The 57,671-nt window shown below is 65.1% G+C and carries 49 protein-coding genes (2 of these 49 running past the window's edge); 35 read left to right on the top strand and 14 right to left on the bottom strand.

The genetic code is table 11. The features are described from left to right. The 8 genes from EB836_RS09130 to EB836_RS09095 all read left to right on the top strand — a co-directional run. Window positions 1-1,915, top strand: partial view of a prolyl oligopeptidase family serine peptidase gene (locus tag EB836_RS09130; RefSeq protein WP_135539611.1) — the 3' portion only. 104 nt of this gene lie to the left of the window's left edge; the window shows 1,915 of its 2,019 coding nt (coding positions 105-2,019); its start codon lies off the left edge, out of view; the stop codon is at window positions 1,913-1,915. Next, a complete protein-coding gene (locus EB836_RS09125) occupies window positions 1,881-3,074 on the top strand; it encodes a hypothetical protein (RefSeq protein ID WP_240689766.1) in 1,194 nt (397 codons plus the stop codon). Before EB836_RS09130 ends, EB836_RS09125 begins: the two co-directional genes overlap by 35 nt. Then, entirely contained in the window at window positions 3,071-5,317 is a 2,247-nt protein-coding gene (gene ligA, locus EB836_RS09120) for an NAD-dependent DNA ligase LigA (protein ID WP_135539609.1), read from the top strand. Before EB836_RS09125 ends, ligA begins: the two co-directional genes overlap by 4 nt. A gap of 156 nt (window positions 5,318-5,473) precedes the next feature. Continuing rightward, complete coding sequence (locus EB836_RS09115; protein ID WP_135539607.1) at window positions 5,474-5,941, top strand: hypothetical protein; 468 nt, start codon at window positions 5,474-5,476, stop codon at window positions 5,939-5,941. A 168-nt stretch (window positions 5,942-6,109) separates the two neighbouring features. Further along, window positions 6,110-6,415 (top strand): Asp-tRNA(Asn)/Glu-tRNA(Gln) amidotransferase subunit GatC, encoded by a 306-nt coding sequence (gatC, locus tag EB836_RS09110; RefSeq protein ID WP_135539605.1) that lies wholly within the window; start codon window positions 6,110-6,112, stop codon window positions 6,413-6,415. 1 nt (window position 6,416) lies between these two features. Next, entirely contained in the window at window positions 6,417-7,919 is a 1,503-nt protein-coding gene (gatA, locus tag EB836_RS09105) for an Asp-tRNA(Asn)/Glu-tRNA(Gln) amidotransferase subunit GatA (protein WP_135539603.1), read from the top strand. After that, on the top strand, window positions 7,916-9,397 hold the full coding sequence (gene gatB, locus EB836_RS09100; RefSeq protein WP_135539601.1) for an Asp-tRNA(Asn)/Glu-tRNA(Gln) amidotransferase subunit GatB: 1,482 nt from the start codon (window positions 7,916-7,918) through the stop codon (window positions 9,395-9,397). The genes gatA and gatB overlap by 4 nt, the downstream gene beginning before the upstream one ends. A 174-nt stretch (window positions 9,398-9,571) precedes the next feature. Continuing rightward, on the top strand, window positions 9,572-10,606 hold the full coding sequence (locus tag EB836_RS09095; RefSeq protein ID WP_240689764.1) for a hypothetical protein: 1,035 nt from the start codon (window positions 9,572-9,574) through the stop codon (window positions 10,604-10,606). A 55-nt stretch (window positions 10,607-10,661) separates the two neighbouring features. Here the strand turns inward: EB836_RS09095 and def are convergent, their stop codons facing one another. Beyond that, the gene (gene def, locus EB836_RS09090; protein WP_135539599.1) at window positions 10,662-11,234 is read right to left on the bottom strand and encodes a peptide deformylase; all 573 of its coding nucleotides are present in this window, start codon (window positions 11,232-11,234) and stop codon (window positions 10,662-10,664) included. Window positions 11,235-11,591: 357 nt separating this feature from the next. Here def and cysK point away from each other — a divergent pair, with 357 nt between their 5' ends. The 7 genes from cysK to ilvD all read left to right on the top strand — a co-directional run bounded on the left by cysK (window position 11,592) and on the right by ilvD (window position 18,852). Next, the gene (gene cysK, locus EB836_RS09085) at window positions 11,592-12,518 is read left to right on the top strand and encodes a cysteine synthase A (protein WP_135539597.1); all 927 of its coding nucleotides are present in this window, start codon (window positions 11,592-11,594) and stop codon (window positions 12,516-12,518) included. A 187-nt stretch (window positions 12,519-12,705) separates the two neighbouring features. After that, window positions 12,706-13,449 carry a serine O-acetyltransferase gene (gene cysE, locus EB836_RS09080; RefSeq protein WP_135539701.1) on the top strand — a complete coding sequence of 248 codons (744 nt, stop codon included), beginning with the start codon at window positions 12,706-12,708 and terminating at the stop codon, window positions 13,447-13,449. A 191-nt stretch (window positions 13,450-13,640) separates the two neighbouring features. Next, window positions 13,641-14,819 (top strand): LLM class flavin-dependent oxidoreductase, encoded by a 1,179-nt coding sequence (locus EB836_RS09075; protein WP_135539595.1) that lies wholly within the window; start codon window positions 13,641-13,643, stop codon window positions 14,817-14,819. Then, the gene (locus EB836_RS09070) at window positions 14,816-15,517 is read left to right on the top strand and encodes a CE1759 family FMN reductase (RefSeq protein ID WP_240689762.1); all 702 of its coding nucleotides are present in this window, start codon (window positions 14,816-14,818) and stop codon (window positions 15,515-15,517) included. The genes EB836_RS09075 and EB836_RS09070 overlap by 4 nt, the downstream gene beginning before the upstream one ends. Window position 15,518: 1 nt before the next feature. Next, window positions 15,519-15,983 carry a MarR family transcriptional regulator gene (locus EB836_RS09065; RefSeq protein ID WP_135539593.1) on the top strand — a complete coding sequence of 155 codons (465 nt, stop codon included), beginning with the start codon at window positions 15,519-15,521 and terminating at the stop codon, window positions 15,981-15,983. Window positions 15,984-16,050: 67 nt separating this feature from the next. Further along, entirely contained in the window at window positions 16,051-16,995 is a 945-nt protein-coding gene (locus EB836_RS09060; protein WP_135539591.1) for a 2-hydroxyacid dehydrogenase, read from the top strand. A 144-nt stretch (window positions 16,996-17,139) separates the two neighbouring features. Beyond that, window positions 17,140-18,852, top strand: coding sequence for a dihydroxy-acid dehydratase (gene ilvD / locus EB836_RS09055; protein ID WP_135539589.1), 1,713 nt, complete (start codon window positions 17,140-17,142; stop codon window positions 18,850-18,852). 206 nt (window positions 18,853-19,058) lie between these two features. Here ilvD and EB836_RS09050 read toward each other — a convergent pair whose 3' ends face one another. The 4 genes from EB836_RS09050 to EB836_RS09035 form a co-directional block, all read right to left on the bottom strand. Continuing rightward, a complete protein-coding gene (locus EB836_RS09050; protein WP_135539588.1) occupies window positions 19,059-20,768 on the bottom strand; it encodes an ABC transporter family substrate-binding protein in 1,710 nt (569 codons plus the stop codon). A 212-nt stretch (window positions 20,769-20,980) separates the two neighbouring features. Then, window positions 20,981-22,726: an ABC transporter ATP-binding protein gene (locus tag EB836_RS09045; RefSeq protein ID WP_240689760.1), complete on the bottom strand. Its 1,746-nt coding sequence runs from the start codon at window positions 22,724-22,726 to the stop codon at window positions 20,981-20,983. 5 nt (window positions 22,727-22,731) lie between these two features. After that, on the bottom strand, window positions 22,732-23,604 hold the full coding sequence (locus tag EB836_RS09040) for an ABC transporter permease (RefSeq protein WP_240689758.1): 873 nt from the start codon (window positions 23,602-23,604) through the stop codon (window positions 22,732-22,734). 101 nt (window positions 23,605-23,705) lie between these two features. Beyond that, window positions 23,706-24,686 carry an ABC transporter permease gene (locus tag EB836_RS09035; protein WP_135539584.1) on the bottom strand — a complete coding sequence of 327 codons (981 nt, stop codon included), beginning with the start codon at window positions 24,684-24,686 and terminating at the stop codon, window positions 23,706-23,708. A gap of 452 nt (window positions 24,687-25,138) precedes the next feature. Here EB836_RS09035 and EB836_RS09030 point away from each other — a divergent pair, with 452 nt between their 5' ends. Continuing rightward, complete coding sequence (locus EB836_RS09030) at window positions 25,139-26,080, top strand: D-2-hydroxyacid dehydrogenase family protein (RefSeq protein ID WP_135539582.1); 942 nt, start codon at window positions 25,139-25,141, stop codon at window positions 26,078-26,080. A 126-nt stretch (window positions 26,081-26,206) separates the two neighbouring features. On the opposite strand, the gene EB836_RS09025 is transcribed toward EB836_RS09030, so the two are convergent. Beyond that, window positions 26,207-27,028, bottom strand: coding sequence for an aldo/keto reductase (locus tag EB836_RS09025; protein ID WP_135539580.1), 822 nt, complete (start codon window positions 27,026-27,028; stop codon window positions 26,207-26,209). Between the two features lie 172 nt (window positions 27,029-27,200). On the opposite strand from EB836_RS09025, the gene EB836_RS09020 reads away from it, so the two are divergent. Next, window positions 27,201-28,175 carry a hypothetical protein gene (locus EB836_RS09020; protein ID WP_135539578.1) on the top strand — a complete coding sequence of 325 codons (975 nt, stop codon included), beginning with the start codon at window positions 27,201-27,203 and terminating at the stop codon, window positions 28,173-28,175. Between the two features lie 45 nt (window positions 28,176-28,220). Here the strand turns inward: EB836_RS09020 and EB836_RS09015 are convergent, their stop codons facing one another. Further along, window positions 28,221-29,591, bottom strand: a complete 1,371-nt coding sequence (locus tag EB836_RS09015) for a PTS transporter subunit EIIC (protein WP_135539577.1) — start codon at window positions 29,589-29,591, stop codon at window positions 28,221-28,223. Between the two features lie 84 nt (window positions 29,592-29,675). Here EB836_RS09015 and EB836_RS09010 point away from each other — a divergent pair, with 84 nt between their 5' ends. Continuing rightward, window positions 29,676-30,011 carry a PTS glucose/sucrose transporter subunit IIB gene (locus tag EB836_RS09010; RefSeq protein ID WP_135539575.1) on the top strand — a complete coding sequence of 112 codons (336 nt, stop codon included), beginning with the start codon at window positions 29,676-29,678 and terminating at the stop codon, window positions 30,009-30,011. 108 nt (window positions 30,012-30,119) lie between these two features. After that, window positions 30,120-30,593 (top strand): PTS glucose transporter subunit IIA, encoded by a 474-nt coding sequence (locus tag EB836_RS09005; protein WP_135539573.1) that lies wholly within the window; start codon window positions 30,120-30,122, stop codon window positions 30,591-30,593. A 33-nt stretch (window positions 30,594-30,626) separates the two neighbouring features. Here the strand turns inward: EB836_RS09005 and EB836_RS09000 are convergent, their stop codons facing one another. Further along, on the bottom strand, window positions 30,627-31,145 hold the full coding sequence (locus tag EB836_RS09000) for an adenine phosphoribosyltransferase (protein ID WP_135539571.1): 519 nt from the start codon (window positions 31,143-31,145) through the stop codon (window positions 30,627-30,629). Window positions 31,146-31,276: 131 nt separating this feature from the next. Here EB836_RS09000 and EB836_RS08995 point away from each other — a divergent pair, with 131 nt between their 5' ends. Next, window positions 31,277-31,897, top strand: a complete 621-nt coding sequence (locus tag EB836_RS08995) for a protein-L-isoaspartate carboxylmethyltransferase (RefSeq protein ID WP_135539569.1) — start codon at window positions 31,277-31,279, stop codon at window positions 31,895-31,897. A gap of 32 nt (window positions 31,898-31,929) precedes the next feature. Here the strand turns inward: EB836_RS08995 and EB836_RS08990 are convergent, their stop codons facing one another. From EB836_RS08990 to EB836_RS08980, 3 genes are all read right to left on the bottom strand, one after another. Beyond that, window positions 31,930-32,409, bottom strand: a complete 480-nt coding sequence (locus EB836_RS08990; protein WP_135539567.1) for a hypothetical protein — start codon at window positions 32,407-32,409, stop codon at window positions 31,930-31,932. A gap of 66 nt (window positions 32,410-32,475) precedes the next feature. Continuing rightward, window positions 32,476-34,290, bottom strand: a complete 1,815-nt coding sequence (locus EB836_RS08985) for an ABC transporter ATP-binding protein (RefSeq protein WP_135539565.1) — start codon at window positions 34,288-34,290, stop codon at window positions 32,476-32,478. Next, window positions 34,287-36,068, bottom strand: a complete 1,782-nt coding sequence (locus EB836_RS08980) for an ABC transporter ATP-binding protein (RefSeq protein WP_346763085.1) — start codon at window positions 36,066-36,068, stop codon at window positions 34,287-34,289. Before EB836_RS08980 ends, EB836_RS08985 begins: the two co-directional genes overlap by 4 nt. A 358-nt stretch (window positions 36,069-36,426) precedes the next feature. On the opposite strand from EB836_RS08980, the gene EB836_RS08975 reads away from it, so the two are divergent. The 5 genes from EB836_RS08975 (at window position 36,427) to serA (ending at window position 43,295) form a co-directional block, all read left to right on the top strand. Beyond that, window positions 36,427-38,361 carry an acetolactate synthase large subunit gene (locus EB836_RS08975; RefSeq protein WP_135539564.1) on the top strand — a complete coding sequence of 645 codons (1,935 nt, stop codon included), beginning with the start codon at window positions 36,427-36,429 and terminating at the stop codon, window positions 38,359-38,361. Continuing rightward, window positions 38,358-38,870, top strand: a complete 513-nt coding sequence (ilvN, locus tag EB836_RS08970; protein WP_135539562.1) for an acetolactate synthase small subunit — start codon at window positions 38,358-38,360, stop codon at window positions 38,868-38,870. The genes EB836_RS08975 and ilvN overlap by 4 nt, the downstream gene beginning before the upstream one ends. A gap of 156 nt (window positions 38,871-39,026) precedes the next feature. Then, on the top strand, window positions 39,027-40,058 hold the full coding sequence (gene ilvC, locus EB836_RS08965) for a ketol-acid reductoisomerase (protein WP_135539560.1): 1,032 nt from the start codon (window positions 39,027-39,029) through the stop codon (window positions 40,056-40,058). Window positions 40,059-40,303: 245 nt separating this feature from the next. After that, a complete protein-coding gene (locus tag EB836_RS08960) occupies window positions 40,304-41,596 on the top strand; it encodes a GNAT family N-acetyltransferase (protein WP_135539558.1) in 1,293 nt (430 codons plus the stop codon). Between the two features lie 106 nt (window positions 41,597-41,702). Then, window positions 41,703-43,295 (top strand): phosphoglycerate dehydrogenase, encoded by a 1,593-nt coding sequence (serA, locus tag EB836_RS08955; protein ID WP_135539556.1) that lies wholly within the window; start codon window positions 41,703-41,705, stop codon window positions 43,293-43,295. Between the two features lie 29 nt (window positions 43,296-43,324). Here the strand turns inward: serA and EB836_RS08950 are convergent, their stop codons facing one another. Continuing rightward, window positions 43,325-44,068, bottom strand: coding sequence for a phosphatase PAP2 family protein (locus EB836_RS08950; protein WP_135539554.1), 744 nt, complete (start codon window positions 44,066-44,068; stop codon window positions 43,325-43,327). Beyond that, window positions 44,065-44,916 (bottom strand): CoA ester lyase, encoded by an 852-nt coding sequence (locus EB836_RS08945; RefSeq protein WP_135539552.1) that lies wholly within the window; start codon window positions 44,914-44,916, stop codon window positions 44,065-44,067. The genes EB836_RS08950 and EB836_RS08945 overlap by 4 nt, the downstream gene beginning before the upstream one ends. 249 nt (window positions 44,917-45,165) lie before the next feature. On the opposite strand from EB836_RS08945, the gene EB836_RS08940 reads away from it, so the two are divergent. The 10 genes from EB836_RS08940 to EB836_RS08895 all read left to right on the top strand — a co-directional run bounded on the left by EB836_RS08940 (window position 45,166) and on the right by EB836_RS08895 (window position 57,557). After that, the gene (locus EB836_RS08940; RefSeq protein ID WP_135539550.1) at window positions 45,166-46,203 is read left to right on the top strand and encodes a 3-isopropylmalate dehydrogenase; all 1,038 of its coding nucleotides are present in this window, start codon (window positions 45,166-45,168) and stop codon (window positions 46,201-46,203) included. 236 nt (window positions 46,204-46,439) lie between these two features. Beyond that, complete coding sequence (locus EB836_RS08935) at window positions 46,440-47,531, top strand: branched-chain amino acid aminotransferase (protein ID WP_135539548.1); 1,092 nt, start codon at window positions 46,440-46,442, stop codon at window positions 47,529-47,531. Window positions 47,532-47,781: 250 nt separating this feature from the next. Then, window positions 47,782-49,299 carry an MFS transporter gene (locus tag EB836_RS08930; RefSeq protein ID WP_135539546.1) on the top strand — a complete coding sequence of 506 codons (1,518 nt, stop codon included), beginning with the start codon at window positions 47,782-47,784 and terminating at the stop codon, window positions 49,297-49,299. Between the two features lie 156 nt (window positions 49,300-49,455). After that, complete coding sequence (locus EB836_RS08925; RefSeq protein ID WP_135539544.1) at window positions 49,456-50,985, top strand: HNH endonuclease signature motif containing protein; 1,530 nt, start codon at window positions 49,456-49,458, stop codon at window positions 50,983-50,985. A 189-nt stretch (window positions 50,986-51,174) separates the two neighbouring features. Next, window positions 51,175-51,822, top strand: a complete 648-nt coding sequence (locus tag EB836_RS08920; RefSeq protein WP_135539693.1) for a GNAT family N-acetyltransferase — start codon at window positions 51,175-51,177, stop codon at window positions 51,820-51,822. A 65-nt stretch (window positions 51,823-51,887) separates the two neighbouring features. Further along, window positions 51,888-54,119, top strand: a complete 2,232-nt coding sequence (locus EB836_RS08915) for a prolyl oligopeptidase family serine peptidase (protein ID WP_135539542.1) — start codon at window positions 51,888-51,890, stop codon at window positions 54,117-54,119. A gap of 9 nt (window positions 54,120-54,128) precedes the next feature. Then, window positions 54,129-55,208, top strand: a complete 1,080-nt coding sequence (locus tag EB836_RS08910) for a biotin/lipoate A/B protein ligase family protein (protein WP_135539540.1) — start codon at window positions 54,129-54,131, stop codon at window positions 55,206-55,208. Between the two features lie 28 nt (window positions 55,209-55,236). Next, window positions 55,237-56,106, top strand: a complete 870-nt coding sequence (locus tag EB836_RS08905) for a peptidase E (protein ID WP_135539538.1) — start codon at window positions 55,237-55,239, stop codon at window positions 56,104-56,106. A 63-nt stretch (window positions 56,107-56,169) separates the two neighbouring features. Further along, window positions 56,170-56,955 carry an FAD-dependent thymidylate synthase gene (thyX, locus tag EB836_RS08900; protein WP_135539536.1) on the top strand — a complete coding sequence of 262 codons (786 nt, stop codon included), beginning with the start codon at window positions 56,170-56,172 and terminating at the stop codon, window positions 56,953-56,955. 23 nt (window positions 56,956-56,978) lie between these two features. Then, entirely contained in the window at window positions 56,979-57,557 is a 579-nt protein-coding gene (locus EB836_RS08895; protein WP_135539535.1) for a hypothetical protein, read from the top strand. Window positions 57,558-57,602: 45 nt separating this feature from the next. Here EB836_RS08895 and EB836_RS08890 read toward each other — a convergent pair whose 3' ends face one another. Next, a protein-coding gene (locus tag EB836_RS08890) for an alcohol dehydrogenase catalytic domain-containing protein (protein WP_135539533.1) crosses the window boundary here: on the bottom strand, window positions 57,603-57,671 show its 3' portion. Its footprint extends 987 nt past the window's final position; only the last 69 of its 1,056 coding nucleotides appear in the window; its start codon lies off the right edge, out of view; it ends in the stop codon at window positions 57,603-57,605.

The raw sequence follows: 57,671 nt of genomic DNA, 5'->3' as shown, positions 1-57,671 counted from the left end.
CGCCTTCCGCGGAGACGAGATCTTCTACTCGACGAAGATCCCCGCCGAGAAAGCCCGCACCGGACTCGTCCGCACCTCGCTGTCTCGTCCCGGCGACTGGGAACAGATCCTGCCCACCGGCTTCAACATCCGCTCCGCCGTCCACGAATACGGGGGAGCGGCCTGGGCTCTCGACCCCGACAGCGAGGTCATCTACTTCGTCAACGCCGCCGATCAGCGTGTGTGGCAGATCATCCCCGGTCGGGCTCCGCACGCCCTGACCCCGGACACCTCGGGTCGGATCCGCTACGGGGATCTGCACATGACCCCGTGGGGACTGCTGTGCGTGCGCGAGGACTGCCGATCCACTCGTCGCCAGCGCGCCGTTGTGCTGCTGACCAAGCACGGCACGACGAACGTGCTCGCGACGCTGTCGCATTTCATGGCCTGGCCACGCCTCTCACCCGACGGCAGCACGCTGGCGTTCATCGGCTGGGAACACCCGAACATGCCATGGGACGGCACGAACCTGTGGCTCGTCGACGTGCGCACCCCTGCGACACCGCCGGTGGCCATGGTCCGCGGGGATGCGATCGCACGCCCCCGACAGGCCCCGCCCACTCTGCCGACCCCCGACGACGGGGGAGTCTCCCTCCTCCAACCCGAGTTCACCTCGGACTCGTCTCTTCACGTCATCTCCGATCACGGCGGTCATTGGGCGCTGCACGGTCTCGACTTCGACCCCGTGGCCGCACGCCCGCTCGTCACGGACCCCGATCACACCCCGGCCCCCGAGGTGCTCAGCCCCGACCGTCTGCGCCCCGTCCTCGACACCGGGGATGAGATCGGCGGGGCACTGTGGCAGTTGGGCACCCGCTGGCACCTCCACGATAGCGGCGAAGTGTGGGCGCACACGCAGTCGGCCACGGCCACCCTCGTGCGCAGCCACGCACAAGCCCCGAACACCTGGGAGCCGATCAACCCGGTCGGGGAGACCTTCGGCACGATCGAGCTCCTCGCCCTCGGCCGGACCCACCTGCTCATGACCGCGAAATCGACGAGCCGGCCCGGCGTCCTCTGCGCCGTCGACCGCGCGACCGGGCAGTTCACCGAGATCGCCCGGGAACGACTCGACACCCATCAGGGCTACTACTCCAGACCTCGAGTCGGCGAGCTCGGGGGAGTGCCCGTCGTCATCCACCCGCCGCACAATCCCCGCTTCGCCGCCTCCGAGCGCGAACTTCCGCCCTATATCGTCTCGATCCACGGCGGACCCACCGGTCAGGCGACCCCGGACATGTCGGCACGCTCGAGTTTCTTCACCTCACAGGGCATCGGCGTCCTCGAGGTCAACTACGGCGGATCGACCGGCTTCGGCCGGGCCTGGCGGGACCGACTGCGCGGACAATGGGGGATCGTCGACGTCGCCGACACCGTGGCCGCCGTCGAAGGGCTCATCGCCGCCGGTCTCGCGGACCCGGAGCGCATCGCGATCTCCGGGGCCTCCTCGGGCGGGTGGACGGTGCTCTCGGCCCTGGCCGCCACGGACGTGTTCGCCTGCGGCACCTCCTACTTCGGTGTCACCGATCTCATCCGCTTCGTCGTCGACACCCATGACTTCGAATCCCATTACATCGACGGTCTCGTCGGACCCTGGCCCGAAGCTCAGGACGACTACATCCGCCGCTCGCCGATCCGCCGTGTCACCGAGATCGACGTGCCGGTGGCCGTCATGCAGGGCGACCGCGACCCGATCGTGCCGCCCTCACAGGCTCAGGAGTTCGTCGATACACTCGAACTGTTCGGAGTGGAGTACATTTACCGTCTGTACAAGGGCGAATCCCACGGCTTCGTCCGCGCCGAGACCATCATCGATTCCCTGGAAAGCGAGTTCCGATTCTATGCCGACGTCTTCGGAATCCCGCGCGGCGGCTGAGAGCCTCGGCCAACGCCGGGACGAGACGGGACACGCCCCGCACCCCGCCGAGGCGGTCGCCGCCCCCACCGTGCCCACCACCGTCCTGCCCGCCGCCACGACCACCGGCATCTGGCTGCCCGGAGTCCGGGACCCGCACCGCAGCTACATCGCCACGAGCCCCGTCCGCGAGGCCGCCGCAGCCGGGTTCGACATTCTCGCCGACCAGCTGCCGCCCGTCCCGCTGACCGCGCACTCGTCCGAGGACCACTGGGGTGCCGACGCCATCGGCCGTGCCGTCGGCCTGCTCACCGATCTCCACGTCGACCGCACCTCCTTCGGCTGGCGGCTGACCGCCTCGGCGGGAAGGGACGAACGACTCGAGGACTCTGCCCTCGATGAGGCGTTCGACGCGATCGCCGAATACGGTCAGTCCCGACCCGGTCAGATCCAACTCTCCCTGCCGGGGCCCTGGACGCTCGTGACCGCGCTGAGTCTGCGCTCGGGAGCCCGCGTCCTCGGCGATCACGGCGCTCGCCGCGACGTCGTGCAGGCGTACGCCTTCGGCATCGCCGCCTTCACCGACCGCATCGCGGGCCTGGGCATGCAGCCGACCGTCCGCCTCGTCGAATCCCGCCTCAGCCCGGTCCTCACCGGCACCTGGCCGAGCGTCTCCGGGTGGGCGAGCCTGCCCGCGATCAGCGAAACCCACGTGTGGGCGGCTCTCGAATCGACGCTGCGCCACCTGCCGCCGACCGTGCTCGCGCTGCCCAACCTCGATCCCCTGCACCTGCAGGGCAAGGAGATCCCCGCCGCCGAGGCGGTCCGCCGCACCGGGGCGACGGCGGTGTCCGTGCCGTTGGCGGCCCTGAGACCACACAGCTGGGAGCAGGCGGCCATCCTCGCCGAGGCGGGGCTCGGTCTCTGGATCCACCTGCCCACCGAGGCCGGTGGGCGACCGGATGCGGTCAACCACTGGACTGAGCGCATCCGCATCCCGTGGTCGCGCATCGGCATGGGGTCAGCGAGCCTGCGCGAAGTCGGCATCATCGCCGGTCCCGAACTGCCGATGACCTACCCGCCGCTGCTGGACGAGAGATGCGAACTCAGTCCCGAACACAATCGGGGGACCATGACCATCGCCGCCGGTCTGCGGCGCGCTCTTGAGGAGATCGAATGACCACCACACCGGAGAACGCGGGCTCGTCGAAAGAGAACCCGTCGAACGCAGACGCATCGAATGTGGATCTGTCGGACGTCGACCTCACGGACGCGGCCGCACGCGTGCAGGCCCATGCGCAGCTGACGGAGCGGATCGAGGAGTATCGGGCCGCGTACTACCAGGATTCCCTGCTCGTCTCCGACGCCGAGTACGACGACCTCGTCCACCGGCTCGAAGACCTCGAGAAGCAGTTCCCCGAACTCGTCACGGACTCCTCACCGACGCAGACGGTCGGCGGCGTCGTCGACACCTCGACCTTCGACCCGGTCGAGCACATCGGTCCGATGTACAGTCTCGACAATGTCTTCGACTACGAGGAGCTGCGAACCTGGTATGACCGTGTGCGGTCGGCCACCTCGGCGAAGTCGAAGTTCCTCTGCGAACTCAAGATCGACGGTCTTGCCGTCAACCTGCTCTACCGCAACGGGGAACTCGTGCGGGCCGCGACCCGCGGCGACGGCCGCATCGGTGAGGACATCACGGCGAACGTGCGCACCATCTCCGACATCCCGCACCACCTCGACACCGAGCATCCTCCGGCCGAGGTCGAGATCCGCGGTGAGGTGTTCTTCCCCATCGAGGAGTTCGGCGAACTCAACGCCGCGCTCGTCGCCGAAGGCAAGGCCCCCTTCGCCAACCCCCGGAACTCCGCGGCAGGATCGCTGCGCCAGAAGGACCCGGCCGTCACCGCCCGCAGGCCGCTGCACATGCTCGTCCACGGCATCGCCGTGTGGACTCCGGCCGATGATTCGCATCCGGAACCGGCCCGCCAATCCGAGGTCTACGAGCAGTTTCGGTCCTGGGGCCTGCCGATCAGCGACTACTTCAAGGTGCTGGAGACCGTCGACGAGATCGAAGACTTCATCTCCTACTACGGCGAGCATCGTCACGACGTCACGCATGAGATCGACGGCATCGTCATCAAGATCGATGACATCGCCGTGCAGGAGACGCTCGGGTACACCTCCCGTGCACCGAGGTGGGCGACGGCGTTCAAGTACCCGCCCGAGGAGGTCACGACGAAGCTCCTCGACATCCAGGTGCAGGTCGGCCGGACCGGACGGGTCACGCCGTTTGCGGTGATGGAGCCGGTGACCGTGGCCGGATCGACCGTGGAGCGGGCGACGCTGCACAACGGTCACGAGGTCAAACGCAAGGGCGTGCTCATCGGCGACACCGTCACACTGCGCAAGGCAGGGGACGTCATCCCCGAGGTGCTCGGACCGGTCGCGGCCCTGCGGGATGGGTCCGAACACGAATTCGTCATGCCGACCCACTGTCCGTCGTGCGGGACCGAGTTGGGAGAGCAGAAGGAAGGCGACAAGGACCTGCGCTGCCCGAACTCCAGGTCGTGCCCCGCGCAGCTGGCCAACCGCATCTTCTACCTCGCCTCCCGTGCGGCCTTCGACATCGAAGCCCTCGGCGAGGAAGCCGCACTCGCCCTCACGGCCCCGGCCGAGCCCGAGACGCCGCCGCTGACCTCCGAGGCCTTCCTCTTCGAACTCGCCGACGAGGATTCGCAGCTGCGGGCGTCGCTGGCGGATGTGAAGATCTGGCGGGACAAGAAGGTCAGGGGTGTGGCGACGGGGGAGCGGGAGCTCGTCCCCTACTTCTATACGCGTGGGACCGCGAAGAAGCCGAGCGCCCCGAGCGCGAACACGGAGAAGCTGTTCGACGAGATCAGGAAGGCCAAGGATCAGGATCTGTGGCGGGTGCTCGTGGCGCTGTCGATCCGACATGTCGGACCCACCGCCGCGCGGACTCTGGCGGCGAAGTTCCGTACCCTCGATGCCATCCGCACCGCCGAGCTCGAGGAGCTCTCCGAAGTCGAGGGCATCGGACCGACGATCGCGAAGAGCGTCCGCGATTGGTTCGACGTCGACTGGCATGTCGAGATCGTCGAGGAGTGGAAGGCCGCCGGGGTGCGGATGGAGGACGAAGAGGGCGACGCTTCGGCACAGACCCTCGACGGTCTGACGATCGTGGCCACCGGTTCGCTCAGCTCCTTCACTCGAGACGGGATCAAGGAGGCGATCCTCGGTGCCGGCGGCAAGGCCGCGGGCTCGGTGTCGAAGAAGACCGATTATGTCGTCGCCGGTGAGAACGCCGGGTCGAAGCTGGAGAAGGCCGAATCGCTGGGCGTGCCGGTCCTCGACGAAGACCAGTTCAGGACCCTGTTGGAGACAGGAGACCTCGACTGAGCACCGTCTGAGTTCCGAGCCGGGCGCCCCAAGGGAATTTATCTCGGGCCCGGGCGGTTCCATGGTGTGGCTGTTTACTCATTCGTGACCGAACTCGAAGTCCGGGTACAGACTCAGCCAAGCTCAGAGACAGCTTCGGATGGAAGAGTGTGGGACATGAGATGGATTCCCCGACTCCTCGCCGGTACCTGCGTGGTCGTCGCCGGCGCCCTGACGGCGGTGCCGGTGACGGCAGGACTGGCCGACCTGGTGCTCAATCCAGGACCGCAGTCGACCAAACGCAGTGCTCAGCCTGCTCTGACGTCCCAGCGCACGAACACACCGCCGACCAACCGCCCCGAGGAGTCGGCCGCTGCTGACGGCGGATCGCATCAGATCGTCGAAGGCACCATCGTCGACACCGCGGCCGCCGGCACCGACGCTGCCGGCATCGTCTCCACCGCCAGCACACTCGTTGCTGCCACCCCCGATGCCGCTCATGCTCGCGTGTCCGAGCTCGCCGCTGACCTGCAGGCCGGAGTCGCTGCTGGAGAGTTCGCCCAGGCCGACGCCGACCGGGTGCTCGCCGACATCGCCGGCTACATCCACGGCGAGCGCACCTGGCCCGAACGCCTCCCCGCCTAACCCACCCCTATTACTACTCGACGGCGGCGCAGCAACCTCGCGCGAGGTTGCTGCGCCGCCGTCGAGTAGTAATAGGGGTTTCGGGGAAGCTCACATCACGCCCACGAAACTGCGTCCGGGGAAGCGATTAGACTGGGTGGCAGTGTTAACGACGATGAAAGGCAGGGAATGACGGAGTCTTCCGCAATCACCCCCGAACAGGTGGAGCATCTGGCTTCACTGTCTCGGATCGCCATGAGCGAAGACGAGCTGAAATCGCTCGCCGGTGACCTGAGCACAATTCTGGGAAACGTCGCCAGGATCAACGAAGTGGCCGGCGACGATGTGCCCGCGACGAGCCATCCGATCCCGCTGACGAACGTCATGCGACCCGATGTCGTGGGCGAGACGCTGAGCAGCGAGCAGGCCCTGGCTTCGGCCCCGGCCGCAGCCGATGACAAGTTCCTCGTTCCGCAGATCCTCGGGGAGGTATGAGATGACAGAGATGACGAATAAGAGCGCACTCGAACTCGCGGCAGGACTGAAGTCCGGCGAGTTCTCCTCCGTCGAGGTCACTCAGGCGCACCTCGACCGCATCGCCGCCACCGAGGATGACTTCAACTCCTTCATCACCGTCACCGACGAGCTGGCACTGCAGACCGCGAAGGCCGTCGACGCCAAGCGCGCAGCCGGTGAGGACGTCCATGCGCTCGCCGGTGTGCCGGTCGCGCTCAAGGACCTCGTCGTCACCGAGGGGGTGCGCACGACCGCTGGTTCGAAGATGCTTGAGAACTGGGTGCCGCCGTACGAGTCGACGGTGCACAACAAGGTCAAGGCCGCCGGTCTGCCGGTGCTCGGCAAGACCAACCTCGACGAATTCGCGATGGGATCGACGACCGAGCACTCGGCTTTCGGTGACACCCGCAACCCGTGGAGCCTCGACCATGTTCCCGGCGGCTCCTCCGGCGGTGCGGCGGCTGCACTGGCCGGATTCCAGGCACCGCTGTCCGTGGGCACCGACACCGGTGGCTCCGTCCGCCAACCCGCCGCGTTCACCGGCACCGTCGGCGTCAAGCCGACCTACGGATCGATCTCCCGGTTCGGCATCATCGCCATGGCCTCAAGCCTCGACCAGGTCGGCCCGATGGGCCGGTCCGTCGCCGACGCCGCGGCCCTGCATGAGCTGCTGGCCGGACACGATCCGCTCGACTCGACCTCGCTGCCCGAACCGGTCGGCGGGTTCCTCGATGCCGCACAGACCAGTGACCTCAAGGGCAAGAAGCTCGGCGTGATCAAGCAGCTGCGCGGCGAGGGCTACCAGGACGGAGTGCGCGACGCGTTCTCCGCCGCCCTCGATGTCGCAGCAGCCGCCGGTGCCGAGATCGTCGAGGTCGACTGCCCGGCGATCTCCTATGCGCTCGACGCCTACTACCTCATCATGCCCTCCGAAGTATCATCGAACCTCGCCCGCTATGACGGCATGCGCTACGGTCTGCGGGTCGAACCCGAGTCCGGGCCCGTCACCGCGGAGACCGTCATGTCGGCCACCCGCGCCGCCGGTTTCGGTGATGAGGTCAAACGCCGCATCATCCTCGGCACCTACGCGCTGTCGGCCGGATACTTCGACGCCTACTACGGTTCGGCGCAGAAGATCCGCACCCTGGTCCAGAACGACTTCGCCAAGGCCTTCGAAGCCGCCGACGTCCTCGTGTCCCCGACCGCTCCGACCACCGCGCTGAAGTTCGGCGCGGAGAAGGCCGCGGATCCCATGGCCCTCTACCTCGGCGATGTCGCCACGATCCCGGCGAACCTCGCCGGCATCCCCGGTCTGTCGCTGCCGGCAGGACTGGCCGACGGTCTGCCCGTCGGATTCCAGATACTGGCCCCGGCCCGCGAAGACATCAAGCTCTACGAGGTGGCAGGACCGCTCGAAGCCGCACTCGAATCTGCCGGCGGACGTGTGCTCGACACTCTCGCGGAAGGACTGGAAGCCAAGTGAAATACGAAGACGCGATCAAGAAGTACGATCCGGTCATCGGCATCGAGGTCCACGTCGAGCTCGGCACCGCGACCAAGATGTTCGATGCCGCCCCCAACACCTTCGGCGGGGGACCGAACACGAACGTGACCCCCACGTCTCTCGGTCTGCCCGGGTCCCTGCCCGTGGTCAACGAGAAGGGCGTGGAGTACGCGATCAAGATCGGTCTGGCGCTCGGCTGCGAGATCGCCGAGACCTGCCGGTTCGCACGCAAGAACTACTTCTACCCGGACGTGCCCAAGGACTTCCAGACCAGCCAGTCCGATGAGCCCATCGCCTCCGAAGGTCAGGTCGAGGTCGAACTCGAGGACGGCACCATCGTCACCGTCCCCGTCGAACGCGCCCACATGGAGGAGGACGCGGGCAAGAACACGCATGTGGGCGGGGCCACCGGCCGCATCCAGGGCGCGGACCATTCGCTCGTCGACTACAACCGCGCCGGTGTTCCCCTCGTGGAGATCGTCACCCACCCGATCACCGGGACGGGAGAACGCGCCGCCGAGGTGGCCGCAGCCTATGTGCGCACGCTGAGGGACATCTTCCGCGCCCTCGACGTCTCCGAGGCCCGCATGGAACAGGGCAATGTCCGCGCCGACGTCAACGTCTCCCTGCGCGAGAGCCCCGATGCTCCGCTGGGCACCCGCACGGAGACGAAGAACGTCAACTCCTTCCGCTCGATCGAACGCGCCGTGCGCTTCGAGATCGCCCGCCAGGCGACCCTGCTCGAGGCCGGCGAGAAGATCGTCCAGGAGACCCGTCACTTCCACGAAGAGACCGGCGAGACCTCCTCGGGACGGCCGAAGTCCGATGCCGATGACTACCGCTACTTCCCGGAACCGGATCTCGTACCGTTGGAGCCCAGCCGCGACTGGGTCGAGCAGCTGCGGGCGACTCTGCCCGAGCTGCCGGCGCAGAAGCGTCGGCGGCTGCTCGCCGAGTGGAATTTCAGCGATCTCGAGATGCGTGACATCGTCAACGCCGGACTGCTGGAGGCCATCGAGGACACCGTGGCCGCCGGCACGAAGCCGGCCCAGGCCCGCAAGTGGTGGACCGGTGAGGTCGCCCGCCTGGCGAACCAGGAAGAGAAGCGCCCCACCGAGCTCGTCACCCCTGCACAGGTGGCCGAGCTCGTCGAGCTCATCGGTCAGGGCAAACTCAACGACAAGCTGGCCAAGGACGTCCTGTCCGGAGTCGCTGCCGGTGAGGGCGACCCCGCCGAGGTGATGAAGGCCCGTGACCTCGAGATCGTCGAGGACACCGGAGCTCTCGAAGCCGCAGTCGAGGAGGCCATCGCAGCCAACCCCGATGTGGTCGAGAAGATCAAGGGCGGAAAGATGCAGGCCATCGGTGCGCTCATGGGCCCGATCATGAAGGCCACCCGCGGTCAGGCCGATGCCGGCAAGGCCAAGGATCTCATCCTCGCGAAGATCAACGGCTGAGCTTCGACTCAGGATTGATCCAGCCACACCCTCTAGACTGTGCGTCCAAGGGAGCCGACCGGCTCCCGAGCACAGCGGAGGGTGTGGCTTTTCCGCATTCTCCTGCGGTCGCTGCCGATTCCCCTCGGCAGTCTGGGTGCCGCAGTCGTGCACCACACGCGTGGAGGTGAAACGGTGTCCGAGTGGAAGTCTCTGTGGAAGAGAGAGTGCGGGAAGACGGCCCCGATCTATCGGGTCCTCGTGCCCGAGAGCGTCAACGACGACGTCATGCGCGCGTGGAATGCCCGCGGCTACCGATACACGGCAGGAGCGCCGAGCGCGATCATGCTCACCGGCGGGATGGGCCGCAACTTCTTCCGCTCGAGTGTTCTCTTCAAAGGCGGCACCGCCGCCGGTACGGCCATGACCGCCGGATTCGCCGCACCCGGAGGGATCGCCCTGCTGTCAGGGTTCGGGGACGCGGCACTGACCTTCGGCGGGATGGGAGCGGCCACAGCGGTGGGCACCGGTATCTTCGCCGCCGTCACCGGGCCGAAATACCTGCGTGATCCGAAGCGCCTGAGCCGGAAGAATCGTTCCACGGCCACCGGCGCCCGCTGGATCACCCCGGCCAGCCTCGGCTATGTCGCCGGGCGCAAAGACGGGCGCGACACCGATGAGCAGCGTCTGTTCCACCTGGCCGTGATGATCGCCCGCAAGATCGTTCGGACCCGTGCGTGGACCCATCCGATCCTCAGAGACCATGTCTCGCGAGTCGACCTCGACCATGCTGTGGCATCCGTGGGCATCCGTCTGCAGGAACTCGTGAGCCTGCGGGAGGAGATCGAGGGCATCCGTGATGCGGGAACCGCGAAGTCGGTTGAGACCTATCTGCAGAAGCTGGCCGTCGCCTTCACCTCGATGGCGCATCGAGTCGAGTCGATGTACGAGTACTATGAACGGCTGCTGGAACTCGACGAGCAGCTCATGCTGCTGCACAACTCCGAACGCTCACGCGAACTCGGTGACCGCGTCCTCGACGTGCTCTCCCGCACCGCCGCCGACGATTCCGCCGACTGGCAGTTCCGGGAGCTGCGCATCGATGCGGAATCACAATCGTCGATCATCTCCGGTCTCGTCGCTGAACTCGACGAGACGGCCGATGACTTCGACGACTTCGACACCCGACTGGCCGCGGCACAGAAGTCGATCGACGAACTCGAGGCCTGAGTCCATCGACGAACTCGAGGCCTGAGTCCATCGACGAACTCGAGGCCCGATCTCCTCAGTGTCCGAAGGGGTCCGGGTCGACTCCCGGCATCCAGGAACGGCCGGGTTCGTTGTAGCCGTGGGCCGCCTGCGCACTTTTCCACTTCTTCGACCAGCGTTTGTCCAACCGGTCGACGTAGAGAGTCCCCTGCAGGTGGTCGTACTCGTGCTGCATGATGCGGGCGAACCAGCCTTCGGCGGTGAGCGTCACCGGCCGTCCCGATTCATCGACGCCGTTGACGGTGACCCGGTCGGCGCGCTTGAGGGGGAAGTCGAGACTGGGCACCGATAGGCACCCCTCGGACTCGTCCTCGGGATCCGGGCGGGTATCGGGGACTTTCGAGGCGATGAGGATGGGGTTGACGAAGGTGCCGCGGCGGCGGACGCCGTGATCGTCATCGGCGTTGAAGACGAAGATAGCCTTGCCGACGCCGATCTGCGGTGCGGCCAGGCCGACGCCGTTGCTGGCGTCAAGCGTCTCGTGCATGTCAGCGACGAGCGCGGCGAGAGCCTCGTCGAACTCGGTGATCTTCTCGGCCCGGCGATGCAGAACGGGCTCGCCGTAGACGACGATGGGATGAATAGCCATGAGCACAATCGTATCGGTATCGACGTCCGCGCCGCGCCCGGCACCCGTGCTGCCGCGGGCGCGAGAAGCCGGTCCCGATTGCTCAGCGGTTGAAGGGTCGTATGCGATCGACGTTCACGAGTCCTCGCCGCAGGAACGCCGAATGTTACACGATAAGTCGAATGGTTTCGCCGCGAGCGAACACGGATTGTTGAGCAACAATTCTGGGAACATGTTCAGGGGAGGCGTGGTTAAGATGAGCACAAGCCGTCTCGGACCACGAGATGCCAGCTGTCGCTCAATCCCTGTCTCAGCAGGTCTGCCAAACAGTGAGGGCCTGTGGCGGTGGGTGAATACAGAAGCGTGAAAGGACTTACATTGACCATCTTCAACAATGTCTCCGACCTGGTCGGCCGTACGCCGCTGATCCGCGTCAACAAGGCCAGCGAGCGAACCGGTGCCGAGATCGTCGCCAAGCTCGAGTCGTACAACCCCGGCAATTCCGTCAAGGACCGGATCGGCGTGGCCATGATCGACGCGGCAGAGAAGTCGGGTGAGCTCAAGCCCGGCGGCACGATCGTCGAGGCCACCTCGGGCAACACCGGCATCGCGTTGGCGATGGTCGGCACCTCCCGCGGGTACCAGGTGAAGCTGACCATGCCGGAGTCGATGTCGAAGGAGCGTCGTGCACTGCTGCGCGCTTTCGGTGCCGAGCTCGTCCTCACCGACAAGGCCGAGGGCATGAAGGGCGCTGTCGCCAAGGCTGAGGAACTCGCCGCTGACGGCGCTGTGCTCGTGCGCCAGTTCGAGAACCAGGCGAATGCTGAGATCCACAAGTCGACCACCGGCCCCGAGATCCTCGCCGACACCGACGGCAAGGTCGACATCTTCGTCTCCGGCATCGGCACCGGCGGCACCATCTCCGGTGCCGGCGCTGCCCTGCGCGAGGCCAACCCCGACGTCAAGATCGTCGCCGTCGAACCCGCCGCCTCGCCGCTGCTGACCGAAGGCAAGGCCGGCCCGCACGCCATCCAGGGCCTCGGCGCGAACTTCGTCCCCGGCATCCTCGACACCGAGATCTACGACGAGGTCGTCGCCGTTGAGAACGATGCCGCCATCGACCGTGCCCGTGAAGTCGCGAAGGAAGAGGGGCTGCTCGTGGGCATCTCCTCCGGTGCCGCGCTCGTTGCCGCCGAGGCGGTCGGCGCCCGGCCGGAGAACGCCGGCAAGCGCGTCGTCGCGATCCTGCCCGACTTCGGTGAGCGCTACCTGTCGACCCCGCTGTTCTCCGAGTACCTCGACTGACACCGAGGCATCGGCATGAGGGCGTCAAACTCCGGTTTGGCGCCCTCGCTGTCTCGGATCTGTCGACGAGAACGAGGCGGCACGGCCCGACCGAAGCGCAGCGACACACCGAGGCCGCACACCGAGGTGGCGCAGGTGCAGAATCAAAGCAGACCAGACACGACGAGTGAGCACGAGGACGGACATGATGAAAGCACTGTGGACGGCGGCCGCTGCGGCCGCGGGAGCGGCGGTCTATGGGCTCAGCCGCCCCGAGGTGCGCAAGACCCTGCGCGAAGACCTCGAGACCGTGCGCCGGCGTGATCCCGCGGCGACGAGTGATTTCGTCTCCTTGGTCTCGTATCCGGGAATGCACGCGATCTGGGCTCACCGCGGACTGCACAGGCTCTGGCAGCGCGATTCCGGCAAGACCCCGGCGCGTCTCATGTCGCAGATGGTGCGCACGCTCACCGGGGTCGAGATCCACCCGGGAGCGAAGATCGGCCGTCGGTTCTTCATCGACCACGCCAATGGAGTCGTCATCGGCGAGACCTCGGAGATCGGCGATGATGTCATGCTCTACCACCAGGTGACGCTCGGCGGCACCTCGATGGCGCAGACGAAGCGGCATCCGACGATCGGCAATCATGTGCTCATCGGCGCGGGGGCGAAGATCCTCGGTCCCGTCGTCGTCGGCGACAATTCTGCTGTCGGCGCCAACGCCGTCGTCGTCAAGGACGTCGCAGCGGATTCGAGTGCCGTGGGGATTCCCGCGACGGTGCGCGCGAAGAGGAAGCCCGACGCCGTCGTCGAGGAGACGGGGGCCGCCTCCTCCGCCTCTGGCGGCGCGAAGTCCAGCGCGGATGCCGCTGACTCGACGTCCTCCGCGGACGCGGAGAGCGCAGCGAAGTACCCGGACTTCGTCCTCGAGGATCCCGCGCTCTGGATCTGACCTCAGCCGAGCTTCCCGCGAAGTGCCCCGCCTCGGAGGTGGGGCACTTCTGTGTTCTCAGCCTCGATCGGTCCCCGTCCTCAGCCTCGATCGATCCCCGGGAATACTTCCATGACCATGTCTGTTAAGCTTTCAACTAGTTACTTCAAAATTGAAGCTAGTGAACGCAGTCCCGAGAAGCAGGAGCAGACATGGAATTCGGAATCTTCACCATCGGGGATGTCACGACCGACCCCACCGACGGCACCACGGTCAGCGAACACCAGCGGATCAAGAACACCGTGGAGATCGCGAAGAAGGCGGAAGAGGTCGGCCTCGACGTCTTCGCCACCGGCCAGCATCACAATCCGCCGTTCGTGGCTCCCGCGAACCCGCCGGTGCTGCTGGCCAATATCGCCGCACAGACACAGACGCTCGAACTCTCCACGGCGACCACGCTCATCACCACGACCGACCCCGTGCGCATCGCCGAAGACTACTCGTACGCCCAGCACCTCTCCGACGGCCGCATCAGCCTCATCATGGGGCGCGGCAACACCGGGCCCGTCTACCCCTGGTTCGGCAAGGACATCCGCTCGGGTGTTCCGCTGGCCGTCGAGAACTACAACCTGCTCTACCGTCTCTGGCGGGAGAAGAACCTCGATTGGGAGGGCAAGTTCCGCACTCCTCTCAACGGCTTCACCGTCACGCCCACTCCGCTGGACGAGGTTCCGCCCTTCGTCTGGCACGGTTCGATCCGCAGTCCCGAGATCGCCGAACAGGCCGCTTACTACGGTGACGGGTTCTTCCACAACAACATCTTCTGGCCCACCTCGCACACCGCCCGGATGGTCCAGCTGTACCGGCAGCGTTTTGAGTACTACGGGCACGGCACAGCGAGCCAGGCGATCGTGGGCCTCGGCGGACAGGTGTTCATGCGCAAGAACTCTCAGGATGCCGTGCGCGAATTCCGGCCCTACTTCGACAACGCCCCGGTCTACGGCCACGGCCCCAGCCTCGAGGACTTCTCGACTCAGACCCCGTTGACCGTCGGCTCGCCGCAGCAGGTCATCGAGCGGACCCTGGGCTTCCGGGACTGGGCCGGGGACTACCAGCGCCAGCTGTTCCTCATCGACCATGCCGGGCTGCCGCACAAGACCGTGCTCGAGCAGCTCGACCTCCTCGGCGAAGAGGTCATCCCGGTGCTGCGTGAGGAATTCGCGAAGGGTCGGCCCGCCGATGTCCCCGACGCCCCGACCCACGAATCGCTCGTCATCCGCCACCGCGAGGGCCGCGACCCGGTCCCCGGCGGCGCACCCGGTTCGCGAGCATACGAGGATCGGCAGGCACGCGCCGCCGAAGCGAAGAAGGAAGGAGCCGACCAGGCATGAGCACGCAGACGATGAAGATCGTGGCCGTGAACACCTCGCTCAGCGAGGACTCGACCACACTCAAACTCACCGAACGGATCCTCGCCACAGCCGCCTCGGTGGGGGAGTCCGTGGGCACCGAGGTGGACACCGAGATCATCAACGTCCGCAGCCTCGCCACTGCGCTCACGGATATGACCCTGACCGGCTTCCGGTCCGAAGCGCTGGAGGCGGCGTTCACGACGGTCGCGAACGCGGACGCCATCGTCTCGGTCGCCCCCGTCTACAAGGCCGCCCCGGTCGGGCTGCACACACTGTTCTGGCAGCTCATCGACGATCGGACGCTGGCACGCACCCCCGTGCTCATCGCCTCCACCGGCGGCACCGCCCGACATTCCCTGGCCGGGGACGCGGTGCTGCGGCCGATGCTCGCCTATCTCAAGGGCATCGTCGTGCCGACCACGGTCTTCGCCGCCACCGACGACTGGGGTTCCGTCGAAGGCGGCCGGGCGCTCAATGCGCGCATCCGGCAGGCCGCCGAAGAGCTCGTCTCGCTGACCGCGAGCCTGACCGGGCTCGGAGTCGATGACCTCGCCGAGGCGGACGACCCGGAATCCGCGCCCGCACGATCCGTCTTCGGCGCGGTTTCGGGTGAGCGCGGCGGAGATGAGTTCGACCCCGAACGCATCACTCCGTTCGCGCAGCTGCTCGAGGGCTGAGATGACCGAGATCAGATTCGGCCTCGGCCGGGAGGCCCTGGCGCAGAACGCCTGGCGGACCTACTTCGAGACATCGCAGCGGGTCCGCCAGGCCCTCGAGGCGCAGCTGAAGAACGATGCGGGTCTGACCGTCAGTGACTACAACACGCTCCTCCTGCTGTGGGAGGCGCCCGAGCGGACGCTGACGATGAGTGCCCTGGCCAGGAAACTCGTGTTCTCGCCGTCGCGACTGAACTACCGGATCAAGGTCCTCGAAGACTCGGGGCTGGTGACGAAGACTCCGTGTCCCGAGGACGGGCGTGCCCACAATGTGGCGCTCACCGAGGCCGGGGCGCAGGCGTTCCTCGCCGCCGGATCGCAGCACAAGGACTATGTCGACGAGATCTTCTTCGAGCATGTCAGCGATGAGGAGCTTGAGGTCCTCCAGTCGGTGTTCGCGCGGATCGGACGCGCTCTGCCTGAGTGACGAGGCCGGTCATCTCAGAGTGATGAAGGTCTCGGCGCCGGTTCGGGCGGCGTGTCAGAATGAGGGCATGTCCATCACCACGATCGCATTCCCGAATTCCGAGCTCCGCAACCGGGTGATCGCCCAGATCCCCGCCCACCAACGGGCCAATGTCGACCTCGTCGTCTTCTCCGATGCCGAGCGTTCGCCGAAGCTCAGCCACGATGACGTCGACGTCGTCGTCCTGCCGTATCTGAATTCCGGCCCGACCATCGAGATGCTCGACGAGCTGACGAACCTGCGGCTCGTCATCACCCAGACGACCGGTTACGACCCCGTGGCGCATCTGCCCGAGCGCGGCATCGAGGTCGCGACCGCCTCGGGAGTGCACACCGGAGGAACCGCCGAGCTCGCGCTCGCCCTGACCCTGGCGAGCCTGCGCGGCATCGATGACGCCGTGCGCTCACAGGTCTCCCGGACGTGGGAGCATCACCGGTACCGGTCCCTGCAGGATCGTCGGGTGATGATCGTCGGCGTCGGCGAGATCGGTTCGGCCATCGCCGACCGATTCGACCCGTTCGAAGTTCAGCTCACCCGTGTCGCCTCGAGTGCGCGTGAGGACGACCGCGGCAAGATCCACGGCGTCGATGAGCTGCCCCAGCTGCTTCCCCACACCGAGGTGGTCGTGCTCATCACCCCGCTCAACGAGGGCACGCACCACCTCGTCGATGCCGAGTTCCTCGGACTGCTGCCCGACAATGCGCTCATCGTCAATGTCGCCCGCGGCAAGGTCGTCGATACCGACGCTCTCGTGGCCGAGCTGACGACCGGGCGCCTCCACGCCGCTCTCGACGTCACCGACCCCGAGCCGCTGCCGCGGAATCACCCGTTGTGGGGGACGCCGAATACGCTCGTGACTCCGCATGTCGGCGGGGACACCTCGGCCTTCGAGCCGCGGGTCGTGAAGATCCTCGCCGAGCAGGTCCGCCGGATCAACGACGGTGAGAAACCGGTCAACCTCGTCAAGATCTGAGGCACCGACAATAGGTCATGAGAGCCTGACCTAAGCAGGGTCGAATCGTCGGCTGAGCGACCGACTCTCGCATGGTGCCCAGGAGAGGTTCCACCATGCGAGAGTCGGGCGTGCGGATGCTGGAATCGGGCGTAGCATGCCTGCATGAGCATCGATACGAACACGAACACCCCCGACATCAAACCCCGTTCCCGCGATGTCACCGATGGGCTCGAAGCCACCGCTGCGCGCGGCATGCTGCGCGCCGTCGGCATGGGCGACGACGACTGGGTCAAACCCCAGATCGCCATCGCGACCTCGTGGAACGAGATCACGCCCTGCAATATGTCGCTGCAGCGCCTCGGCCAGGCCTCCAAAGAAGGTGTCCACGAGGCCGGCGGCTTCCCGTTGGAGTTCGGAACCATCTCGGTCTCCGACGGCATCTCCATGGGCCATGAGGGCATGCACTACTCGCTGGTCTCCCGCGAGGTCATCACCGACTCCGTCGAAACGGTGATGAGTGCCGAGCGGCTCGACGGTTCGGTCCTCATGGCCGGCTGCGACAAGTCGATTCCCGGAAAGCTCATGGCCTCCGCCCGCCTCGGGCTGTCCAGCGTGTTCCTCTACAACGGTTCGATCATGCCGGGGACGGCGAAGCTCTCGGACGGCTCGGAGAAGGAAGTCACCCTCATCGACGCCTTCGAAGCCGTCGGCGCCTGCCGGGCGGGGACGATCACCCAAGGTGACGTCGACGCCATCGAGCGCGCCGTCTGCCCCGGTGAGGGTGCCTGCGGCGGAATGTACACGGCGAACACCATGGCCTCTGCGGCCGAAGCCATGGGCATGTCGCTGCCCGGCTCGGCCGCCCCGCCGGCCATCCACCGCAACCGCACGATGTTCGCGCGGAAGTCTGGCGAAGCCGTCGTCGAACTGCTGCGTCGCGGCATCACGACGAAGGACATCATCACGCGCGAATCGCTGCACAATGCGATCGCCGTGGTCATGGCCTTCGGCGGCTCGACCAATGCCGTGCTCCACCTGCTGGCCATCGCCCACGAGGCCGGTGTCACCCTCGAGCTCGACGACTTCAACCGCATCGGCGATAAGGTCCCGCACCTGGGCAACGTCAAGCCCTTCGGCCAGTACGTGATGAACGACGTCTTCAAGATCGGCGGCGTGCCCGTGATCATGAAGGCCCTGCTCGACAACGGGCTGCTCAACGGCGACTGCATGACGGTGACCGGCAAGACCGTGGCCGAGAACCTCGAGTCCATCAACCCTCCGGACCCGGACGGGAAGATCCTGCGGGCCCTGAACAATCCGATCCACGCCACCGGCGGTCTCACCGTGCTGCAGGGATCGCTGGCACCCGAAGGTGCCGTGGTGAAGTCGGCCGGCTTCGACGCCGACGTCTTCGAAGGCACGGCGCGCGTGTTCAACCAGGAGAAGCCGGCCATGGACGCCGTGCTCAACGGTGAGCTGAAGAAGGGCGATGTCGTCGTCATCCGCTATGAGGGTCCCAAGGGCGGCCCCGGAATGCGCGAGATGCTCGCGATCACCGGAGCCATCAAGGGCGCAGGAATCGGCAAGGACGTCCTGCTGCTCACCGACGGCCGATTCTCCGGAGGATCGACCGGTCTGTGCATCGGCCACATCGCTCCCGAGGCCGTCGACGGCGGCCCGATCGCACTCGTCGAGGACGGGGACCAAATCACCGTCGACATCGCCGCTCGCTCCATCGAGCTCCACGTCGATGAGGAGGTGCTCGCCGAACGTCGCAAGACCTGGACGATCCCGGACAACCACCGCCTGACCGGTGTGCTCGGCAAGTACGCGAAGCTCGTGCAGTCGGCGTCGAAGGGCGCGGTCTGCTTCTGAGCATGTCCTGATCAGCCGCTGACCGTCGTCCGCGGCAGAACGAACACCAGCGCCGAGGTGGCGCAGACGATTCGTCTGCGCCACCTCGGCGCTTCTGTGCGTTTTCCGTTGGCACTGCCGAAGCAGGGAGAGGGAACGGAGGAAGCAACTGGGGCCGCTGCCTGTCGGCAGCGGCCCCAGCCACTCAGACGAGAATCACCTGAGGATCACTTGAGCTTGTCAGATCCCTTGACGTATCCGATCTTCGTCCAGTCGGGGCTTTCGAAGCCGAAGGCGCCGTAGTTGGCGAGGTCGGGGTTGACGACGAAGAAGTCGTAGGACTGCCACAGCGGGATGACGCCGGCGACGTCCCAGAGCTTATCGTCTGCCTGATTCATCAGATCTGCTCGCTCGTCTTCATCGGTGGAAGTCGCTGCCTTGTTGAGGAGCTTGTCGACTTCCTTATCACCGATGTTGCTGAAGTTCTGGCCGCCATTGGTCTTCCAGATCGAGTCGCCGCTGGAGAGGAACGGGTTGCCTGAGTAGCCGAACAGCGTCATATCGTACTTGCCGGGATCGATGTACTTGGCGAAGAGATCCGTCGGCGGAACCTTGTGCTCCTTGACTGTGACACCGATCTCCTTGAGGTTCTCCTGGACAACGGGCAGGACTGCTTCGTTCGTCTTCGAACCGTCGTTGTAGACGTATTCGAGTGTGATCGGCTCGCCGTCCTTCGTCGCCTTGCCCGAGTCGTCGTACTCGTAGCCGGCGTCTTCGAGCATCTTCTTTGCGGCGTCCGCGTCAGCATCGGCGCGACCGTCAGAGGTGTCCTTGTACCCGTTCTGATTGGTCATGAGCATGCGGTTGTTGAGCTGCTCGGTGTCCTTCGGGTAAGGCATCGTCGAGTTGACCGAGAGGAAGATCTCCTTGCGGTCGAGGGTCTTGAAGACCGCCTGGCGCAGAGTCTCATCAGCCAACGGTCCGCCCTTTTCACCGTTGAGAGTGATGTGGCTCCAATCCGGTGCTGATGCGCGGCGCAGTTCGGCACCATTGTCGATCATCGGCTTGACGACAGAGTATTGGGCAGGAACCGTGGTCTCAATGGCATCGAGCTGTCCGTTCTGGAAGCTTGAGGCCGCTGCCGAAGGATCTTCGATCGTGGTGATGAGGACAGAATCCAGGGGAGCCTTGTCTCCCCACCAGTTGTCATCGGGCTCCATCTGGACGGTCTTGTTCTTCGAATCGATCTTCTTGACCTTGTACGGTCCTGCGGTGACCTTCGGACCATCGACCCACGCATCGTTGAAGGTCTTTGCATCCTTGACGAGAGAGTCGGGGGCAACGTCGGCCAGCCCCTTCCAGTCCGCGTAAGGTTCTTTGAACGTCACCCTGGCAGTGAGGTCGTTGTCGCCTTTCTCGATCTTCTTGACCTGGTCATAGCCCTCGGAGGACACGATATTGTAGTCCTCCTTCGACCCGTCCATCGTCTTGAAGACATTTTCAATGGACTTGTAGTCGATCGGAGTGCCGTCCGACCACTTCATACCCTCGTTGAGTTCGATCTCGACGACGAGAGGATCCTCGGAGACCACGTCGAGGCGTTTCGTGTAGTTCTTGTTCGGGACGACCTCGCCATCGGCCGTGTAGCTGTACAGATCGGGATAGATCATATCCATCATGTCGTTGGTATTGGTCTCGTATCCGTCGAGATTGAGGATGTTCCAGTTCGCGGGGAACGCATTGTTCGTCAGTCGCAGGTCGCCTCCGTCGCCGACCTCACCGCGGTCTTTCGCATTGATCTCATTGGCGCTGGCGTCGAGCGCATTGTCATCGCCGTCCTTGCCGCCGCCTTCGGGTGCTTGAGAACACCCTGCCAGCGCGAGACCCGCGATTGCCATGGCGGCGACTCCGCAGGTGAACTTCTTTCTGAGAATCATTTTCTGCATCTCCTTTGATTTCGAGGCCGCCGCCTTGCGACGGTATTCGGCCGGTGCGGGGCTGAGAAGCTGAGCCGGTGGTGTCCTCACCACGAACTCACATGGTGGTCAAGCTCTTGAGACGTTGCTTGTTGGATGCTCCTTTACGGTTCGGGCGCGCAGTCGAACGGCCGGGGGCGAGTGACAGCCGGCAAGAGCGATGAGTTCTCTCGTCATCGGGACTCACCAAAACCGGAGAACGCCTCGGCATCGATCGTGGTGCTGCGGTGAGCCCGGGCCTTGGCCGGATCAGGGATCGGAACTGCAGCAAGCAGCTCGCGGCTGTACGCGTGCCGCGGGTCGTCGAAGACGTTTGCGGTGTCTCCTATTTCGACCAGCTTTCCGGACTTCATCACCGCGATGCGGTCGGAGATGTGACGGACGACCGACAGATCGTGGGAGACGAATAGGAAGCTCACGCCCAATCGGGACCTGAGGTCGGCAAGCATCTTCAGCACTCCGGCCTGAACAGTGACGTCCAGGGCGCTGGTCGGCTCGTCGAGAACGATGAGTTTCGGCTCGCAGGCCAGTGCGCGAGCCACCCCCACACGCTGTCGCTGACCGCCGGAGAACTGGGCCGGATACCGAGAAGCATGTTCGGGCGTGAGGCCGACGGTCGTCAGCAGCCAATCGACCCGCTCATTCATACGTTCCTTGCTGTACCCCTGAACCTGCATCGGCTCCTTGAGGATGTCGCTGATCGGCATCCTCGGATCCAGTGCCGCCATCGGGTCTTGGAACACTACCGTCACGTCGCTGCGCATCGTCGCTCGGTCTGCGCGAGTGAGCGAAGAAGTGTCTTTGCCGTTGATCCTGATCGTGCCCTTCTGCGGCTTGCGCAGCTGCATGATCTCCAGCAGGGTAGTGGTCTTACCCGATCCGGATTCACCGACCAGAGCAAGGCATTCGCCTTCACGGATGTCGAACGAAATGCCGTCTACGGCCCGTTGCTCGCCGATCTTCTTACGGATGAGCGCACCCTTGGTGATAGGGAAGATGCGTTCGAGGTCGGTCACCTCGAGGACGACGGGACGCTTCTCCCGAGGGAGGAGGGTCTCGGAGACCTCAGCAACTTTGGCCATCGCCGAACCCGCGATGCTCTTCGATTCGCTCGGATCGTCGAGATCGATACGCGGCACTGCGGCCAAGAGATCTCGGGTGTACTTCTCCCTGGGTCTGTAGAAGATCTCCTCGACATCCCCTTCCTCAACCATCCGCGATTCCTTCATGACCAAGACGCGGTCGGCGAACCCGGCCACCACGCCCATGTCATGCGTGATGAGAACGGTGGCGGCACCAAGCATTTCCTGTGCCGACTTGAGCAGGTCCATCACCTGCGCCTGGATAGTGACGTCCAGGGCGGTTGTCGGTTCGTCGGCGATGATGAGTTCGGGTTCATTGGCGATCGCCATGGCGATCATGGCTCGTTGCCGCATTCCGCCGGAGTACTCGTGCGGATACTGTTTGGCGCGCCTGCTCGGATCCGGGATGCCGACAGAGTCGAGGAGTTCGACCGAGCGCGCATCAGCTTTGGCTTGTGATACCTCGGGGTGATGGATCCGAACGACCTCGGAGATCTGTCGACCGACTTCGTAGACGGGAGTCAAAGCCGACAATGGGTCCTGGAACACCATCGAAACCGTGTTTCCGCGGAGGGTGGACAGTTGTCTGTCATTGAGCTCGAACATGTTGCGGCCGAGCAGGTCGATGCGACCAGAGACGCTCGCGTTGACCGGCAGCAGCCCCATCACGGCCAGCGAACTGACGGATTTGCCCGAACCGGATTCCCCGACGATCGCCAGGGCCTCGCCCTTCCTGACCTCGTAGGACAGGTTCTGGACCGCATGAACGGTGTTGGTTTCGGACGGGAACGATACGCTCAGATCGTTCACTGTGAGCACAGTGTCAGTCATTGTCATCGGCCTCAGAGTCTGCTGGAATCGCTGGTCGGGTCGAGGGCGTCTCGCAGCGCCTCGCCCATCATGTTGATGGAGATGACGAGCGCCGCGAGCACCATTGCGGGCGGGATCCAGGTGTACGGAGCTGAGATGTTGTAGTCCTGGAGCACAGTTCCCAGCGAGACCTGCGGGTACTGAATGCCGAAGCCGATGAACGACAGACCGGTTTCGCCGAGGATCGCAGCACTGACGCCGAGCGTCGTGTCGATGATGATCCAGCTGGCGATATTGGGAATGATGTGACGCAGGATGTTGACGACAGGATTGACTCCCATGAACTTGGCCGCTTCGACGTATTCGGTCCTGACCAGCTGCTGGGTCATGGCGCGCAGGACACGAGCGGTGAGCATCCAGGCGAACAGAGACAGCAGCGGGATCATCCACAGCCATGATGCCTGTTGGAGCGCCGGGCTGAAGAGCATCATCAGCAGAAGCGCGGGGACGACGAGGAAGAGGTTCGTCAGGTTGACGAGGAATCCGTCGGCAATCGCGCCCCATTTTCCTTTGCTGCTGACGTAGCCGGCAACGGTGCCGACGAGTACTGCGAGGAGCGAGGTGAGGATGGCGGTGCCGATACCGATGACCAGCGAGATCCTCAGTCCCTGCATGGTTCGGGCGAAGATGTCGAGTCCGTTTTCGTTGACTCCGAACCAATGGTACTGCGTCGGTCCGGTCAGTGAATTCGCGAGATCGCGTTCGAACGGCCCGTACTGGTAGATCATCGGCGCGAAGATCGCGACGAGGATCAGCAGCACGAAGGTCGTCAGTCCGATCCAGGCACCCGAGCTGCGGAAGAACCTGCGTCGGATGAGAGCCGTCCGTCCGAGGGGTGCCGGCACGTGAACATTCTCGTCGGTCCGGTCCGGATCTGGCACATGTGTCGGATCTGGTGTACCGAGCGTCGTGTTCCAGACTCCTGAACTCTCTTTACTCAATGCTCTCACCTCACCCGGGGATCGAGGACGCCCTGCAGGAAATCTGCAAGGGTTGCTGACAGCAGGGTCAGTACGGCTGTGTAGAGCACAACTCCCACCGTTCCGTTCACGTCGGCCAGCGAAATCGAGGAAATGGCGAAGCGGCCGATGCCTTGCCAGTTGAACATGAGCTCAACGAACAGCGAGCCGGCGAAAGCCGCCCCGACTGCAAACGCGAAGTACTGTCCCATGGGGATCAGAGCCATGCGCAGACCGTGGCGTGTCATCGCTTGGCCGCGGCGAAGCCCCTTCGCGCGAGCCGTTCTCAGATAGTCGCTGCCGAGCACGTCAAGGGCCGTGACTTTCATATACCTGGAATACGAAGCTGCGGCAGTTGCGGTGAGAACGATCGTCGGCATCACCAGAGCCTTGATCTGATAGGAGATCGCGTCCCATGACCCGGGCTCGAGGAGAGGATTGATGGGGTTGATAGCCGGCAGACCCCAGCCGGTGAGGTCGAGGACACCTTGGTTGATCTGTTGGACGATGAGGATGATCACCGGTGTCGGAAGGGCCAGGATGAGAAACGAACCGAAGGTGAAGGCCCGGTCGTCGATCGAGCGGCGGCGAACAGCCGAGACCATTCCGAGGGCGACGCCGAGAACGGTTCCGATGATCGTACCGAGCAGCACCAGGCGCAGGCTGATGGGCACACGGTTGAGCAGCTCTTCCCAGACCGGGACCATCGCCTTATTGGTGCCTGTGGTGACGCCGAGGTCACCGCGGACCAATCCGCCGAGCCAGTTCGCATACCGCTGGAACAGCGGCACATCCGGATTGATGTTGCGAGCATCCAAGTACTGCTGCGCGGTCTCGAGGGGGACCGGTTCCTTCGCGATGGGAGGGTAGAGGATTGCTTCGGGATGCATCAGGCCGGCGGCCAGAAGGTAGGCGAAGCTGGAGGCGACGAATGCCAGAATCAGGTAGGTCAGTGTTCGGATGGACATGAACCTAAGCACTGAGACTCCTTTGTCGTTTGCTCAGGTTGGGGAAAGTCTTCATTCCAGGTGGAACCCTTGTGGTCGACGGTGATCAGATGTGACGTGTACTACATTCAGGGTATCCGACATTTGGACAATTTCAGCAAGGCATCCTAAAAAATTTGACGATATGATTAGTCTCGTGATTTGGATAGATGTCGCCATCGTGGCTATCGGGGCCGTTGCCGCGGTCGCGGTGAGCGATGTCCTGGAACATCGAAATCTGCCGACATGGCCGGTTGGGCTCATCGCGGTGGCTGGGTTCATCTTCGCGGGTCTGACTTACAGTTCATGGCTTGCGGCTGGTGCTCTGGGTATCGGCTGCGGGGCGCTGATCGTGTCTGCACGAGGATTTGTTCAGATGGTGATGGAGCGACGCAGTCGTCGCACGGACTCGCGGACAGACCGAGGGGAATGACATGCGCATCGTCGTACTCGATGACTATCAGCAGGTGGCCGCGGATTTCGCGGACTGGTCCCGTCTTGACTCCGAGGTCGAGTTCGTCCACCGTCCCATCGTCGACGACGATGACCTGGTCAAGGTGCTCACCGGCGCCGAGGTGGTCGTGGCGATGCGGGAGAGAACCGCGTTCACGGCCGGCCGACTGGCACGACTGCCGGATCTGCGGCTGCTCGTGACCACGGGGCGGGTGAATGCCTCCATCGATGTGGAGGCGGCGCATACGCAGGGGATCGTGGTCTGCGGAACCGAGTCGACCACCTCGGCGACGCCGGAGCTGACCTGGGGACTCATCCTCTCCGTTCTGCGCAGCATCCCGGCCGAGGACGCCTCGGTCCGCAGCGGAGGCTGGCAGACGAGCGTCGGGGGAGACCTCGACGGACACCGCCTCGGCGTCGTCGGTCTGGGCCGGCTGGGAACGAAGGTGGCCAGGGTGGGTGCGGCCTTCGGGATGGACGTCGTGGCGTGGAGCCAGAATCTCGAGGCCGAACGGGCCGCAGCACTGGGGGTGCGAGCGGTGAGCAGGGAGGAACTGTTCTCGACCGCCGACGTCGTCACGATCCATTACAAGCTCAGTGAGCGCAGCCGTGCTCTGGTCTCGGCAGCCGAGCTTCAACTCATGAAACCAGACAGCATCCTCGTCAACACCTCCCGGGCGGGACTCGTCGACACCGACGCGCTCATCGCGGCACTGGAGGCGGGACGGATCCGCGGCGCGGGACTCGACGTCCATGACCTCGAACCACTGCCGGTCGGCCACCGTCTGCGCAGCACCCCGCGCACGGTGCTCACCCCGCATCTCGGCTATGTCACCGAGGACACGTACCGGATCTTCTTCACTCAGGCAGTTGAGGACATCGAAGCCTGGGCCGCAGGCGAGCCGATCCGCGTCCTCGGCTAGAGACCCCAGCCGCTGACGACGACGAAGCCGCCGGAGAGTCGGAACTCTCCGGCGGCTTCCGCATTGCCCGGCGGGCCCTGCCAAGGGGCGGTCCGCCTCGGTGAGGGCCGGCCTGTCAGGACAGTGTCAGTTGACCTCGGCGGGATCGGCAGAGACGCGGCCGCCGTTCTCCAGCGCATCGATCGACGCGATCTCGGAATCGCTGAGCTCGAAGTCGAAGACGTCGAAGTTCTGCGCCATCCGGTCGCGGTTGTTCGACTTCGGGAAGAGGATGTGGCCCTTCTGCAGGTGCCAGCGGATGATGGTCTGGGCCCAGGACTTGTCGTGGGCCGCGGCGATCTCACCGATGACGGTGTTCGCGTAGTCGACCTGGCCCTGGCCCAGCGGTCCCCAGGCTTCGATCCTGATGTCATTGGCTGCCAGCACGGGACGAGTGTCGACCTGCTGGAACTGCGGGTGGCACTCGATCTGGTCGACAGCCGGGATGATGCCGGTGTCGAGGATCTCCGGAAGGTAGCGGTGGTCGAAGTTCGATACGCCGATCGAGGTGGTCAGCCCCTGGTCGCGGTAGGCGGGGAAGGCCTCCCAGGTTTCGACGGAGTTCTTGTTCTCCGGGGTCGGCCAGTGGATGAGGTAGAGGTCGACGTGGTCGAGGCCGAGCTTTTCGAGGCTCTCGCCCAGCGCCCGCTTGGACTCTTCGGCACCGTGGCGGTCGTTCCACAGCTTCGTGGTGACGAAGAGCTCGTCGCGGGCGATCCCGGACTTCGCGATCGCTCGGCCCACGCCCTCCTCATTGCCGTAGATGGCAGCCGTGTCGATGTGGCGGTAGCCGACTTCGAGGGCATCGGTGACGATGCGCTCGGTCTCCTCGGGGTCGACCTTGAAGACACCGAAGCCCAACTGCGGGATCGTCTTGCCGTCGTTGAGGGTGAGTGTGGGAACCGTCATGGTGCCGCCTTTCGTCACGGGTTGTGTGGTGGTCTTGCCACGAGCCTATAACGTCAAGGTCGACGGTGGAATTCCATGGCCACGTCCCAGGTGTGAGGCGTGAAGCAGTCATGTGCCAGAACTGTCACTGCCTGCTCCGGCCCGGCCAGAGCGGTGAGAATAGGCTGAGGGTATGCAGCAGCGAAGCAGACGACGACCCCGGCAGACACCGCTTGCCCTCACCGTGACGGCAATCCTCCTCGGCCTGGTCGGATGCCTCCCGACCCCCGACCTCAGCGACCGGGCCGAAGAGATCGCCGGTGTGCTCTCTGGCATGCCCGGGGTCGATGACGTCGACCACTCCTATCGGAACGGGTTCGATTCCGGTCAGGTACTCGACTTTCGAGTCCGGATGGGGACCGGAGCCGCTGACGACGAAGCCATCGATGTCGTAACAACGCTCAATGCCGAAGTCGGATCAGAGTTCGCAGACTACAGTCGTGGGCTGACGCTGGGGTTCGAGGACTTCACAGCAGATATTCGAGGCGTGCCCGATGCTGATCAGCTGCGGCCGCGGCTGGTGGGGATGAAGAAGCTGAACGCGTCACTGCATCCCGACCATATCAGCTGGCAGATCCGCAATGACACGGACATGGCGGACTCGTTGGATGTCCGGGGCTTGAGCGCCGACGCTGACACCGCTGTCTCCGCTGTCCGAGCCGTGGTCGGACGAGACCGGGTGCAGGCCACCGTCGCACCCCATCGGCAAGCCGCGTGGACCGTGATGTTCCCCTATTCCGCACAGGAGCAGAACAGGTTGGCCGGGGTGCTTCGACCGAGTATTCCCGAAGTGGAGAAGGTTGAGATCAGCGACGACCGACTCAACTCTGTGACCGCGCGTCTGGAAGCCGGAACGGATGCAGCACCGCGCCTGATGACGATCATCGACAGGATCGATGCCGGGACCTCACAGCCGTGGACGCTCTCGTGGACGGCAGGGCAGCCGACTCACAGCGGCAGCGGTTTGGCGACCGGAGCGACCGTGAGCGTCGGAGGATGCGACTACGTGCATGACAGCAAGTGGGAGCGTGAGCCCGACGAATACTACACCCCCAGTGCGCTCGCGGTCCGCGATCAGCTGCGAGGAAAGTATGACACCTGCGGCTGAGCCCAGGGTCGCGGATCTGCGCAGTCGACGCCGGCCGTCGGAAGGTCAACTTCGCCCTTCGTCCTGAGCCCGCTTCTTGCCCGTGGACTCCTCGGCAGCGACCTGAGCCTCATCGAAGACGGAAGGAGCCTCGGTGCCGTTCTCGTTTTCGTCTTCGCGACCGGGTGTGTGCAGATTGAATCGGATGATCGCCCAGCGGAAGAGGAAATAGTACACGACGGCATAGGCCAGGCCGATGACCAGCAGGAGGAGGACGGGGCCGATGCCTCCTGACAGTTCGGAGGCGCGACCCAGGTTGAGCAGGTAGTCCAGAGCGCCGGCAGAGAAGCCGAACCCGGATTTGATGCCGAGCGCATTCACCAGCGCCAACGACGAACCGGTGAGCACGGCATGGACCGCGTAGAGCGGGAACGCGACATAGGCGAATGCGTATTCGAGCGGTTCCGTGATTCCGGTGATGAAGGCGGTGAGAGCCACGGAGAGCATGATGCCGCCGACGACCTTGCGGCGCTTCGGATGGGCGGTGCGATAGATCGCCAGGGCCGCGGCCGGCAGGGCGAACATCATGATCGGGAAGAAGCCGGTCATGAACGATCCTGTCCAATCAGCAGTGCCGTCCACCCCGGAGAAGAAGCACGTGATGTCGCCGTGCACGGTGTCTCCCGAGGAATTCGTGCACGAACCCAACTGGAACCACGGCAGATTGTTGAGAAGGTGATGAAGCCCGAATGGGATGAGGAGTCGGTTGACGGTGCCGAAGACGAATCCAGTGCCCGGGTTGGCGCCGTGTTCCATGAGGAAGCCGCCCACGCCCTTGTTGATGAGAGTGTCGAAGACAGGGTAGATGAGGCCCATGATCACAGCGATGAACATCGAGGCGATCGCGGTGACGATCGGAACGAAGCGGCGACCGCCGAAGAAACCGAGGTAGGTCGGAAGTTTGATCCGGTGGTAGCGCTGATAGAGAAGCGCGGTGACGATACCGACGACGATGCCGCCGAGCACTCCGTAGTTGATGACGTTCTCACCCTCACCATTGTCCGAGCCGAAGACCGGAGCCAGCGCGGTGAAGACGCCGTTGAGGACCATATAGCCGACGACGGCAGCCAGTGCCGTGGAACCGTCGGCCTTCTTGGCGAAGCCGATGGCGACACCGACGGCGAAGATCAGCGGCAGATTGTCAAACAGAGCGGAGCCGGCGGCGGCGAAGACCGTCGCTACCGGCAGCAGCCAATCCGCGAACTTGCCGAGACCATCGGGACCGAGCATGTCCGGCTGTCCGAACCGCATCAGCAGGGCCGCGGCCGGCAGCACCGCGATCGGGAGCATGAGAGAACGGCCGACGCGCTGAAGTTGCGCGAATCCCGGCACCGTCCTCTTGCGTTTCTTCGGTGACTCGGCGGATGCAGTGGTCATCGGATTCCTCCTCGGGGGTGGGTCGATCGGATGCCGGGGTCCGGGCGATGATCGGACCCTCGGCACAGGACCGGTGGTTCGTCGATGCCGTGCGACACGGCCACGAGTCGCCGTAGACTTGTGACACAGATCGCAGAATGTGAAATCGACGCCGGCGCTTCATCGCCGGAGATGAAGGTGACAGATATGGACAAAGCAGCGCAGATTCTCGCCGGCCTGGGTGGCGCCGACAACATCGACGACATCGAAGCGTGCATCACTCGGCTGCGTGTCGAGGTCGGCGATGACGCACTCGTCGACGAGCAGGCGCTCACTGCCGCCGGCGCGTTCGGGGTCATGGTCCAGGGCAGCGCGGTCCAAGTCGTCGTCGGTCCGGAGGCCGACAACCTCGTCGACGACATCGAAGACCTCATGGGCTGAGTCATGTACTCGCCCTCCTTGTTCAACAGCGAACCTTGTCTGTGACCTTTGACACACGACAGTCTAGGTGAAAAGCTCCGATCCAGTGGTGAACGAATCCAGCAGTCGATGAAGGGCAGGAAGACGAGAGTGACAGTGACGATCTCATCTCCCATCACCGGTACGGTGATCCCTTTGACGGAAGTCCCCGATCCCGTCTTCGCGAAAGCGCTCGTCGGCCCTGGGACAGCCATCGATCCCGGAGACGCCGCGACACTGACGGTCAAGGCCCCCGTGTCCGGTACGGTGACGAGTCTCAAGCCTCATGCGTTCGTCATCTCCCACCGACCCGATCAGGGGGTGCTCGTCCACCTCGGCATCGACACCGTGCACCTGTCCGGTGCGGGTTTCACCATGTGCGCCGAGGTGGGGCAGCAGATCCAGGAAGGTGAGGAAGTCATCGTCTGGGACACCGCGGAATCACGTGAGGCAGGGAAGTCCGTGGTCGTGCCGGTCGTGGTCCTCGAAGCCGATGCGCAGGCGCTGACGATCGCCGAGGCCGGTCCGATCGCCGCGGGCGAGACCATCATCCGCGTCGACTGAGACAGGTGTTGCTCGCGGCTCGGGCGAGTCGCCTCAGTCGGAGAAGAGGGCGTGGACCTCTCCCGCGTGTTCTCTGCCGCCGAGGCCGGTCAGTTCGAGCACGACTGCCGAACCGATGACCTCGGCGCCGAGGTCGGCCACGAGTGCCTGAGCCGCAGTCAGTGTTCCTCCGGTGGCGAGGATGTCGTCGACGAGGAGGACGCGTGCGCCCTCTCCCAGCACATCCGGTGCTTCGATCGTGGCGGTGCCGTATTCGAGTGAGTAGGAGGCTGCAGCAGCGGGCTTCGGGAGTTTGCCGGCTTTGCGGATGGGCAGGATGCCGACGCCGGTCATGGCCGCGATCGTACCGGCGAAGAGGAACCCACGGGCCTCGAGTCCGCCGACGAAGTCGAACTGACCGGCGAAGGGTGCGATGAGCGCCTCGGTGACGGCCCGCAGCGCGGGACCGTCGGCGATGAGCGGTGAGATATCGCGGAAGTTCACTCCCGGCTCAGGATGGTCGGGGATCGAGGTGATGAGGGACTTCGCGCGGTCCAATTCGGTAATCGTCACGGGTCAACGATACTCGGTGGCCCCACAGAGTCTCGTGCCGGTCCGGCACGGGTCTTGAAATCTGCGGGCGCTCGCCGCAGACTGCCGATGAGGGCGACACCCGCCGTCATGCACCCGGACAGGAGGCGACGATGGCCGACGATCGCAGGCGACTGTCGGTGACCGAGGCGTTCGAGGCGGTGCCGCGTGCCCATTTTCTGCCCGCAGCCGAACGGAGGCACTCGGCCAGCAACGTGCCCTTGGCGATCGGCCACGGTCAGACGAACTCCCAACCGAGCACGGTCGCCGATATGCTCGAACTCCTCGATGTCCGCCGCGGCGATCGGGTCCTCGACCTCGGTTCCGGCTCGGGGTGGACGACGGCGCTGCTGGCAGTGCTCGTCGGGGAGGAGGGGCAGGTGAACGGTGTCGAAAGGCACCGTGGACTCGTCGAGTCCTCGCGAGCGGTGATCGGAGGATTCGAGCAGGAGAGCGCTCGACGAATCGAGGGAGGACTCGCTGCGGTCGACATTCATGAGGCGAGGTCAGGGGTGCTCGGGCTGCCCGATGCCGCTCCGTTCGACAGGATCCTCGTCTCGGCCGGTGCCGAGGAGATGCCCGTCCAGCTGGTTGCTCAGCTGGAGATCGGCGGCATCATGGTCATCCCTGTGCAGGGGGAGATGCTCAAGGTCACGCGCACCGGAGTCGACGTCGATGACATCGCGATCACGGGGCACGGTCGGTACCGCTTCGTTCCCCTCATCCGCGAGTGATCGCGCTGGCCGGCCGTCCACATCCCCCAGGCTCACCGGGACGGAGCATGATCGACCTTCCGGGATTCCCTGCGTCGGTGGACGAACCATGAGATGGTGACGACGAGTCCGAGGAAGATGAAGGGTATGAGCGTAAAGATGTCCGAACCGTCGAACCCCGCCCGCCAGGACCAGGGCAGCAGGGGGTGTCCGAGCCTCCCTTCGGCGATGATCAGTCCGCAGACGAGGGGAATGAAGACGAGCCCGAACGCCAAGCCCGACAGCGACGTCTTCTCGACTTCCTTACCAGGCGGAACGCTCAGATCGACACCGCGTTTGCGTGCGTAGCGCTGTGTCGCTCTGCGGGGGAGTTCGAACAGCGTGCCGACGAGCACGAGGATGCCGGCCCACCACAGGCCCGAGGCGATGAACACCAGACAGATGACGCAGGCGATCCACTGGGCCACCGTATAGCCGCGGGCGATGGCATCAGTGATGATCTGACGTTCACGATCGTCGACATCGGCATCCATGCGTCCTCCTCGTCGCGTCGACTTCCTGTCAATGTGCAATATACATTGCTGAAACAGGAGAATCGATCACACCAGCGAGTCCTTCCAGGCCCGATGCAGCTGCGCGAACTTGCCCGTTCCGGCGATGAGGTCGGCCGGGGTTCCGTCTTCGATGATCCGTCCGGCATCCATGACGAGCACGCGGTCGGCGATCTCGACGGTCGAGAGGCGGTGGGCGATGATGATCGCGGTCCGGCCCTCGAGCACGGTGGCCAGAGCGTTCTGCACCAGCCTCTCCGAGGGGATGTCGAGATGGGCGGTCGCCTCGTCGAGGACGACGACATCCGGGTCGGCGAGGAAGACTCGGGCGAAGGACACGAGCTGACGCTGACCCGAACTCAGCCGGCCGCCGCGCTTCTTGACATCCGTGGCATAGCCTTCGGGCAGGCGGCGGATGAACCCGTCCAGTCCCACCGCCTTCGCTGCGGCGATGACCTCATCATCACCGGCTTCGGGGTTGCCGATCCTGATGTTGTCGGCGATGGTGCCGGCGAAGAGGAAGGACTCCTGGGTGACCATGACGACGTGTGATCGCAGCTGCGCGTCATCGAGGTCGCGCAGGTCCACCTCGTCGATGGTGATTCGGCCCTCGGTGGGATCGTAGAACCGGGTGACGAGCTTGACCAGGGTCGACTTGCCCGCCCCTGTGGCGCCGACGAGGGCGACGATCTGGCCCGCCGGAATGCGCAGATCGAAGCGGGGCAGCACATCGGGCCCGTCGCCGTAGGAGAATCGCACATGAGTGAGATCGACCGAGCGGCCGCTGGCCTGGCCGCTGTCCTGCGCGGGCAGTGAGTGGGGCTGGGAGGGTGGGATCACTTCGGGGTCGGTGTCGAGTACGGCCGCGATCTTCTCCAGCGCCGCGGAGGCGGACTGATAGAGGTTGAACGCCTGCACGAGTTCGTCGAGCGGGCCGTAGAACCGTCGCAGATAGAGGATGAACGCGGCGAGCACACCGATCTGGGTCCACCCTTCGATGACGAGCCAGGCACCGACGACGATGATCACGGTCTGGGTGACGTTGCCGATCAGCCGGGTCCACCCGGCGAACCAGGCCACCCCGCGCAGGGCATCGGTGTTGGCATCGCGGTAGCGCGAATCCTGATCGCTCAGCGTCCCACGTCGTTCGGGCTGGCGCCGATAGGCCTGGACCGCGCGGATGCCGCCCATCGTCTCGACGAAGTGGACGATGACCTTGGCGATCGAGGTCCGGGTGCGCCGATAGGCGTTGCGCTGGGTCGAATGTGCGGCCTTCGTGATGAAGAACAGCGGGATGAACCCGGCGAAGACGACGATGGCCAGCGGGATGTCGAGGACGATGAGGGTGACGGCGATGAAGATCATCTGCAGCAGCGCCAGGGCCGTATCGAAGAGCGAATAGGACAGGAACTGCTGCACGGATTCCATGTCCGAGGTCTGGCGGGAGACGAGGCGCCCCGAGGTCGACTTCTCGTGATAGCCCAGGTCGAGTCGCTGCACGTGGGTGAAGACCCTCTCCCGCAGGGTGAAGAGGATCTTCTGCGCGGTGATCCCGACGAGGCGGGTGGAGGTGAAGGCGAGCACCGCCGAAGCCACGGCCGAGGCGATGAACAGGGAGACCGCCGTGATGAGCGGCCCGGTGTCGCCGTCGACGGCGCGGGGGATGCCCTGGTCGAGGGCATCGGCGATGAAGACCGGCCCGATGACGAGCATGAGCGCGGTGAGGACGACGATGAGGGCGAGGAAGATCGCCATCGCCAGGTGCGGCCGGACCAGGGACTTGAGCAGGGCGCGAGCCTTCGCGGCGATGTCCGGCGGCAGTTCGTCGACTTCGTCGTCGCGATCGAGGCGGGGAATGCTCATCGGCGGCCTCCTTCCCAGCTGTGTGCGTCTGTCGTATGTGCTTCGGCCTTCGCGCTCGCTCCCATCAGCTCCCGGTAGAGAGGTGATGATTCGAGCAGCTGCTCGTGGGTGCCCAGGGCCGCGATCCTGCCTTCGTCGAGCACGGCGACGACATCGGCCAAGGCCGCGGTCGAGGGACGGTGGGCGATGATGAGCGTCGTCGAATCGGGCAGGATCTCGCGCAGGGCCCTCTGCACCCGGTCCTCGGTGTCGACGTCGACGGCCGAGAGCGGATCGTCGAGGACGAGGATGCGGGGACGACCGATGACCGCACGCGCCAGCGCCAAGCGCTGCCGCTGACCGCCGGACAGGGACAGGCCCTGTTCACCGACCCGAGTGCCCAGGCCCTCGGGCAGTCGGGAGACGAAGTCCTTCGCCGAGGCGATCTCCAGAGCCGTCCAGATCTCGTCCTCGTCCGAGCCGGGAGCCCCCATCTCCACGTTCTCGGCCACCGAGGCCGAGAACAGGATCGGATCCTCGAAGGACACCGACACGAGATGACGGAGCTCATTGACCGGCATGTCCCGGATGTCGACCCCGTCGATGCGCACCGCGCCGGCGGTGACGTCCTGGAGTCGGGGAACCAGCGAAGCCAGCGTCGTCTTGCCCGAACCGGTGGCGCCGACAAGTGCCAGCGTCTGTCCCGGTTCGATGCGCAGATCGAGGCCGTGCAGAGTGAGACGGTCGGTGTCGGCGAAGTGGAAGTCGACGGAATCGAATTCGAGCGCTCCGCGATAGGATCCGACATCGGGATCGTCGTCGACGCTGCCGTCGGTGTCGGTGATGTCATGCCGGATGTCGATGACCTCCCAGTACCGTGTCGCCGCGGTCAGCGACATGAGCGCATCGGCAAGCAGGAAGCCGAGCATCTCGATCGGCATCCGCAGCACCATCGAGATGGTCACACCGGCGACGACGGTGCCGATGGTCGTCCAGCCCTGGACGACGCCCCAGGTGCCCACGCCGACGATGGCGGCCTGCGCCAGGGTCGGCAGAAGCAGCAGGACGCTCCAGAACCAGGAGTCGAGTTTGGCCTTGCGGATCTCGAGACCTTTGAACTTCTGCGACACGAGGGAGAACCGTTCGGCGGCCCAGGGGGAGCGGCCGAAGGATTTGAGGATGCGGATGCCCTGGATGGACTCCTCGACCTCTGTCGTGATCTCACCGATCGTGTCCTGAGACCGCCGCGAGGTCTCCCGGTACCTGCGTTCGAAGATCGACACCGACACGATCGTCGGCACGGCCATCGCGATCATGATGAGGCCGAAGACCGGCTGCAGGATCGAGAGCATGACAGTGCCGACGAGGATGACGATCGGCGTCGACAGGAGGAAGGGCAGCCCGAACGCGAAGAAGCGGCGCATCTGCGAGAGGTCGTTGACCGCGCGGGAGAGGAGCTGACCCGATTCCCAGGAGTCGTGGATCGCCACCGAGGTGTACTGCAGGCGATCGAAGAGACGGGAGCGCCACATGATCTCCCAGCCCGAGACCACGGGCGCGACGATCATCCGACGGGCCCACATGCCCACCGCCTCGGCGACGCCGATGGCCAGGACTCCGAGCACGGGCAGCCACAGGGCCGACAGATCACGGTGCGCGATCGGTCCGTCGATGATGTAGCCGGTGATCATCGGCACGACGAGTTGGATGCCGTTGGCCAGGAGAGTGAGGACGAGCACGAGGATGTACACGCCGATGCGGGAGCGGAGATCGGGCCAGAAGCGGAGGAGGGGGCGCACGAGTATCAAGCCTAGTCGCAGACTGTGAGGTATTCCACGTTTGCGGCAGCGCCGGTTCCCTTTTCACTCCGCGCTGAACGCGGGGCTGAGCGCGCCCGGAAGGGCAGAGGTCCTGCGCACTGTCTCACCTGCCAACCGGAACGCGTCTCATTGGGCAAGACAAAAGATTGCGAGGTTTGACACCCCCACTGGGCGAGGTGAACTATTGAGGCATGACTCACCTTCTTGTCGTCGTTATTCATCAGCGCGCGGATCTTCCGTAGCCTGTCAAGACGACACGTTCCGCGCGCCCCTACCGAAACCGGAGGGGCTTTTTTCATGTGGAGACGAGAAGGACACCTAGGAAGGATAGGAATCGATGGCAGCCAAGCCCTCGACCGCGAAGCCCACGGGGAATCCCCCCGCGGCCACGCCGGTCACCGCCACACCGTCCAGCATTCGTCGCAACACCGGACCGGAGGTCCTCACCGGTGCGCAGGCGATCGTCCGCAGCCTCGAGAAGCTTGAGGTCGAGACGGTGTTCGGGCTTCCCGGCGGAACCATCCTTCCCACCTATGACCCGCTGTTCGAGACCGACAAGATCCGCCACATCCTCGTCCGCCACGAGCAGGGCGCCGGCCATGCGGCTGAAGGGTATGCGGCCGCGTCGGGCAAGCTCGGCGTGTGCATCGCGACCTCGGGCCCGGGTGCGACGAACCTCATCACGGCGCTCGCCGATGCGCATATGGACTCCGTGCCGATGCTCGCGATCACCGGTCAGCAGGCTTCGAGCCTGCTCGGCACCGACGCCTTCCAGGAGGCCGACATCGTCGGAATGACGATGCCGGTGACCAAGCACAGCTTCCTCGTCACCAAGGCCGAGGACATTCCGACTGCGCTGCTCAACGCTCATCACATCGCCACCACCGGCCGGCCCGGCCCCGTCCTCGTCGACATCACGAAGGACGCGCAGACGGGCACCGCACCGTTCGTGTGGCCCGATGAGCCCGTGCTGCCCGGCTACCGTCCGATCCTCAAACCGCACGCCAAGCAGATCCGCGAGGCCGTACGGCTGATCTCCGAAGCCCAGCGTCCGGTGTTCTACATCGGCGGCGGAGTCATCCGCTCGGAAGCGGAGAAGGAGCTGCTGCGCCTGGCCGAGGCGACGAACATTCCCGTGGTCACCACGCTCATGGCCCGCGGCGCCTTCCCCGACTCGCACCAGTTGCACCTGGGCATGCCCGGAATGCACGGCAGCGTGCCTGCGGTGACCGCATTCCAGAAGGCCGATCTGCTCATCGCCATCGGCGCCCGCTTCGACGACCGGGTGACCGGTAAGCTCGACTCCTTCGCTCCGGAGGCGCAGGTCATCCACGCCGATATCGACCCGGCCGAGATCGGGAAGAACCGTGACGTCGACGTCGCGATCGTCGGGGACGCCCGCGAGGTGCTCGCCGAGATGCTCTCGGAGATGCGCAGCAAGTTCCCCAAGGCGCTCGAACGTCAGCGCGAACCCTGGTGGCGTTTCCTCAATCGTCTCAAGCAGACCTATCCGCTCGGCTACGAGCGTCACGGTGAACTGTGCGATCCGCAGTACGTCATCTCGCGGATCTCTGCGCTCACCGGCCCCGAGGCGGTCTATGCCGCAGGCGTGGGCCAGCACCAGATGTGGGCGGCGCAGTTCGTCGAGTTCGAACGCCCGAAGTCCTGGCTGAACTCCGGCGGACTCGGCACCATGGGCTACTCCGTGCCCGCGGCCATGGGCGCGAAGGTCGCCCAGCCCGACCGAGTTGTGTGGGCCATCGACGGCGACGGATGCTTCCAGATGACGAATCAGGAGCTCGCGACCTGCGCGCTCAACAACATCCCGATCAAGGTCGCGATCATCAACAACTCCTCGCTGGGGATGGTCCGCCAGTGGCAGACCCTGTTCTACGACGGCCGATACTCGAACACCGATCTCAACACCGGGCATGAGACGATCCGGATCCCCGATTTCGCCAAGCTCGCCGAGTCCTACGGCTGCGAGGCGCTGCGCGTCGACCGCAACGAGGATGTCGATGCGGCGATCGAGAAGGCTCTGTCGATCAACGACCGGCCCGTCGTCCTCGACTTCACGGTTCCGGCGGATGCGATGGTGTGGCCGATGGTCGCGGCCGGTGTGTCGAACGACGAGATCGAATACGCCCGCGGCATCCGCCCGGAATTCGACGGTGAGGGCGAAGAGGAGGCCGAAGCGGCCATCGCCGAGGCCGGGGAGCAGGAAGACGGCACGGTGCGTTCCGTGGCTCAGATCGAAGGAGGCCTGGAATGAACAACCGGCACACACTCTCAGTCCTGGTCGAGAACAAGCCGGGTGTGCTCACCCGGTTCACCGGACTCATCGCCCGGCGCGGCTTCAACATCCACAGCCTCGCCGTCGGTGTGACCGAGCGCGACGAACTCTCCCGCATCACCGTCGTCGTCGACGTCAACGATGTGCCGCTGGAGCAGGTGACCAAGCAGCTGAACAAGCTCGTCAACGTCATCAAGATCGTCGAACTCGAGCCCGAGACCTCGGTGCGGCGGGCCCATGTGATCTACAAGGTCAAGGCCAACGCCGCGACCCGCCCGCAGGTCGCCTCGGCGGTCGAGATGTTCCGCGCGAAGATCGTCGATGTCGGTCCGGAGTCGGTCAGCGTCGAAGCCACCGGTGAGCTCGGCAAGGTCGAGGCGCTGCGTGAGGTCCTCGAGCCCTTCGGGATCAAGGAGATCGTGCAGTCGGGCACCGTGGCGATCGGACGCGGGGCGAAGTCGATCACCGACCGCGCCCTGCGCGGCTGACCGACCGCGCACCCCGTCCGGGCCCGCCCGGGCGGCCGCCTCGGTGAGGTATTCGCGTTCCATTTGGTGGAACGTCCGTCATCTCAATAAATGAACATCAGTACCGAACTGTGAAACAATGGGGACATCACCCCGTAATCCTAAGGAGCTAGAACTATGGCAGCAGAACGCTTTTACGATGATGATGCCGACCTGTCCGTCATCCAGGGCAAGAAGGTCGCCGTCATCGGGTACGGCAGCCAGGGCCACGCGCACTCGCTGAGCCTGCGCGACTCGGGCGCCGAGGTCCGCATCGGCCTCAAGGAGGGCTCGGCCAGCCGCGACAAGGCCGCTGCCGAAGGCCTCGAGGTCGGCACCCCCGCCGAGGTGGCCGCATGGGCCGATGTAATCACCATCGCCGCACCCGACCAGGTGCAGGCCGAGATCTACAACAGCGAGATCAAGGATCAGCTGGCTCCCGGCAAGACGCTCGTGTTCATCCACGGCTTCAACATCCGCTACGACTACATCCAGGCTCCCGAGGGTGTCGACGTCATCATGGTCGCCCCGAAGGGCCCCGGCCACGTCGTGCGTCGTGAGTTCGTCGACGGACGCGGTGTGCCCGTCCTCGTCGCCGTTGAGGTCGACGCTTCCGGCAAGGCCTGGGACACCGTCCTGTCCTACGCCAAGGCCATCGGCGGCCTGCGCGCCGGCGGCATCAAGACGACCTTCACCGAGGAGACCGAGACCGACCTGTTCGGTGAGCAGACCGTGCTCTGCGGCGGAGTCTCGCACCTCGTGCAGTACGGCTTCGAGACCCTGACCGAGGCCGGCTACCAGCCCGAGATCGCCTACTTCGAGGTCCTCCACGAGCTCAAGCTCATCGTCGACCTGATGGTCGAGGGCGGCATCGCCAAGCAGCGCTGGTCCTGCTCCGACACCGCTGAGTACGGTGACTACGTCTCCGGCCCGCGGGTCATCACCCCCGAGGTGAAGGAGAACATGAAGGGCGTCCTCGACGACATCCAGAACGGCAAGTTCGCCGAGCGCTTCATGAACGACCAGAAGAACGGTGCACCGGAGTTCAACGAGCTGCGTGCGAAGGAAGAGCAGCACCCGATCGAGTCCACCGGTCGCGAGCTGCGCAAGATGTTCGCATGGCTCAAGGACAGCGACGACGACTACACCGAGGGCACTGCCGCTCGCTGAGTCCCCTCGCCGAGGCGGCGGTGCTTGAGCACCGCCGGATGAGGTGAGAGAAGCCCCGAACACCGACAGGTGTCCGGGGCTTCGTCGTGTGCCGGCGCAGGTGCGGAGACGAGTTGCCGGGTCATGGTGTGCCCGATGGATCCGCCTCGCCGAGGTGGCGAGCTGTTCGACGGTTCTCTGCTCAGGTTCTGCCGTTTCTCACGCCTTCGGCGGCACGGGGAGGTGATCTCGATTACTGTGGAGGGGTGACGAACTACAGATTCGAAGACTTCAAACCGACCATCGACGAGTCCACCGGCGAGCCCGATGAGCGCACGAAAGGCTATTTCGCGTCGACGAGCGTGGGCTTCCACGACCCGCGGTCGACCGATGCGGCCCTGCTCAATCGGGTCAAGCGGGCGATCGCCGATGGGCGCAACCTCACGGCCGTCTACGCTGATCAGGAGTTCGCCCATGGGCTCGACTCCGCGATCCCGGTGGCGACGTTCGCGTGGTTCGAGAAGCTCGTCAACGTCGGCGGGGGACGCCTCGTGCCCGGCCACCTCATCACGTGGATCACGGTGCGCCCAACCCATCGGCGGCGCGGACTGCTCCGCACGCTGATGACCACCGACCTCGCCGAGGCGAAGGCCAACGGCTATCCGTTCGCCGCGCTGACGGCGACCGAGGGCGGAATCTACTCCCGATTCGGCTTCGGTGTGGCCACGTGGTCGCATTCGATCGAGGTCGACACCTCGCCCGGGTTCAAGATGGTCCGCGAACCCGACCGGCGGGTGGAGATGTGCCTGCCCAGTGAGCTGCGGGAGCTGGCTCCGAAGATCTACGGCGAATTCATGCGGAGCTCGCCCGGAGCCATGGAGCGCCAGCAGACCTACATCGAGCGCGCCACCGGTGCGCTCAATGTCGAGACCGGGGAAGAGGACCGCGGAGTCCGCGCGGCACTGCACTTCGATGAGCAGGGCGAGCCCGACGGCTATGTCTCCTACAAGTTCGCCGGTTGGTCGAAGACCCCGCCGACCGTCGACATCATCGATTTCGTGGCCGTCACCGATGCCGCGTACGCCTCCCTGTGGTCATTCCTCGCCGCGATCGACCTTTCGACGCGGGTGACCTTCGCCGAGTCCGCCGAATACTCTCCGCTGCCGTGGCTGCTCACCGATTCGCGACGCGTGAAGACCGTAGCGACCGAAGACAACATCTGGATCCGCATCCTCGACGTCAAGGCCGCATTGGAGGCCCGACCCTGGTACGTGCCCGGGACCCTGACGATCGATGTCGACGATTCGCTCGACCTGACCGGGGGACGGTTCACCATCACTTCGGACGGGCAGAGCGCCGAGGTGACACCCGCCTCGGATTCGACGCCTGCAGACCTCGGGCTGGGCATCGCCGAGCTCGGCTCCCTGTACTTCGGCGGGGCCGATCCGGTCATCCTCTCCCGCGCTGGGCGCCTCGATGAGAAGACTCCGGGGGCTGCCGTGCTCGCCAGCGCGATGTTCAGCCTCGGTCGGGCACCGTATTCGCCGAACGGTTTCTGAGGGCCCGGTCTGTTGAGCGATTTTCCCAGAATCTGAGACCTTGTGAGCGCATTCGCGAAGTCTCATAAGATGGACACGTCCCGGATGCACCACCAGGAGGAAATCAGTGCCCAAACCCGTCGTGCTCATCGCCGAAGAACTGTCGCCGGCCACCATCGAAGCTCTCGGAGGAGACTTCGATATCCGCCACACCGAGGGTGCTGACCGTTCCCAGCTCCTTCCCGCCATCGCCGATGCCGATGCGATCCTCGTCCGCTCGGCCACGCAGGTCGATGCCGAAGCGATCGCGGCGGCGAAGAATCTCAAGGTCATCGCCCGCGCCGGCGTCGGACTCGACAATGTCGATGTCCCGGCTGCCACCTCGGCGGGTGTCATGGTCGTCAACGCACCGACGTCGAACATCGTCTCGGCTGCCGAATTGACCATGGCCCACATCCTGGGATCCGCACGCTACTTCGGCGCCGGCAACACCTCACTCAAGGCGGGGGAGTGGAACCGGAAGAAGTACACCGGCGTCGAGCTCTACGAGAAGACGCTGGGCATCGTCGGACTCGGTCGCATCGGCGGACTCGTCGCCGAGCGCGCGAAGTCGTTCGGCATGCGTCTCGTCGGCTACGACCCCTACATCACGCAGGCCCGTGCCGCGCAGATGGGCGTCGAGGTCGTCGACCTGCCCGGCCTGCTCGCCGTGTCCGACTTCGTCACCGTGCACATGCCCAAGACACCTGAGACGATCGGCATGATCAGCACCGAGGAGCTCAAGGCCGCGAAGCCCGGTGCCCGGTTCATCAACGTCGCCCGCGGCGGCATCATCGACGAGGAGGCACTCGCCTCGGCGATCGCGGCCGGTGAGGTCGGCGGTGCCGGCATCGACGTGTGGAACACCGAGCCGCCGGAGCATTCGGCACTCATGGAGCTCGACTCCGTCAACGTCACCCCGCATCTGGGTGCCTCGACGCATGAAGCACAGGAGAAGGCCGGAGTGGCCGTCGCGAAGTCCGTGCGCAAGGCCCTGGCCGGCGAGCTCGTGCCCGATGCGGTCAACGTCGCCGGCGGTGCCATCCACGAGGATGTGCGCCCGGGCATCCCGCTGGCTGAGCGTCTCGGCCGGGTCGTCAATGCGCTGGCCGACTCCTCGGTCACGCACTTCAAGGTCGAGGTCAACGGTGAGATCGCGGACAAGGACGTCTCCGTCCTCAAGCTCTCCGCTCTCAAGGGCCTGTTCAAGGACGTCGTGTCCGACCAGGTCTCCTACGTCAATGCACCGCTGCTGGCCGAGGAGCGCGGAATCGGCGTCGAGCTCGTTACCGATCCCTACTGCGAGTCGTTCCGCAATATCACTCGACTCACGGCGACGACGAGCACAGGACAGCGGATCTCCGTGGCGGGCACCGTGACCGGACCGAAACTCGTGCAGAAGCTCACCGAGGTCGACGGCTACTCGCTCGAGATCGAGCTGACCGACAACCTGCTGATCTTCCGCTATGAGGATCGGCCGGGCATCATCGGTCAGCTGGGTCTGGCGCTCGGGGCCAACAGCGTCAACATCGCCGGTATGCAGGTCTCGCCCGCGTCGACGAGCAATGAGGCGCTGTCTGTGCTCGCAGTCGACTCGGTCGTCTCCGACGAGGTCGTCAAGGCCGTCGCCGGGGCCGTGAATGCATCGACGTTCACCGCGGTGTCGCTGCAGGAGGACTGACTCACCGAAGCGTCCGTATCAGGGCCCGTTCATCCCGCCAGCCACAGAGCGAAGCGGGGTGAGCGGGTCCTTCGTCTCAGCAGAGTCCAGAACTCATCGGCGAGTACGGCAACGGCGATGCCGATGAGTGCTCCGGCGAGAGTATCGGTGAGCCAGTGGACCTGGAGAGCGGTGCGTGACCACATCATCGTCAGGATCCAGACGCCCGCGGCGATGAACGACCAATGGAAGCGCAGCCTCGGTGCCGGAGCCCTCATCTGCTGTTCGTGAGCACGGTCGGCATCCGCGCATTGTGCGTGTGCGCGTCGCGCTTCCCTGCGCTGTTCGTGAGCACGGGAGGCGATGATCGCCAGGCTCATCGCCAGGGCGGCGGCTCCCATCGAGTGCCCCGAAGGGTAGGAGAATCCGAGGGACTCGTAGAGCTGATCGCTCGGGCGCAGTCGCGTGACGATGGCTTTGAGGATCTCCGAGGTGGCGATGCCGGCGAGCATCGTTGTGGCCAGGAAGGCAGCGGATCTCCACCGTCGAAGCAGAGCGAAGAGTGCTGTGAGCAGCCCGGTGCAGATGACGACACCGGTGCCGCCGCCGACTTCAGCGAGGACGACGGCGACCCAGTACGGGACGGAGCCGTGGTCGAGGCCGACGAATCCGAGCCAGGACTGATCGACCGGAGTGGGGCCGATGTGGTCGAGGCGCAGCCACAAGCCGAAGGCGATGACGAGCAGGACGGCCGGCAGCGTCGACCACAGCAGCCAGCTGGGCTGCCTGCTCAAGCGTTCCAGAGGCCGTAGGTGTCGGCCAGCGAAGCGATCTTCTTCGCGCGGGCCAGGCGCGGGAGGTAGGAGCCGTCGGTGATCTCGGATCCGCCCTCCGCGGCTTCGAGCATCTGCCGGGCCCAGTCACGTTCGTCCTCGCTCGGGCTCATCGCCTCGTTGAGGGTGTTGACCTGGTCGATGCTGAGCACGAGTTTGCCGGTCATGCCCATCATGTGGGTGATCTCGGCGTCGGACCAGACCTTCTCGGCATCGGCATCGGCGGCCGACGGGCCGTCGATGGGGCCGGGCAGGCCACCCATACGGGAGGCGATGGTCAGGCGCGATCGTGCGTAGGCCAGGGCCATGGGATCACCGGAGAAGCCGGTGTCCTTGCGGAAGTCATTGGTGCCGAACGCGAGCCGGAAAGTGCCGGGCGCCTCGGCGATTCGGGTGGCGTTCTCGACTCCGCGTGCGGATTCGAGGAGCGCGAGCACGGGCAGGCCTGCCTTTGCGCGCATCGCAGTGTAGGACACCTGCTCGGGGCGTTCGGTCTCCGGCAGCATCACTCCGCGCAGGCCGGGGAGCATCGCGATCGCGGCGAGGTCGTCATCCCAGAACTCGGATTCCATCTTGTTGATGCGCACCCAGGCGGACATTCCGTTCTCGAGGGCGCGTACGACATTGTCGCGGGCGTCGAGCTTCTTGTCTTCGGCGACGGAAGCCTCGAGGTCGAAGATGACGGAATCCGCTTCCGAGGTCTGCGCGGGAGTGAAGCTCTCCTCTTTGGCAGCGTTGACGAGCAGCCAGGACCGGGAGAGCTTGGCGGGCAGAGCTGCGGCACGGGCATTGCGGATGGTTTCGGTCAATGATCGACTTTCTCTCGGGGCTGGGAACTGGCGGCCCCCACGGGGTTTGGGGTGCTATGTCCATCTTCGTCGCTGCCGGCGCAGATGTGTAGCCGACAGCAGGGATTGAGACGTGAATTTGTTCATGGTGGCACACGGGGGTCGGGCGCGAACGTCGCTGCACCCCCGCGCCATTGCGTCGGCGCAGACGACTGTCCACATTATAGGACAGGGGAGTTGAATGGTGAGATGAAGTCTTATTCTGTGAGCATGAAGTTCTCAATCGCAGTCATGCCCGGAGATGGAATCGGCAACGAGGTCGTCCCCGAAGGCCTCAAAGTCCTCCAGCGTGCCATCGAAGTCGCGGGAGAGCCCGTCGAGCTCGAGCTCACCGACTACACGGTCGGCGCGCAGCGCTGGCATGAGACGGGTGAGACGCTCACCGATGAGGAGCTCGAGTCGCTGCGGGACCATGACGCCATCTTCTTCGGCGCCTGCGGAGATCCGTCCGTGCCCTCGGGCGTGCTCGAGCGCGGAGTCATCCTCAAGATGCGCTTCGGGCTCGGCCATGCGGTGAATCTGCGTCCCTCGAAGCTGTTCGCCGGGGTGACCAGCCCGCTGGCGGCGCCCGGGAAGATCGATTTCGTCGTCGTCCGCGAGGGAACCGAAGGCTCCTATACGGGTTCGGGCGGCTCCGTGCGCACCGATACCCCGCAGGAGGTCGCGACCGAGGTCTCGGTCAACACCTGGTACGGAGTCGAGCGCGCCGTCCGCGACGCCTTCGCTCGCGCGCAGGCCCGGAACAAGAAGCTCACGTACGTCCACAAGCACAATGTCATGGTCCACGCCGGACACCTGTGGCGCCGCGTCGTCGAGAAGGTCGGGCAGGAGTACCCCGAGGTGGCCGTCAACTACGAGCACACGGATGCCTGCACGATCTACATGGTCACGGACCCGAGCCGTTACGACGTCATCGTCACCGACAACCTCTTCGGCGACATCCTCACCGACCTCGCCGCCGCAGTCACCGGCGGAATCGGGTTGGCCGCCTCGGGCAACCTCAACGTCGAAGGCACCGCGCCAAGCCTCTTCGAGCCCATCCACGGATCGGCACCGGATATCGCCGGACAGCAGATCGCGGACCCGACGGCATCGATCCTCTCTGGTGCACTCATGGCCTCTCACCTCGGGCTCGAGACCGTAGCGAAGTCGATCGAGGTCGCCGTCGAAGCCGACCTCGCCGATCGCGACGGAACGAAGCGCTCCACCACCGAGGTGGGGGACGCGATCGCGGCACGGCTCGGCTGAGCCCTCACCACGTCGTCGGCGACGGTCGGCACGTGACTTCACGGTTGCCTCGGCGAAGGCGTGCGTCTGACTTCACGGCCACCTGGGCAAGGGCGGGAGTGTGACTTCACAACCACCTCGGCGAAGTGGCGATCATCCCGACCGCGGGACGAAGCGGACATCACCCCGGCGCGACTCGTGCCGGGGTGATGGACTACCCTGACAGTGTCACTCATCACAATGAGAAGAGAGCTCCCATGACTGATTTCACCGTTCTTAAGAATCTCCAGCCGCAACCCGAGCTGGTCCGCGAGAACATCAAGAAGGATCCCGGTTTCGGCCAGTACTTCACCGACCATATGGCGCACATCCGATACACGGTCGATGACGGTTGGCAGGGGCACGAGGTCAAGCCCTACGGTCCGCTCGTCCTCGACCCGGCGGCCGCTGTGCTGCACTACGCTCAGGAGATCTTCGAAGGGCTCAAGGCCTACCGTCATGCTGACGGCTCGGTCTGGACCTTCCGTCCCGAGCGCAACGCCGCGCGCATCAACAAGTCAGCCGAGCGTCTCGCTCTGCCGCAGCTGAGCGAAGAGGACTTCGTCAACTCGCTCAAGACCCTCGTCGCCCAGGATCAGGTCTGGGTTCCGACGCCGGAGTCGGACGCCGACGAGTCGAGCCTGTACCTGCGTCCCTTCATGATCGCGACGGAGCGGTTCCTCGGCGTGCGGGCCAGCCACGAAGTCGACTACTACGTCATCGCGTCCCCTGCCGGACCGTACTTCTCCGGCGGCATCAAGCCCGTGTCGATCTGGCTCTCTCCCAAGCTCAAGCGCGCCGGAGCCGGCGGCACCGGTTTCGCCAAGTGCGGCGGCAACTACGCCTCTTCTCTGGTCGCGACCAACGAGGCGGCGGCCAACGGCTGCCAGCAGGTGCTGTTCACCGATTCGGTGGAGAATAAGTACATCGACGAGCTCGGTGGAATGAACCTCATGCTCGTGACGAAGAGCGGCAAGCTGCTCACTCCGGAACTGAGCGACTCGATCCTCGACGGCGTCACCCGTCGTTCGCTGCTCGAGCTGGCACCGCAGCTCGGGCTCGAGCCCGAAGAGCGCCAGATCTCCGTCGAGGAATGGCGCGAGGGTGCGGCCAGCGGTGAGATCGTCGAAGCTTTCGCGTGCGGCACCGCCGCGGTCATCACACCGATCGCCAAGCTCGTCAGTGAAGACTTCACCATCGACCACGGCGAAGCCGCTGGCGAGAAGACCATGGAGCTGCGCAAGACGCTGCTCGGAATCCAGTACGGTCGCCTCGAAGACAAGAACAACTGGCTCGTGCGCCTGGCCTGAGGCTGGGGCTGACCGGGACTGACGGGGCGGGGACGGCCTCGGGGCTGATGGCTCGGGGACTGCCTCGGGGCTGATGGCTCGGGGTTGACGGGCCCCGGCTCGGCTGGCGGGCCGGACGCTGCGGTGATCGCAGCGTCCGGCCTTTCTGCGTTCGTGCGGATGTTACTTGTTGCTGAGGCGGCGCGTACGTTCCGTGCCTGCACATGGACTGTTTTACTCAATTGTGCGTAAATTGAGGTACTGTGTCTTCGTGCACACGACAACCTCGGCGTCGACACCGACCGCCTCCGAAGTCATCGCCCAGCTCCCCTGGAAATGGCGCACTCAGGGTGCCATCTTCATCATCGGTGGGCTCGGTTTCATGTTCGACGCGTGGGACGTCGCCCTCAACGGGTTCCTCATCCCGCTGCTCAGCGACTACTGGAGCCTGAGCGTCGGCGAGGCCGCGTGGATCGCCACAGCGAACCTCATCGGGATGGCGCTGGGCGCATTCATCTGGGGCGGCATCGCCGATGTCATCGGCCGGAAGAAGGCATTCACTCTCACGCTCCTCGTCTTCTCGATCTTCACGGTCGCCGGGGCCTTCGCTCCAGCCTACGGGTGGTTCATCCTCTTCCGATTCCTTGCGGGATTCGGACTCGGCGGATGCATCCCCGTCGACTATGCGCTGGTCGGAGAGTTCACTCCCAGTCGTCATCGTGGACGCGTGCTCACTGCCATGGACGGCTGGTGGCCGATCGGTGCATCTCTGTGTGCTTTCGTGTCTGCCTATCTGCTCGACTTCGGCGACTGGCGACTGATCATGCTCGTCATGATCGTCCCGGCGCTGCTCACCGTCGCTGTCCGGTTCGGAATCCCCGAATCACCCCTCTATCTCGCTTCGGTCGGCCGCTACCGGGAAGCCGACGCAGTCATCACCCGGCTTGTCGAGCGCACCGGCGCCGATGTCCGTGAATGGACGCACGATGCGCCGAGTGCTGTTGGCACGGACGGCGACGTCCAGCCTGTTCCGGACGATGAAACCGCCCAGCACTCAGACTCCTCAGCAGGGCCCGCGGACCCGGCGGACTCAGCGGACCCAGCGGGCCTACCCAGCCCAGCAGGCTCAGCAAGCTCAGCGGGCTCGAGCGTGAACCGGCAGCTGCGTGCTGCCAGCGGTCAGCTCGTGCAGCTCTGGCAGCACTCGGCCAAGACGACTCTCGTCTCCTGGTCGCTGTTCGTCTCTGTTCTCCTTGTCTACTACGCGGCACTGACATGGCTGCCCGGAATCCTCAAGAAGCAGGGTTTGGCCGACCAGGCGGCCTTCCTCGTGACGGGGTCGATGACTGCGGTCGGCATCCTCGGCGTGGTCGTCTCGGCCCTCATCGTCGAGCGATTCGGACGCAAGGCTGTGCTGGGTGTGTCTTCGATCCTCGCCGCTGTGCTCCTCGTCGGGGCAGCGGTGTTCATCGAAGCCTCCGGTGCCGAACTCACCTTCACTGCGAAAGCGACGATCATCGGATTCGGGTTCGTCATCCAGATCGCGATCCCGACCCTCTACACCTATGTCTCCGAGCTCTACCCGACGCGTCTGCGCGGCTCTGGATTCGGGTGGGCTTCAGCGGCATCACGATTGGCGACGGGCATTGCGCCGATCGTCTTCGGCGCGTTCATGTGGCCGGTGCTCGGACTCACGCTGACGTTCATCCTCACCGGTGCCCTCGTCGTCGCAGCGGTCGTGCTCATGAGCTTCCTCGCTCGAGAGACCACCGGCGAAGAACTGAGCTGAGCCAGTCTACTGCGCTGAGCCAGTCAATCGACGGGTCGGGAATCCGCCTGGCGGCTGCCTGGGTCGAAGGCGGCCGTCAGCCGATTTGCAGGCTTGTGACCTGGGGATACGTGCACGGGAAAAGTCGTGTCAGTGCCTCCGTATAGTGTGTGAGGCATGGAGGCAGCGCAGGTTCCAGACGTACTCACCGAGATCCGTCGGTGGCGCACCCGCCTGTCCGAATTGCCCCCGGCAACGACCGAGGAAGAGGCCATCGACCGGATCACGGCGTTGGAGGAACTGACCGCAGCGGGCGCGGCCGCGCAGGCGCGGGAGACCCTGACATTCGACATGCTCCGCCGAAACCGGGAAGCCGAAGACGGAGTCGCCAGCAAGAAGCAGGGACTCGGAGTCGGGGCCGAGGTCGGCCTGGCGAGGAAAGTCTCCCGCTACCGTGGCGACGGGCTCCTGAAGTTCTCGCGCACGCTTCTCATGGACCTGCCCCACACCTATGCGGCGATGAAGGGCGGCGACATCTCGGAGGAGAAGGCCCGCGTCGTCGCGAAGGAATCCGACTGGCTGCCGCGCGAAAAGAAGCACGAACTCGATGAACGTATGGCCGAGCGCCTCCCCGAGGTGGGAGTCAGACGACTCGGCAACGAGGTGCGAGCGCTGGCACAGAAACTCGACCAAAAAGCTGCGGTCGACCACCTCGAACGCTGCGTCGAAGAGCGCGCGGTGACCGTGCGCCCGGCACCAGGGAACATGGCCTACCTGACGGCACTGCTGCCGATGCCGCAGGCAGTTGCCGCCTACACCAACCTGCAGAAGTCGGCACAGAGCCTCATCGCCACCGGCGAGGCCGACGGACGGACACAGAGCCAGATCACCGCTGACCTGCTGGTTGAGCGGCTGACCGGGCAGGAGACGACCGCCGCCGTGCCCACAGAAATCCACCTCATCATGCAGGCGAGCAGTCTGTTCGGGCCGGGAGACGAGCCTGCTTGGTTCCCCGGAGCCGGCCCGATCCCCGCGCAGTCGGCCCGGGACTTCGTGGTCGAAAACGACGCCGCCATGTTCATTCGACGGCTCTACACCCGTCCGGAGGACGGCCAGCTGGTGCGGATGGACTCGCGGCGCAGGGAATTCTCGGGCCTGCTTCGGCGCATGGTTACCTTCCGTGACGACGTCTGCCGCTCACCCTGGTGCGAGGCGCCCATCAAACATGCCGATCACGCGGATTCGTTCGCCTCCGGCGGCGAAACCGACTGGGACAACTCGTCCGGTCTCTGCGCGGCCTGCAACTATGCGAAAGAACTCACGGGATGGCGCCACAAGGCGACCCCAGATGCTCTTGAGGTGATCACTCCGACTGGTCACCATTACCGCACCCGGACCAAACCGATCAGCGGCCCCGATCCGGGGCTGGTTCACGGCGAGGTCGTGGCAGAGACGACTGCGCCGCCGGACAACAGGACCGCAGCGTCACCGCCGGACAACAGGACCGCAGCGTCACTGCCGGAAGCCGACACATCGATTCAGGTGCTGCTCCCATGGCTGGCCAAACGACGAAGAGGCCAGCCGTCGACCGTCGATGTCGGCGGCACCGCCATCGGAATCGACATCTTCGACGCCGACGATGAAACGCTGAGCCCCATCGAGGAACTGCTCCTCACCGGAATCCAGGCGCACGCAGGATTCCGGTGAGACGGGGCGGCGGCCTGGCCCTCGGTCTGAGTCACGATTGGACGGTCGGCGTGAAACAGAGGCTGGTCATTCGAGCTGAAGCAACGGGTGGACGTTCGGCCCGAAGAACGGCCGGTCATTGGACTTGAAACGGCAGATGGTCACCGGAAGTTCAACCGATCGTTGTGGCACTGCACTAGGGTGATGGCCATGAACGACGGCAATGGACAACCGGTGTCCGGCGAACAGTCCGTCGCTCCCATGATCGAAGTCGTGTGGGGACGCCTGTCGGGGCTGGGCCCGGGGTGGCAGGGCGTGCCCTCAGGTCCGGGCGTGTCCGGCGTGCTTCCTCCACGGGGAGAGGTCGAAGCGATCTACGGTGCTGCAGCCGCGGAACCACCGCTCAGCGAAGATCCCAAATACGCCACGCTGTTCGCCGACGTCTACGATGTATCGGTCCGCAGAGGACAAGTGGTGATGGCGCTGGCCCGATCCCAGACCGACGGACGTTTGAGCGCTTTCGCCTACGGGCATTACTGGAACTGGGAAGAACAGAAGTATCCGTGGGCATTCGAACTGCAGAGCAGCCTCGGCGAACGCTGCACCGAACTCGAATCGACGTTCGCACTCAACCTGCTCGCACGGGACCCGCGACGCCGCGATCAGGGGATCGGCCGACGGACTCTCGAAGCGTGGCTGAACGCCGTCGCCGGATACGGGTGCTGGCTGCAGACCGACGACATCGACAGCCCGGCCCGCCGTCTCTACGAGAGCCTTGGGTTCACCGAGCTCGGGCACGGCCCCGAAGCGCCCAACGGGCACCCCGGCCTGGTGATGTTCCGGCCGGCACCGAGCTGACAGCCCTCGGCAGCGTCGCGGACCGGCGAAGTGTCCACGTCAGCCGTGATCACTAGGATGGGGACATGCGTGAAGATGACCCCACCACAGCGACAGCCCCGACGACGAGTGCTGAAACGCCTGAAGACGAAAACCTCTGGCTCGAAGACATCTACGGTGACGAGCAGATCGCCTGGGTCAAAGAACAGAACGCGAAAACGCTTGAGCGTTTCCACGACCCTCTCTTCGACTCGATCGCCGGTGATCTGCGCACCGCCCTGGACTCCGACGACCGCATTCCGATGGTCACCAAACGCGGCGACCACTTCTTCAACTTCTGGCGAGACAAGAAGAACCCGAAAGGTGTGTGGCGACGCACCACCTGGGACAGCTACCGCACCGCGGAGCCGGACTGGGACGTGCTTCTCGACGTCGACGAACTGGCCGCCCGGGAAGACACATCCTGGGTCTGGTCCGGTGCCATGGTCCGCCGCAGCGACCACCGCCGCGCCCTCATCCTCCTGTCTCCGGACGGGGGCGACTCGCACAGGGTCCGCGAATTCGACCTCGACGACCGAACCTTCGTCGACGGAGGATTCGACATTCCCGCCGCGAAGACTCGACTGGCCTGGCTCGATGACGACACCGTGCTCGTCGCCACCGAAACCGACGCCGACTCGCTGACGACTTCGTCCTACCCCCGCCAAGCTCGAGTGCTCAAACGCGGACAGGCCGTATCCGAGGCCCCGATCATCGCCGAGGTGCCTCGCGACCACGTCGCCATCTTCGTCGGCAGCGACGTGCGACCAGGAGCGGAGACGACGGACCGAGCCGTCATCGTCGATGCCATCGACTTCTTCAACTCGCAGCTGAGCTTCCTCGACCTCGACGACATCCGCGTCGCCGGTGACACCGCAGATACCGACAGCACGCTCACCACCGACCCCGCGGAGTGGACCGAAGCACTCACCGCGGTCGACGTGCCCACCGATGTCGAGGTCGGTTTCGAACGCGACCTCGTCCTCTTCCGCCCCCAGTCGAACTGGAACGCCGCCACCACCGAGGTGCCCGCCGGCGGACTCGCCGTCGCCGACATCAGCGCGGTCAAGCAGGGCGAAGTCACTCCGCGTGTGATCTTCACCCCCGATGCCCACACTTCGCTCCAGTCGTTCACCTTCACCCGCGACTACCTCGTCCTCGAGCTGCTGGCCGATGTGCAGTCGAAACTCACCGTGTTCGACCTCGGCAACGACTTCGCCGAGTCCACCCTGCCCGGCGTCCCCGCCAACCACATGGTCGGCCTCAGCGCCGTCGACAAGTTCGACCCCGCCACAGCCAACGACTATTGGATGGTCAGCACCGGATTCCTCACGCCTTCGACCCTGTCCTACGGAACGCTGGGTGAGACTCCCGCAACCTCGACCTCGGAGGACGGTGCCACCCGCACGCCCATCGCCGAGGTGATCAAAACGGCACCGGCGCTGTTCCCGACCGAGGGGCTCAGCGTCGAGCAGCACTTCGCCACCAGCGCCGACGGAACGACGATCCCGTACTTCCAGATCGCGGCTTCAGACCTCGAACTCGACGGGAACAACCCCACACTCCTCGACGGCTACGGAGGCTTCGAAGTCAGCCGGACACCCGGATACTCTCCGGTCGTGGGCATCGGCTGGCTCGGCCGACAGACCCGCACCGATTCGCTCGGTCGCCGAGGCGTCTACGTGCTGGCGAACATCCGCGGGGGAGGCGAATACGGACCCGAATGGCACACCTCGGCGATGCGGGAGAACCGCATGCGCTGCTATGAGGACCACTCCGCCGTGGCCCGTGACCTCATCGACCGCGGAGTGACGAGCCCGCGCCGCCTGGGCTGCGCGGGCGGATCCAATGGCGGACTGCTGGTGGGAAACATGCTCACCCAGTACCCGGATCTCTTCGGCGCCGTGTCCTGCGGTGTACCCCTGCTGGATATGCGGCGATACACGAAGCTCAGCGCAGGATATTCGTGGAAGGCCGAATACGGCGACCCGGACGTGGCTGAGGATTGGGAGTTCATCAAGAGCTTCTCGCCCTACCACCTCATCGAAGACAACCGTGACTACCCACCGGTCCTGTTCTGGACCGCCACGTCCGACGACCGAGTCGGACCGGTCCAGGCCCGGAAGATGGCGGCCCGAATGCAGGCGGCAGGAATCGATGACGTGTGGTTCTTCGAGGACACCGAAGGCGGCCACTCGGCGGCGTCGGACAATGAGCAGACAGCGTTCACCAGAGCATTGAGCTACCGCTTCCTGTGGAACGCCCTGACAGGGGAGTAGGTTGGAGAGATGACGAACGAGACACAGCACTTCCACGGCGAATACAAGGTCATCGGCGGCAAACTCGTCGTCGCCGATGTGGTGACCGACGGCAAGACCATCACCGAGGTGAAGATCTCCGGCGATTTCTTCCTCGAACCCGAAGAAGCCTACTTCGACCTCGCCCCGGCACTCGTCGGCGCCAGCGTCAGCGCCGATAATGCGGCACTGCGCGGCCGCCTCGACGAGGCGCTCGCCGGCTACGGTTCGGAGCTGGCGATGCACGGGTTCTCCACCGCCGATATCGCCACGGTCGTGCGCCGGGCCCTCGGCTCGGCCGCGAACTTCACCGACTTCGACTGGCAGGTCATCCGCGGTGAAGTGCTGCCGACCCAGCTCAACGTCGCTCTCGACCAGGTGCTGCTCGAAGAGGTCGCTGCCGGCCGCCGCAAGCCGACCCTGCGGTTCTGGGAATGGGAGGACACCGCGACCGTCATCGGTGCCTTCCAGTCCTACGTCAACGAGCTGCGGCCCGAAGGGGCGGAGAAGCACGAAGTGCAGGTTGTCCGTCGGATCTCCGGCGGAGGTGCCATGTTCATGGAGGGCGGGAACTGCATCACCTACTCGATGTTCGTCCCGCCCGCCCTCGTCGCCGGCCTCGACTTCGAGGAGTCCTACGTCTTCCTCGACCAATGGGTGCTCGCTGCGCTGAAGACTCTCGGCGTCGAAGCCTTCTACAAGCCGATCAACGACATCTCCTCGACCGGCGGCAAGATCGGCGGCGCCGCGCAGAAGCGCATGCGCGACGGCACCCTGCTCCACCACGCCACGATGAGCTACGACATCGATGCCGACAAGATGGTCGAAGTCCTGCGCATCGGCGAGGCGAAGATCTCCGACAAGGGCGTAGCGAGTGCGAAGAAGCGCGTCGATCCGCTGCGCAGCCAGACCGGTGAGGCACGCAAGGACATCATCGACGTCATGGCTGACACCTTCGCGACCCGGTACGGGGCCACCTACGGCACCTACACCGAGGCGGAGCTGCAGCGAGCGCAGGAGCTCGTCGACGAGAAGTTCGGCACCGAAAAGTGGACGCACCGAGTCCCGTGAGGCCGAGCAGGCGATCCTGGACGAGCAGATGACCGTGGCCGGCGAGGCGACCGCAGGCCAGTCGACCGTGGCTGGCGAGGCGACCGCAGGCGAGCCGAACCTCGCCGATCGCCCGACATTCCGCGGCACGATCGTCGCCCTCGGCGGAGGCGGGTTCTCCATGTCGGAGACAGGGGAGTCGGCCATCGATGACGCACTCCTGCGGATGGCTCAGGCTGCAGGTGTCGGAGACCGACGCGCCGACGATCCACGACCGCATGTGTGCTTCGTCCCCACGGCGTCGGGCGACAGCAGCGACTACATCGAACGCTTCGAAGCCGCGTTCGCCGGGAGGGCGCACACCCACGTGCTCTCCCTGTTCGGCCAGAGTCCCTGGGACTACCGAGCCCCGGACATGCTCGGCGACATGGACCTCGTCTATGTCGGCGGCGGTTCGACGGCGAACCTCCTCAGCCTGTGGCGTCGGCACGGAGTCGATGAGGCGATGGCACTAGCCGCCGACGGCGGGACGATCCTCGCCGGGATCAGCGCGGGAGCGAACTGCTGGTTCGCCGCCTCCTCGACCGACTCATTCGGTCCTTTGGCCCCGCTCGATGACGGGCTCGGCTTCCTCCCGGGAAGCGCCTGCCCTCACTTCCACGGCGAACCCGGACGGGAGGAATCCTTCATCCGCTGGATCGAACAGGGCCGACTTCCCAGCCCCGGGATCGCCATCGACGATCACGCCGCGGTCGTGTTCGAAGACGGCAGAGCCACCTCGGTGCTGGTTGAAGCTCCGGAGGCGAAAGCCTACAGCGTCGATGAACACGGCGGGATCCGAATCCTCGACGAACACGGACAGGTCGCGGCCGTCGCTGAGCACGAGCGAACCGAGGAGAACTTCGGGACGGACGAATGACCGCATCGGCCCCGGTGGTCTGTAGGATTGGGAGTCAACCACATCCCCTTCACGAGGAGAGCCATGCGCCAGGTCGAACCGTCCGTTGAACTGCTCGCCAAGCCCAGCATCGATTGGGAAGCGATGCGGACCTACCTCGACGAAGTCGGCGGCACGTCCTGGGCGGATCGGGTCGAGGACGCGGAATCTCCCGACGCCGAGGATCTCCTCGAGTTCTCCGGTCGTATGTGCTACCGCTCGTGGGAGCCGGGGCTGAACCCGAACGTCTCTCGCGTGCGCACCGATTCCGCGCAGTACATCGGCAATGTCGTGAGGTCCCAGCACGGTTCCGTGCTCGAACACGCGAACTTCTCCTTCGTCCTCCACAACGTCTCCCGGGTGCTCACCCACGAGCTCATCCGCCACCGCGCGGGCTCCGCATTCTCACAGGAATCCCTGCGCTATGTGCGCCTGTCCGACATCCCGTTCTGGTTCCCCGAATGGGCCCGTGAAGATCCCGAACTCATGGAACGCAGCCTCAAGGTCCTCGACACGCTCGAAGAGCACCAGAAGTGGATGGCCGAGCACTTCGAACTCGATGAGTCGAGCACGAAGTTCTCCCACAAGAAGCACATGACTTCGTTCATGCGCCGCTTCGCCCCGGAGGGCCTGGCCACCGGCATCGTCTACACCGCGAACCTGCGCTCCCTGCGCCACGTCATCGAGATGCGCACCGCCAAGGGCGCCGAAGAGGAGATCCGCCTCGTGTTCAACAAGATCGGTGAGGTGATGCGGGAAGAGGCCCCCGCAGTCTTCGCCGACTACGAGGTCGTCGACGGGGAATGGATCCCCGGCACACGCAAGGCCTGAACCAGAGACCAGGAGGAACCGTCATGGCCGATATCTACGCAGCCCAGCTCAATCCCGGCAAGCTCGAGGTCGTCACCGACTGGGTTGCCGCGCAGAAGTGGGCGAGCGAACTCGACCTCGCGGCGAACCCGCTGGAACAGGTCACGTCCTACCGCTTCGATGACCCCGCCGGCGAGGTCGGGCTCGAGGTCCACATCGTCCGCAGCGGTGACCGGCACCTCCAGGTTCCGCTGAGCTACCGCGGGGAACCGCTGAAGGGTGCCGATGAGCATCTGGTCGCGACCATGGAGCACTCGGTGCTCGGGAAACGCTGGGTGTACGCGGGCATGGGCGATCCCGTGTTCCGCCAGCGCCTCGACGACGCCATCGCGACAGCCGGAACCTCGGCCAAGCAGTACCGCGTGGACGAAGCCGGCAACCGCGGAGACGAGATCACCGAGGTGGCCCATGCCTTCGGGACGGGACCGCTGCCCGGCGCCGGCGACGTTGAGATGCTCTACCAGCTCAACCTCGATTCGCCCGGCGAAGGCTCGGAAGGCGGCCTGCTGCTGGGACGTTGGGCCGGTCAGGAAAACTCGGTCGTCCTCGCCGTCATGGCCTGAGACTCCGAGGCACCGACCCGCGGCGGCCGGCTCACGGTCGGCCCGTCACCGACCCAGGTCGATGATCGTCATCCCCGCCGTCACCGCGGGGACGCTCATCGCCTCCATCGCCTC

Source organism: Brevibacterium sp. S111, from assembly GCF_004745075.1.
In the GTDB taxonomy this organism is placed as follows: Bacteria; Actinomycetota; Actinomycetes; order Actinomycetales; family Brevibacteriaceae; genus Brevibacterium.
The sequence above is the reverse complement of the archived record's forward strand: the minus strand, read 5'-3'. Positions and strand labels throughout refer to the sequence as shown.

Bases quoted from the DNA above. Each gene is read 5' to 3' on its own strand.
- EB836_RS09025 (WP_135539580.1), bottom strand. From the start codon at position 27,028: ATGACGGTTCCCACACTCACCCTCAACGACGGCAAGACGATCCCGCAG.
- EB836_RS09070 (WP_240689762.1), top strand. From the start codon at position 14,816: ATGAGCACGCAGACGATGAAGATCGTGGCCGTGAACACCTCGCTCAGC.
- EB836_RS08905 (WP_135539538.1), top strand. From the start codon at position 55,237: ATGACCGTGGCCGGCGAGGCGACCGCAGGCCAGTCGACCGTGGCTGGC.
- EB836_RS09075 (WP_135539595.1), top strand. From the start codon at position 13,641: ATGGAATTCGGAATCTTCACCATCGGGGATGTCACGACCGACCCCACC.
- EB836_RS08920 (WP_135539693.1), top strand. From the start codon at position 51,175: ATGAACGACGGCAATGGACAACCGGTGTCCGGCGAACAGTCCGTCGCT.
- EB836_RS09115 (WP_135539607.1), top strand. From the start codon at position 5,474: ATGAGATGGATTCCCCGACTCCTCGCCGGTACCTGCGTGGTCGTCGCC.
- gatA (WP_135539603.1), top strand. From the start codon at position 6,417: ATGACAGAGATGACGAATAAGAGCGCACTCGAACTCGCGGCAGGACTG.
- ilvD (WP_135539589.1), top strand. From the start codon at position 17,140: ATGAGCATCGATACGAACACGAACACCCCCGACATCAAACCCCGTTCC.
- EB836_RS09065 (WP_135539593.1), top strand. From the start codon at position 15,519: ATGACCGAGATCAGATTCGGCCTCGGCCGGGAGGCCCTGGCGCAGAAC.
- ilvN (WP_135539562.1), top strand. From the start codon at position 38,358: ATGAACAACCGGCACACACTCTCAGTCCTGGTCGAGAACAAGCCGGGT.
- EB836_RS09005 (WP_135539573.1), top strand. From the start codon at position 30,120: ATGAAGGGCAGGAAGACGAGAGTGACAGTGACGATCTCATCTCCCATC.
- thyX (WP_135539536.1), top strand. From the start codon at position 56,170: ATGCGCCAGGTCGAACCGTCCGTTGAACTGCTCGCCAAGCCCAGCATC.
- gatC (WP_135539605.1), top strand. From the start codon at position 6,110: ATGACGGAGTCTTCCGCAATCACCCCCGAACAGGTGGAGCATCTGGCT.
- EB836_RS08940 (WP_135539550.1), top strand. From the start codon at position 45,166: ATGAAGTTCTCAATCGCAGTCATGCCCGGAGATGGAATCGGCAACGAG.
- EB836_RS08915 (WP_135539542.1), top strand. From the start codon at position 51,888: ATGCGTGAAGATGACCCCACCACAGCGACAGCCCCGACGACGAGTGCT.
- EB836_RS09030 (WP_135539582.1), top strand. From the start codon at position 25,139: ATGCGCATCGTCGTACTCGATGACTATCAGCAGGTGGCCGCGGATTTC.
- EB836_RS09045 (WP_240689760.1), bottom strand. From the start codon at position 22,726: ATGACAATGACTGACACTGTGCTCACAGTGAACGATCTGAGCGTATCG.
- EB836_RS09015 (WP_135539577.1), bottom strand. From the start codon at position 29,591: ATGACCACTGCATCCGCCGAGTCACCGAAGAAACGCAAGAGGACGGTG.
- EB836_RS08925 (WP_135539544.1), top strand. From the start codon at position 49,456: ATGGAGGCAGCGCAGGTTCCAGACGTACTCACCGAGATCCGTCGGTGG.
- EB836_RS09010 (WP_135539575.1), top strand. From the start codon at position 29,676: ATGCCGTGCGACACGGCCACGAGTCGCCGTAGACTTGTGACACAGATC.
- cysE (WP_135539701.1), top strand. From the start codon at position 12,706: ATGAAAGCACTGTGGACGGCGGCCGCTGCGGCCGCGGGAGCGGCGGTC.
- ligA (WP_135539609.1), top strand. From the start codon at position 3,071: ATGACCACCACACCGGAGAACGCGGGCTCGTCGAAAGAGAACCCGTCG.
- EB836_RS09125 (WP_240689766.1), top strand. From the start codon at position 1,881: ATGCCGACGTCTTCGGAATCCCGCGCGGCGGCTGAGAGCCTCGGCCAA.
- ilvC (WP_135539560.1), top strand. From the start codon at position 39,027: ATGGCAGCAGAACGCTTTTACGATGATGATGCCGACCTGTCCGTCATC.
- EB836_RS08985 (WP_135539565.1), bottom strand. From the start codon at position 34,290: ATGAGCATTCCCCGCCTCGATCGCGACGACGAAGTCGACGAACTGCCG.
- EB836_RS09060 (WP_135539591.1), top strand. From the start codon at position 16,051: ATGTCCATCACCACGATCGCATTCCCGAATTCCGAGCTCCGCAACCGG.
- EB836_RS09020 (WP_135539578.1), top strand. From the start codon at position 27,201: ATGCAGCAGCGAAGCAGACGACGACCCCGGCAGACACCGCTTGCCCTC.
- EB836_RS09050 (WP_135539588.1), bottom strand. From the start codon at position 20,768: ATGATTCTCAGAAAGAAGTTCACCTGCGGAGTCGCCGCCATGGCAATC.
- EB836_RS09035 (WP_135539584.1), bottom strand. From the start codon at position 24,686: ATGTCCATCCGAACACTGACCTACCTGATTCTGGCATTCGTCGCCTCC.
- EB836_RS08990 (WP_135539567.1), bottom strand. From the start codon at position 32,409: ATGGATGCCGATGTCGACGATCGTGAACGTCAGATCATCACTGATGCC.
- EB836_RS08910 (WP_135539540.1), top strand. From the start codon at position 54,129: ATGACGAACGAGACACAGCACTTCCACGGCGAATACAAGGTCATCGGC.
- EB836_RS08995 (WP_135539569.1), top strand. From the start codon at position 31,277: ATGGCCGACGATCGCAGGCGACTGTCGGTGACCGAGGCGTTCGAGGCG.
- EB836_RS08935 (WP_135539548.1), top strand. From the start codon at position 46,440: ATGACTGATTTCACCGTTCTTAAGAATCTCCAGCCGCAACCCGAGCTG.
- def (WP_135539599.1), bottom strand. From the start codon at position 11,234: ATGGCTATTCATCCCATCGTCGTCTACGGCGAGCCCGTTCTGCATCGC.
- EB836_RS08895 (WP_135539535.1), top strand. From the start codon at position 56,979: ATGGCCGATATCTACGCAGCCCAGCTCAATCCCGGCAAGCTCGAGGTC.
- EB836_RS08975 (WP_135539564.1), top strand. From the start codon at position 36,427: ATGGCAGCCAAGCCCTCGACCGCGAAGCCCACGGGGAATCCCCCCGCG.